This window comes from Mesorhizobium sp. LSHC420B00 (assembly GCF_000503055.1).
Lineage (GTDB): Bacteria > Pseudomonadota > Alphaproteobacteria > Rhizobiales > Rhizobiaceae > Mesorhizobium.
On record NZ_AYVY01000026.1, the window covers coordinates 1 to 57,671 of the forward strand.

At 59.1% G+C, this 57,671-nt stretch carries 49 protein-coding genes and 7 pseudogenes (1 of these 56 running past the window's edge); 33 read left to right on the forward strand and 23 right to left on the reverse strand.

The window, feature by feature from the left end:
• The 5 genes from X760_RS66375 to X760_RS66395 form a co-directional block, all read left to right on the forward strand.
• The coding region (locus tag X760_RS66375) for a peroxidase-related enzyme (protein WP_023721558.1) at window positions 1-424 on the forward strand (424 nt) is incomplete at its 5' end.
• A 55-nt stretch (window positions 425-479) separates the two neighbouring features.
• Complete coding sequence (locus tag X760_RS66380) at window positions 480-1,220, forward strand: amino acid ABC transporter ATP-binding protein (RefSeq protein ID WP_023721559.1); 741 nt, start codon at window positions 480-482, stop codon at window positions 1,218-1,220.
• A 139-nt stretch (window positions 1,221-1,359) separates the two neighbouring features.
• Complete coding sequence (locus X760_RS66385) at window positions 1,360-2,187, forward strand: transporter substrate-binding domain-containing protein (RefSeq protein ID WP_023721560.1); 828 nt, start codon at window positions 1,360-1,362, stop codon at window positions 2,185-2,187.
• A gap of 131 nt (window positions 2,188-2,318) precedes the next feature.
• Window positions 2,319-3,035 (forward strand): amino acid ABC transporter permease, encoded by a 717-nt coding sequence (locus tag X760_RS66390; RefSeq protein WP_031194726.1) that lies wholly within the window; start codon window positions 2,319-2,321, stop codon window positions 3,033-3,035.
• A gap of 18 nt (window positions 3,036-3,053) precedes the next feature.
• Complete coding sequence (locus X760_RS66395) at window positions 3,054-3,734, forward strand: ABC transporter permease subunit (RefSeq protein ID WP_023721562.1); 681 nt, start codon at window positions 3,054-3,056, stop codon at window positions 3,732-3,734.
• Window positions 3,735-4,004: 270 nt separating this feature from the next.
• Here X760_RS66395 and X760_RS66400 read toward each other — a convergent pair whose 3' ends face one another.
• Window positions 4,005-4,487 (reverse strand): Lrp/AsnC family transcriptional regulator, encoded by a 483-nt coding sequence (locus tag X760_RS66400; protein ID WP_023721564.1) that lies wholly within the window; start codon window positions 4,485-4,487, stop codon window positions 4,005-4,007.
• A 94-nt stretch (window positions 4,488-4,581) separates the two neighbouring features.
• Between X760_RS66400 and X760_RS66405 the strand changes: the two genes are divergently transcribed.
• Both X760_RS66405 and X760_RS66410 read left to right on the forward strand, forming a co-directional pair.
• The gene (locus tag X760_RS66405) at window positions 4,582-6,087 is read left to right on the forward strand and encodes an aminotransferase class V-fold PLP-dependent enzyme (protein ID WP_023721565.1); all 1,506 of its coding nucleotides are present in this window, start codon (window positions 4,582-4,584) and stop codon (window positions 6,085-6,087) included.
• Window positions 6,074-6,930, forward strand: a pseudogene (locus X760_RS66410) (MBL fold metallo-hydrolase); the annotation flags it as partial. The gene X760_RS66405 and the pseudogene X760_RS66410, both read left to right, overlap by 14 nt.
• A 690-nt stretch (window positions 6,931-7,620) precedes the next feature.
• Here the strand turns inward: X760_RS66410 and X760_RS66415 are convergent.
• Window positions 7,621-7,875, reverse strand: a pseudogene (locus tag X760_RS66415) (IS5/IS1182 family transposase); the annotation flags it as partial.
• A 727-nt stretch (window positions 7,876-8,602) separates the two neighbouring features.
• Here X760_RS66415 and X760_RS66420 point away from each other — a divergent pair.
• Window positions 8,603-8,868, forward strand: a pseudogene (locus X760_RS66420) (amino acid ABC transporter permease); the annotation flags it as partial.
• 378 nt (window positions 8,869-9,246) lie between these two features.
• Here X760_RS66420 and X760_RS66425 read toward each other — a convergent pair.
• Window positions 9,247-10,122, reverse strand: coding sequence for a LysR family transcriptional regulator (locus X760_RS66425; RefSeq protein WP_031194727.1), 876 nt, complete (start codon window positions 10,120-10,122; stop codon window positions 9,247-9,249).
• Window positions 10,123-10,257: 135 nt separating this feature from the next.
• Here X760_RS66425 and X760_RS66430 point away from each other — a divergent pair, with 135 nt between their 5' ends.
• The 12 genes and pseudogenes from X760_RS66430 to X760_RS66480 all read left to right on the forward strand — a co-directional run bounded on the left by X760_RS66430 (window position 10,258) and on the right by X760_RS66480 (window position 20,263).
• On the forward strand, window positions 10,258-10,659 hold the full coding sequence (locus tag X760_RS66430; RefSeq protein WP_023721570.1) for a DoxX family protein: 402 nt from the start codon (window positions 10,258-10,260) through the stop codon (window positions 10,657-10,659).
• A 154-nt stretch (window positions 10,660-10,813) separates the two neighbouring features.
• A pseudogene (locus X760_RS78200) lies at window positions 10,814-11,364 on the forward strand (isochorismatase family protein).
• A 196-nt stretch (window positions 11,365-11,560) separates the two neighbouring features.
• Window positions 11,561-12,282, forward strand: a pseudogene (locus X760_RS78205) (acetoacetate decarboxylase family protein).
• A gap of 183 nt (window positions 12,283-12,465) precedes the next feature.
• Window positions 12,466-12,999, forward strand: coding sequence for a cupin domain-containing protein (locus X760_RS0139230; RefSeq protein WP_084642941.1), 534 nt, complete (start codon window positions 12,466-12,468; stop codon window positions 12,997-12,999).
• 358 nt (window positions 13,000-13,357) lie between these two features.
• Window positions 13,358-13,960: an FMN-dependent NADH-azoreductase gene (locus tag X760_RS66445; RefSeq protein WP_023721575.1), complete on the forward strand. Its 603-nt coding sequence runs from the start codon at window positions 13,358-13,360 to the stop codon at window positions 13,958-13,960.
• A 25-nt stretch (window positions 13,961-13,985) separates the two neighbouring features.
• Window positions 13,986-14,912 carry a pirin family protein gene (locus tag X760_RS66450; RefSeq protein WP_023721576.1) on the forward strand — a complete coding sequence of 309 codons (927 nt, stop codon included), beginning with the start codon at window positions 13,986-13,988 and terminating at the stop codon, window positions 14,910-14,912.
• A gap of 22 nt (window positions 14,913-14,934) precedes the next feature.
• The gene (locus X760_RS66455) at window positions 14,935-16,017 is read left to right on the forward strand and encodes an LLM class flavin-dependent oxidoreductase (RefSeq protein ID WP_023721577.1); all 1,083 of its coding nucleotides are present in this window, start codon (window positions 14,935-14,937) and stop codon (window positions 16,015-16,017) included.
• Window positions 16,001-16,870 (forward strand): SDR family NAD(P)-dependent oxidoreductase, encoded by an 870-nt coding sequence (locus X760_RS66460; RefSeq protein WP_031194731.1) that lies wholly within the window; start codon window positions 16,001-16,003, stop codon window positions 16,868-16,870. Before X760_RS66455 ends, X760_RS66460 begins: the two co-directional genes overlap by 17 nt.
• A 42-nt stretch (window positions 16,871-16,912) precedes the next feature.
• Window positions 16,913-17,371 (forward strand): nuclear transport factor 2 family protein, encoded by a 459-nt coding sequence (locus X760_RS66465; protein ID WP_023721579.1) that lies wholly within the window; start codon window positions 16,913-16,915, stop codon window positions 17,369-17,371.
• Window positions 17,372-17,436: 65 nt separating this feature from the next.
• Window positions 17,437-18,030, forward strand: a complete 594-nt coding sequence (locus tag X760_RS66470; protein ID WP_023721580.1) for an NADPH-dependent F420 reductase — start codon at window positions 17,437-17,439, stop codon at window positions 18,028-18,030.
• A 48-nt stretch (window positions 18,031-18,078) separates the two neighbouring features.
• A complete protein-coding gene (locus X760_RS66475) occupies window positions 18,079-18,483 on the forward strand; it encodes an ester cyclase (protein WP_023721581.1) in 405 nt (134 codons plus the stop codon).
• A gap of 754 nt (window positions 18,484-19,237) precedes the next feature.
• A complete protein-coding gene (locus X760_RS66480) occupies window positions 19,238-20,263 on the forward strand; it encodes an ROK family protein (protein ID WP_198030540.1) in 1,026 nt (341 codons plus the stop codon).
• Window positions 20,264-20,287: 24 nt separating this feature from the next.
• Here the strand turns inward: X760_RS66480 and X760_RS66485 are convergent, their stop codons facing one another.
• Window positions 20,288-21,526: an ROK family transcriptional regulator gene (locus tag X760_RS66485; protein WP_156948198.1), complete on the reverse strand. Its 1,239-nt coding sequence runs from the start codon at window positions 21,524-21,526 to the stop codon at window positions 20,288-20,290.
• On the opposite strand from X760_RS66485, the pseudogene X760_RS66490 reads away from it, so the two are divergent.
• A pseudogene (locus X760_RS66490) lies at window positions 21,423-22,335 on the forward strand (aminotransferase class III-fold pyridoxal phosphate-dependent enzyme); the annotation flags it as partial. The gene X760_RS66485 and the pseudogene X760_RS66490 sit on opposite strands and share 104 nt — an antisense overlap.
• Here X760_RS66490 and X760_RS76620 read toward each other — a convergent pair.
• From X760_RS76620 to X760_RS0139255, 6 genes are all read right to left on the reverse strand, one after another.
• Window positions 22,238-22,987: a hypothetical protein gene (locus X760_RS76620; protein ID WP_198030542.1), complete on the reverse strand. Its 750-nt coding sequence runs from the start codon at window positions 22,985-22,987 to the stop codon at window positions 22,238-22,240. The pseudogene X760_RS66490 and the gene X760_RS76620 overlap by 98 nt on opposite strands.
• Window positions 22,988-23,297: 310 nt before the next feature.
• The gene (locus X760_RS77355) at window positions 23,298-23,822 is read right to left on the reverse strand and encodes a hypothetical protein (protein ID WP_023721587.1); all 525 of its coding nucleotides are present in this window, start codon (window positions 23,820-23,822) and stop codon (window positions 23,298-23,300) included.
• A gap of 202 nt (window positions 23,823-24,024) precedes the next feature.
• On the reverse strand, window positions 24,025-24,426 hold the full coding sequence (speD, locus tag X760_RS75265) for an adenosylmethionine decarboxylase (RefSeq protein ID WP_084642945.1): 402 nt from the start codon (window positions 24,424-24,426) through the stop codon (window positions 24,025-24,027).
• 88 nt (window positions 24,427-24,514) lie between these two features.
• Window positions 24,515-26,122 carry a methyltransferase domain-containing protein gene (locus X760_RS66510; RefSeq protein WP_023721589.1) on the reverse strand — a complete coding sequence of 536 codons (1,608 nt, stop codon included), beginning with the start codon at window positions 26,120-26,122 and terminating at the stop codon, window positions 24,515-24,517.
• Window positions 26,123-26,132: 10 nt separating this feature from the next.
• Window positions 26,133-27,257, reverse strand: a complete 1,125-nt coding sequence (locus tag X760_RS0139250; RefSeq protein WP_051409739.1) for an NAD(P)-dependent oxidoreductase — start codon at window positions 27,255-27,257, stop codon at window positions 26,133-26,135.
• Window positions 27,258-27,616: 359 nt separating this feature from the next.
• Window positions 27,617-27,880 (reverse strand): hypothetical protein, encoded by a 264-nt coding sequence (locus X760_RS0139255; RefSeq protein WP_031194737.1) that lies wholly within the window; start codon window positions 27,878-27,880, stop codon window positions 27,617-27,619.
• 342 nt (window positions 27,881-28,222) lie between these two features.
• Here X760_RS0139255 and metH point away from each other — a divergent pair, with 342 nt between their 5' ends.
• A complete protein-coding gene (metH, locus tag X760_RS66515) occupies window positions 28,223-32,032 on the forward strand; it encodes a methionine synthase (protein WP_031194739.1) in 3,810 nt (1,269 codons plus the stop codon).
• A 313-nt stretch (window positions 32,033-32,345) separates the two neighbouring features.
• Here the strand turns inward: metH and purU are convergent, their stop codons facing one another.
• The 6 genes from purU to X760_RS66545 all read right to left on the reverse strand — a co-directional run bounded on the left by purU (window position 32,346) and on the right by X760_RS66545 (window position 36,841).
• Entirely contained in the window at window positions 32,346-33,230 is an 885-nt protein-coding gene (gene purU, locus X760_RS66520) for a formyltetrahydrofolate deformylase (protein WP_031194740.1), read from the reverse strand.
• 10 nt (window positions 33,231-33,240) lie between these two features.
• Window positions 33,241-34,128, reverse strand: a complete 888-nt coding sequence (folD, locus tag X760_RS66525; protein ID WP_023721594.1) for a bifunctional methylenetetrahydrofolate dehydrogenase/methenyltetrahydrofolate cyclohydrolase FolD — start codon at window positions 34,126-34,128, stop codon at window positions 33,241-33,243.
• 165 nt (window positions 34,129-34,293) lie between these two features.
• Complete coding sequence (locus X760_RS66530) at window positions 34,294-35,049, reverse strand: 3-methyl-2-oxobutanoate hydroxymethyltransferase (protein WP_245278697.1); 756 nt, start codon at window positions 35,047-35,049, stop codon at window positions 34,294-34,296.
• A gap of 111 nt (window positions 35,050-35,160) precedes the next feature.
• Window positions 35,161-35,466: an antibiotic biosynthesis monooxygenase gene (locus X760_RS66535; RefSeq protein WP_023721596.1), complete on the reverse strand. Its 306-nt coding sequence runs from the start codon at window positions 35,464-35,466 to the stop codon at window positions 35,161-35,163.
• 12 nt (window positions 35,467-35,478) lie between these two features.
• Window positions 35,479-35,793 carry a MocE family 2Fe-2S type ferredoxin gene (locus X760_RS66540; protein WP_036245547.1) on the reverse strand — a complete coding sequence of 105 codons (315 nt, stop codon included), beginning with the start codon at window positions 35,791-35,793 and terminating at the stop codon, window positions 35,479-35,481.
• Window positions 35,794-35,830: 37 nt separating this feature from the next.
• Window positions 35,831-36,841: a sterol desaturase family protein gene (locus tag X760_RS66545; RefSeq protein ID WP_023721598.1), complete on the reverse strand. Its 1,011-nt coding sequence runs from the start codon at window positions 36,839-36,841 to the stop codon at window positions 35,831-35,833.
• Between the two features lie 339 nt (window positions 36,842-37,180).
• Here X760_RS66545 and X760_RS66550 point away from each other — a divergent pair, with 339 nt between their 5' ends.
• A complete protein-coding gene (locus X760_RS66550; protein ID WP_023721600.1) occupies window positions 37,181-38,419 on the forward strand; it encodes an ROK family transcriptional regulator in 1,239 nt (412 codons plus the stop codon).
• Between the two features lie 13 nt (window positions 38,420-38,432).
• Window positions 38,433-39,614, forward strand: a complete 1,182-nt coding sequence (locus X760_RS66555) for an FAD-dependent oxidoreductase (protein WP_023721601.1) — start codon at window positions 38,433-38,435, stop codon at window positions 39,612-39,614.
• 109 nt (window positions 39,615-39,723) lie between these two features.
• Here the strand turns inward: X760_RS66555 and X760_RS66560 are convergent, their stop codons facing one another.
• The 6 genes from X760_RS66560 to X760_RS66585 form a co-directional block, all read right to left on the reverse strand.
• Entirely contained in the window at window positions 39,724-40,707 is a 984-nt protein-coding gene (locus tag X760_RS66560; RefSeq protein ID WP_023721602.1) for a Gfo/Idh/MocA family oxidoreductase, read from the reverse strand.
• A gap of 70 nt (window positions 40,708-40,777) precedes the next feature.
• The gene (locus tag X760_RS66565; RefSeq protein ID WP_031194744.1) at window positions 40,778-41,842 is read right to left on the reverse strand and encodes an ABC transporter ATP-binding protein; all 1,065 of its coding nucleotides are present in this window, start codon (window positions 41,840-41,842) and stop codon (window positions 40,778-40,780) included.
• 2 nt (window positions 41,843-41,844) lie between these two features.
• Window positions 41,845-42,177, reverse strand: coding sequence for a hypothetical protein (locus X760_RS66570; protein ID WP_031194746.1), 333 nt, complete (start codon window positions 42,175-42,177; stop codon window positions 41,845-41,847).
• Between the two features lies 1 nt (window position 42,178).
• On the reverse strand, window positions 42,179-43,012 hold the full coding sequence (locus tag X760_RS66575) for a carbohydrate ABC transporter permease (RefSeq protein WP_023721605.1): 834 nt from the start codon (window positions 43,010-43,012) through the stop codon (window positions 42,179-42,181).
• Window positions 43,009-43,896 carry a sugar ABC transporter permease gene (locus X760_RS66580; RefSeq protein WP_031194747.1) on the reverse strand — a complete coding sequence of 296 codons (888 nt, stop codon included), beginning with the start codon at window positions 43,894-43,896 and terminating at the stop codon, window positions 43,009-43,011. Before X760_RS66580 ends, X760_RS66575 begins: the two co-directional genes overlap by 4 nt.
• A gap of 66 nt (window positions 43,897-43,962) precedes the next feature.
• Entirely contained in the window at window positions 43,963-45,192 is a 1,230-nt protein-coding gene (locus tag X760_RS66585) for a sugar ABC transporter substrate-binding protein (RefSeq protein WP_023721607.1), read from the reverse strand.
• On the opposite strand from X760_RS66585, the gene X760_RS77670 reads away from it, so the two are divergent.
• From X760_RS77670 to X760_RS66625, 9 genes and pseudogenes are all read left to right on the forward strand, one after another.
• The gene (locus tag X760_RS77670) at window positions 45,176-45,331 is read left to right on the forward strand and encodes a hypothetical protein (RefSeq protein ID WP_210164501.1); all 156 of its coding nucleotides are present in this window, start codon (window positions 45,176-45,178) and stop codon (window positions 45,329-45,331) included. The two genes, X760_RS66585 and X760_RS77670, sit on opposite strands and share 17 nt — an antisense overlap.
• A gap of 263 nt (window positions 45,332-45,594) precedes the next feature.
• On the forward strand, window positions 45,595-46,641 hold the full coding sequence (locus X760_RS66590) for a LacI family DNA-binding transcriptional regulator (protein WP_023721608.1): 1,047 nt from the start codon (window positions 45,595-45,597) through the stop codon (window positions 46,639-46,641).
• 153 nt (window positions 46,642-46,794) lie between these two features.
• A complete protein-coding gene (locus X760_RS66595; protein WP_023721609.1) occupies window positions 46,795-48,408 on the forward strand; it encodes an acyl CoA:acetate/3-ketoacid CoA transferase in 1,614 nt (537 codons plus the stop codon).
• Window positions 48,401-49,135 carry an enoyl-CoA hydratase/isomerase family protein gene (locus tag X760_RS66600; protein WP_023721610.1) on the forward strand — a complete coding sequence of 245 codons (735 nt, stop codon included), beginning with the start codon at window positions 48,401-48,403 and terminating at the stop codon, window positions 49,133-49,135. Before X760_RS66595 ends, X760_RS66600 begins: the two co-directional genes overlap by 8 nt.
• On the forward strand, window positions 49,129-50,688 hold the full coding sequence (locus tag X760_RS66605) for an aldehyde dehydrogenase family protein (protein WP_023721611.1): 1,560 nt from the start codon (window positions 49,129-49,131) through the stop codon (window positions 50,686-50,688). The genes X760_RS66600 and X760_RS66605 overlap by 7 nt, the downstream gene beginning before the upstream one ends.
• Window positions 50,685-51,383, forward strand: a complete 699-nt coding sequence (locus tag X760_RS66610; RefSeq protein ID WP_023721612.1) for an SDR family NAD(P)-dependent oxidoreductase — start codon at window positions 50,685-50,687, stop codon at window positions 51,381-51,383. Before X760_RS66605 ends, X760_RS66610 begins: the two co-directional genes overlap by 4 nt.
• Window positions 51,384-51,396: 13 nt before the next feature.
• Window positions 51,397-53,009, forward strand: a pseudogene (locus X760_RS66615) (GMC family oxidoreductase N-terminal domain-containing protein).
• 203 nt (window positions 53,010-53,212) lie between these two features.
• Window positions 53,213-55,294: an FAD-binding protein gene (locus tag X760_RS66620; protein ID WP_031194753.1), complete on the forward strand. Its 2,082-nt coding sequence runs from the start codon at window positions 53,213-53,215 to the stop codon at window positions 55,292-55,294.
• 152 nt (window positions 55,295-55,446) lie between these two features.
• Window positions 55,447-56,337 (forward strand): sugar kinase, encoded by an 891-nt coding sequence (locus tag X760_RS66625; protein ID WP_245278698.1) that lies wholly within the window; start codon window positions 55,447-55,449, stop codon window positions 56,335-56,337.
• Window positions 56,338-57,577: 1,240 nt separating this feature from the next.
• Here X760_RS66625 and X760_RS79185 read toward each other — a convergent pair.
• Window positions 57,578-57,671 carry the 3' portion of a site-specific integrase gene (locus X760_RS79185; protein WP_023721618.1) on the reverse strand. 101 nt of this gene lie beyond the right edge of the window, so 94 of the gene's 195 nt are visible here — the last part of the coding sequence; its start codon lies beyond the right edge, outside the window; the stop codon is at window positions 57,578-57,580.

Here is a 57,671-nt window from a genome sequence, read left to right on the forward strand (position 1 = left end):
CCTTGTGCATGATCCCGAGAGCTATCTTGCCCGCACCGTCTTGTTCAACGCGATCATGTATGTCGAAGGCGGGCTTGCCCGTCGCGACCGCGAACTTGGCGCATTGGGTGCCTCGATCGTCAATGGCTGCAAATTCTGCGCCGTTGTTCACGCCCGCCGCCATGCAGAGCTGACCAAGAGCGATGATGTGGTCACCGCGCTTTATCTCGACAAACCCGAGGCGCTCGGGCCGCGCGATGCGGCAATCTACAGCTTTGCCCGCCGTCTGTCGGCGGCGCCGTCGGAAGCAACGGTAGACGACATCGCCTCGCTGCGTGCCGTCGGCATGAATGATGCCGAGATCATCGACCTTGTCCACGCCATAGCGATCTTCGGCTGGGCAAACAGGCTGATGCACGTTCTCGGCCACGCGGAGAGCGGATGATGACGTCGCATACGGTCAAAGCAGTCCGTCCCCCACTCTGAAGGACCAACCAGAAATGCTTGAACTCAAAGATGTAAAGCTGTCTTACGGAAGCACGCAGGTCCTGAACGGCGTCAATCTCTCGGTAAAGCGGGGTGACGTGGTGTCGATCATCGGCCCCAGCGGCACCGGCAAGACCACGCTGCTGAAATGCATCAACTACCTGGCCAAGCCGTCGTCAGGAACCATCGCGTTCGACCAGATTCGGATGGACTACCAGCGCGCCGACAAGACCGCTGTCCAGGCGATCCGGCTTCGCACAGCGATGGTCTTTCAGCAGTTCAATGTGTTCAAGAACATGACCGTCCTCCAGAACGTGATGGATCCGCTGGTCGTCGTGCAGCGCAAGTCAACGGACGAGGCGCGTGAAATCGCGCTGCGAGAGCTTGACCGGGTCGGTCTCTCAGCGAAGCGGGACAGCTATCCGTCCCAGCTGTCGGGCGGCCAGCTCCAGCGCACCGGCATCGCGCGTGCGCTGGCGGTTCGTCCCGACGTGATGCTCTTCGATGAGCCTACGTCATCGCTGGATCCTGAACTCGTCGGTGAAGTTCTGAAGGTGATCAAGGATGTCACGTCGTCAGGGATCACTTCGCTGCTTGTGACCCACGAGATGCAATTCGCAAAGAACATCTCGAACCGGATCGTCTTCATGGATCGTGGCGTGGTTGCCGCCGATGGAAGTCCAGCTGAGATCTTCGATGCACCATCCAGCCCACGACTTGCTCAATTCCTGCAGTCAGAACTCGCTTTTCAATAGCTCAACAAGAAGGGAACCTAAGAAATGTCTGCAATCAAATCNGGCTGATATCTTCGACGCGCCTTCCAGCCCACGACTTGCTCAATTCCTGCAGTCAGAACTCGCTTTTCAATAGCTCAACAAGAAGGGAACCTAAGAAATGTCTGCAATCAAATCCAGTTTTTCGCGTCGTTATGCCCTGGCCGTCGCCGGCGGCATCGCAATTGCCCTTGCGACAGCAGGGGTCAGTTATGGTCAGACCGTTCGGACAATCAAGATCGCGACCTCTGCCGAATCCAAGCCATTGGCTTGGGGCGCGCTCGGCGTCGAGCCGCAAGGGTATGAACCCGATCTGCTGAGGGCGATCAACGCCAAGCTGCCGCAATACAAGTTCGAAATGGAAGGTGTCTCCGACATCGCGCAGGAAACCGGCTTGGCCACAGGCAAATACGACATCGCGGTCGGCGGTTACTACAAGTCACCCGAGCGCGCCAAGCAGTTCTTCATTCCTGAAAACCCCATGGGCGCCAGCCTAATGAAGATCTACAGCAAAAAGGGCAGCGGCATCAAGGAAATGAAAGATCTGGTCGGCAAGAGGATCGTTCCGACCACGGCTGGCGGCGGCACCTACAAGTTCATCATGAACTGGCAAAAAGAAAATCCGCAATACAAGCTTGACGTGACGGCGTCGAGCGCCGGAATCCCGTATCCGAACCGTTTGGATGAGGTTCAGAACGGCAAGTTCGACGCGCTGGTCCTGCCTTCAAATCTTGGTGAGCAGACCGTTATCGATGAAAAGAATCTCGACATCGTGGCGTCCGAACCAGTCTTCAGCAACAACACCTATATGCTTATTCACAGATCAGATGAAAACAAGGTTCTGGTCGATGACGTGAACAAAGTTCTCAAGGAGTTGAAAGACGACGGCACGATCGAAAAGCTATCGCAGAAGTGGTTTGGCGAAGGCATCGTCAAGTATATGAAATGATTTGATCTGAGTAGATATCGTCAGCAGCAAGGCTGAATTGCAAGAAGGAGTGTTTCAAAGTGGATGTTTCTGCTATGATTCCCGAGTTGCTCTCGGNAGCAAGGCTGAATTGCAAGAAGGAGTGTTTCAAAGTGGATGTTTCTGCTATGATTCCCGAGTTGCTCTCGGCATTGCCGCTGACGCTCGCTATCACGTTTACCGCCATGTTGGTCGGCTTTTGCTTGGCGCTCGTTGCAACAACATTGCGGATTCGCAGGATACCAGTGGTCAGCCACCTCACCGACCTCTACGTGTCCTATGCCCGCAGCGTTCCCGTCGTCCTCCAGTTGTTCGTCGCGTTCTACGGGCTCCCCCTATTGGTGGCGCTGTTCGGCTCCGCAGATTTCTTCTCGCCGACGATCGCTGCGATGGTCGGACTGAGCTTTTACCATGGCGGCTATCTGTCGGAAGTCCTGCGGCCCGCATACCTGGCCGTCGATCGCGGCCAGCATGATGCAGCCGACAGTCTCGGATATACCTTTCGCCAGAAGATCACCCGCATCGTCGGCCCGCAAGCGGTGCACTTCGCATTGCCCGGCTATGGAAACTCCATCATTTATCTTATCCACAACGTTGCGCTGGTCATGTACATCGGGGCGGCGGACGTGATGGCGACCGCGCATTTGATCATGGAGCGCGACTATAACCAGTACCAGTTCGAAACATACCTCGTCCTGGCGGTTATCTATGCGCTTATGTGCCTGATTGCCTGGTTCATCGTGCACTTGTTCGAGCTTCGCTCGCCGATGCAGGCGCCTGAGGCCACGACAACAGCTCAGATCAAGAACGCGGCCATCGCCAGCGTCTGACCTAAAGGGTATTAAACCATGTTCGATACCGAAATTTTGCTCCAGGACACCCAGGAAATTCTGGGCGCCGTACCTGTAACGCTTGGAATGGCGCTGACGATTTTCGTCTTGTCGACGCTAGTCGGCAGCATTTTTGCACTCGTCGAATATAGACGAGTCCCGGTGCTGCGAGAGCTCATCATGGCTTACAAGATCGTCTTCAAGGGCGTTCCGATGGTCATCGTGATTTTCCTCGCCTATTTCGGTCTGCCCCCGGCGTTCCAGTTCCTGCTCTCGTTGCTCGGGGTCAACTTCAACGCCCATGAAACACCCAACTCGGTTATCCTTATTATTGCGGTGACAGGCTGTATCGCTGCGTTCCAATCCGAGATTATCAAGGGAGCCTTGAACGCCTTCGACACCGGTCAGTCAGACGCCGCCCATTCGCTTGGCTATACGAACGGCCAATTGTTCCGACGGATTCTGTTTCCCCAGGTGGCTCTCACGGCAATTCCCGACCTGACAACCTCGATGATGGTCATCATGAAGGCGCTTTCTCTCGGATTCGCCATCGAGGTTGTCGATATCTTCGCCCAGTCCCAGCTGACCGCCGCGCTGAACTACTACTACCTCGAAGCCTTCGTGATTGCCGTCGTGATCTACATGGTGATTGCCTATATCGTCACCCAGATTGCCGACAGGCTGGNGAAGCCTTCGTGATTGCCGTCGTGATCTACATGGTGATTGCCTATATCGTCACCCAGATTGCCGACAGGCTGGAGCAAGCCCTTAGGGTACGGACCTGAGCGAAGCGTCGTCGGAACCCGCGCATCAAGGCGGAGGAACTCAAGGCTCTGTTGAGAGCCTGCAAACAGCCGACGTGCGGGGCCAGCTCGCAGCCAGATCTGTGGGCTTGTAATAGAGACCTTGGCGGGGCCTGCGGCCGAAGGCTTGCTCGACGGCCAGCGGCGCGTCCAATTGCGCGCCGGATTATCGCAGATTGGTCAGATCCACTGGACGATTGTTGATGATCGCTTCCATGGAGAAGAAGCCTGTCACCGTAGCCAGGTCGAAGTTCGTGATCAGTTTCTGGTAGAACGCATCGTAGCCGGACATGCCTTGTGTCACGACCTTGATCAGATAGTCCCAGTCCCCTCCGATCCGATAGAAATCGATCACCTCCGGCAACCGTTCAACATGGGCACGGAACGCCTCACTCCACTCCTTGGAATGGTGGCGAGTGCGGACCATTACGAAAACCGTCAGGTCGAGTCCCAGCGCTCGCAGATCGATATTGCTGTGCGACCCCCGGATAAGACCTAGCGACTGCAGGCGCTGGATCCGCCGCCAGCACGCGTTCTGAGACAGGCCGACCCTCTCCGCCAAATCTCGCTGCGAAAGGCTTGCATCGATCTGCATGGCCGTCAAAATCTTCATATCAAATGCATCGATTTTCGCCCGATCTTCGATCATCTGACACGCTCTTTGCAAGAAATTGCAGAAAATAGGTGAATTTTTTCGACCGTGGAGCAGGCTACAATCCGAGTCAATATCCGAGCCGGGGAGAATGACCGTGCAAGCAGCTCGCCCGACGACAGGGCAGACCGAGACCCCTCTGTCAAAGTTCCGCCAGCGGCTAAAGAAAAAGGCTGACGTGACCGCCGACCTCCGGGATGGGCTTGTGGGATCGACGGCGAAAATCGTGGGTCCATACGGGCAAAAGGACCTGGTGTACGCCGACTATGTCGCGTCAGGCCGCGCACTCCGTCAGATCGAGCGCTTTGTGCTTGAGGAGGTCCTGCCGTACTACGCCAACAGCCACACGGAAGCCTCGTATTGCGGAGGCTTCATGACCCGCATGCGTCGGGAAGCGCGCGCCCTGGTCGGTCAATTCTGCGGGGCCACCGAACGGCATGCTGTGATCTTCACCGGCTCCGGCGCTACGTCGGGGATCAACCGCCTCGTCAAGCTATTCGGCGTCGCCGAAGCCGTGGCAGCGGGCAAGCGCGCTCGGATCATTATCGGTCCCTATGAGCATCACTCCAACATTCTGCCCTGGCGCGAGAGCGGAGCAGAAATCGTGGAAATCGCCGAGGATCCGTCTGGCGGGCCGGACCTGTCTCAGCTCAAGGACGCGGTTGGCGAGGGGTCGTCAGATCTGACGATATGCTCGATGTCCGCGGCCTCGAACGTCACGGGCATCACCAGCGATGTTGCGGCCATCACCGTGATCGTGAAGGCCGCCGGCGCAAAGATGATCTGGGACTATGCGGGCGCAGGTCCTTACCTGCCGATTTCCATGTCGCCCGCCCCTGATGCCCAGATCGACGCGATAGTTGTTTCGCCTCACAAGTTCCTCGGGGGTCCCGGCGCCTCCGGCATTTTGATCGTTCGACGCGACGGACCTTCGACGAAAACGCCGTCGTGGCCAGGTGGCGGGACGGTGAAGTTTGTCTCCCCGAAGACACACGATTACAGCGACAGCCTGGAATCCCGCGAGGAAGCCGGCACGCCGAACGTGATCGGCGACATACGAGCCGCGCTGGCCTTCATCGTCAAAGATGCGATCGGACTCGACGCGATGACAGCGCGCAATCGCGAGCTGGCGCGTCGTGCATTTCGCGCATGGAAACCCCTGCCGCGGCTGGAGCTCCTCGGTCTATCGGATCCTGAGCGGCTTCCGATCTTTTCTTTCCGGGTCAAAAACGGAAAGGACGGCTACGTCCACCAGCAGTTGATCACGCGCATGCTAAGCGACCGGTTCGGGATCCAGGCGCGCGGTGGCTGCGCCTGCGCCGGCCCGTATGTTCACAGACTGCTGTCGATCGACGACGAACAGTCCGAGGAAATCAGGCAAGCCATTCTCTCCGGCGACGAAATGAAAAAGCCGGGATTCACCCGGTTGAATTTCAGCGTTCTGCTGCCGGACGAGAAGGTGCAGTTCATACTCGATGCCGTGGCGCAGATTGCGTCCGACGCAACGGACTTCGAGCGTGACTACGACCTCGACCCTGGCCGGGCGATCTTTTTCCCGCGAGCCGCAGTCGAGGGCATCGCCCATGCAGCAGCCTGAAGTCGTCGGCTTCTACGATGCACGGACGGGCAGCATCCAATATGTCGTTGCATGCCCGAGTTCGCGAAGATGCGCCATCGTCGACCCAGTGCTCGATTTCGACGAAAAGTCTGGCTCGACGGCAACGACAAATGCGACACGATCCTCGACTACATCAACAGCCACAATTTGAAGCTCGAGTGGATCCTGGACACCCATCCGCATGCCGATCACTTTTCGGCCGCGGGTTATCTCAAGGCAAAAACCGGCGTGCCGACAGCGATCGGCGGGCGCGTGAAGCAAGTGCAGCGGATCTGGCAACGGATCTATAACTTCTCGGATCTCCCGTGTGACGGCTCACAATGGGATCGGCTGTTTTGCGACGGCGAGACCTTCAACATCGGCGAGCTGGAAGCGCGCGTCACGCACTCGCCAGGACACACCTTGGCGTCGATAAGCTATGTCATCGGCGATGCAGCGTTCATTCACGACACACTTTTCATGCCCGATAGCGGCTCCGCCCGTGCAGATTTTCCAGGCGGCAGCGCAGCTGATCTGTGGCAGTCCATCCAGGACATTTTGAGCTTACCCGGCGAGACCCGTCTCTTTACCGGTCACGACTACAGGCCGGGAGGGCGCCAGGCTCTGTGGGAGAGTTCGGTGGCGGAGCAGAAAGAGAAAAACCAGCACGTCGCCGGTCAATCTCGGAGTGCGTTCATCAGGCTTCGAGAGGCGCGAGACAGGGCATTGCCGATGCCAAGGCTCATGTTGCATGCCCTCCAGGTCAATATTCGCGGAGGAGAGCTGCCTCAGGTCGAGGAAAATGGCCTGCGTTATCTGAAAATCCCGCTCAACGCGCTGCCGCATCGCCGGATTAGCGACGAATTGGATGGCTCTCTCCAGCAGTTCCTGCGCGCGATCGCTTCAGGATCACTGATCGGATGTACGCTCGGTCCGATTGGCTGAGGCGAGTCGATCCTCGCCACGCCCTATTGATGTACGTCCTCGGGATCAGCAATCCTCGGAAGTGATCGCGGTAAGCAATTGCAGTGGCGCGTCTGCAACACTATTATCGATCGGAGGGGATATCTCGGATGTGGGATAGGATCATAAAGCTTCGGATATCGAGCCACACCTGGGAGGTAATTCTTTTGGGGACGAAAAGCTTGAGGCGAAGCTCAAGTAGCCGATGTATGTACTGGTGATTTGGCGCGATTCCAGTCGACTAGAGCAATTTGATAGGTGCTCCAGACAGGCCGGAACTACCGAAGGCTGATCGCGGCTTTCATGTTCCTCGCGCGCAACTAAATAGCCGGATTTGGCGCTCCTAACTCGTTCCCATGGCCGGCACAGTTGACTGCGGGCGACCCGGGCAGCGATCATAGCGATCGCCCACCAAAATCACCGCTTGTTCTCCCTTAGCGCTCTTGGTGTTTCAACGCGATGCCCTCAAACATAGATGCGACCGGTCTTGCCGCATTAAGGCGCGGACGTCTAAGTTACACGACGCGAATGCCAGTCCTATCCTTTCCACATCGTCGAGCGGAGAAGAGCCACCTCAAAGCCCTTGGCCGCGCCGGAGCGCTTGATAATTTCGATGGTCCATGTGCCGAGATTGGCCAGAGCCTGCGACAGTTTTTCTCCGGCATAGGCGCCGTCGGCGAACAGATGGCGTAACCAGGGATAAAGCCGTCGAATGGAGGCGCTGACGCCGACTGCCCCATCCCTGTCCTGGATGTTAGCCGTGTGCACCGTCAGCCCGACCAAGTGTCCCTCGGTGTCGGTAATGATGTGGCGCTTGCGGCCTTTGAATCAGAGCGATGGCCCCGCCGAAGAGCGCTGGCAAGAATGACACCTGGATCAGGTCCACAATCGGGATCAGGACGACGCCGACTGCCAGCCAGACCAAGAGGTAGGGAAACATGAACAGCAAACTTGCGTGCTACCGCGGAGGCCCAATGGTCTGCTGCCAAACATGGGCCAACGGCGCCGCCAGCAGCGGGGCCATCATCCCCATCAGCATAGCGCACCACGATAACGCGACCAGCGTCAGGTCACCCCTGCAACCGCCGCTTCAGCCCTAGCCGTAAGCGCCTGCGCGAATGTTCCCCTTAAACAAAGATCAGGTGTTGTGGGAACCATCTTTGACCAGACCATAAAAGCCCAGCCCAGCAGCGTGACGGACAGCAAGGGCCGTGGCAGTCGACGAAGCAAAATCCAAATGGCACTAACGACCCGCATGTTATCGTCCTGACAGTAAATTCGTCGCTAGAAACAGAAGCTTTTTGGCACTGGGAATATCAGTTCATCGATGGCACTCACGGAGTTGCCGTGATCGGCAAACAAGGCCCGCGCGTTTCCTCGAATGGAAGGCATAAACCCCATCCGAGAATTGCCGGCGTTACAGAGAAATTTAGATGATCAACTATACTTAAAGTTAAGCTAGCTACAATAGAAATTTGAGCGGCCAGTATCCGGCACCTCCATTTCTCACTAGGAGGTTCCACCAATTGGAGCCGCATCTGCCATCGTCGGCCAAATGTTCCGACGGATTCTGTTTCCTCAGGTGGCTCTCACGCAATTCCCGACCTGACAACCTCGATGATGGTCATCATGAAGGCGCTTTCACTCGGATTTGCCATCGAGGTCGTCGATATATTCGCCCAGTCCCAGCTGACCGCCGCGCTGAACTTCTACTACCTCGAAGCCTTCGTAATTGCCGTCGTGATCTATATGGTTATTGCCTATATCGTCACACAGATTGCCGATCGGCTGGAGCAAGCCCTTAGGGTACGGACCTGAGCGAAGCGTCGTCAGGACCCGCGCAGCAAGGGCGCGGTGGCGGCGTCTTCCTCGCCTCCGATGCCTGAAGGTTTTATCAACGGCCGTACGCTCTACGTCTACGTCTACGGCGGCATCACCGCATCGCCGTGACATTGGACTCGCATGAGCGATGCGAAATGTAGCGTTTGGCCCCTATGTCGCCCGATTCCTGACAGCTCTTGCCATCCAAGAACTTTAGATGAAGCGGAAGATCGGCAACTGCTTTTCGTCCTGAACACTCTGGAGACGCCTGTTGCAGTGCCGGCGATACTGTCGGGAGCTGACTTGTAATCGGCGCGCCGGTGGAGGCCGCGATCAATCTCGATGCTCACGGGTGCGCCTTGGTTCGCCTTTACCCTATCCCGGCGCCGAGCCGAAATGTTGGATCATCAGTTCGGTGAGCACCCGGATTTTCCGCGCCGGGTGCTGTCCCGGCGGTCGGACGACATATATGCCGGCCTCAGGAAACCGATAGCGTGTCATCACCGGGACCAAGGCGCCGGAAGCCAAATGGTCCTCGGTCAGGAAATCCGGCAGCGCGGCGATCCCTAGGCCCGCCACTGCCGCGGCGACGAGCGCGACGCCGTTGTCCGCCTTGAACCGTCCCTGCGGGTGAGCGGTAACAGTCTTGTCTGCGTCGATAAGTTGCCAAGCTTCCGTACCCTGCAACACGGCTTGGTGCATCGGAAGGTCGTCAAGCGTCTCTGGAGCTCCATGCTCCTTGATGTAATCCGGACTCGCGACGAGCCTTCCATAGATCGGCCCTATGCGACGCGCGATCAGGTCGGAGTCGGGAAGGTAGCCGACACGTATGGCGCAGTCGAAACCCTCTCCGACAAGATCGACGAAGCGATCACTGTAAGACGCATGCACGCTCAGCAGCGGGTGGCGCTTCGCAAGTTCTGCAAACACCGGCGCCAGATGTGTTGTTCCGAAGGAGAGCGGCGCTGCGATCCGCAGGCGCCCGCGCAGCTCGCCAGCGGGCAGGATGGTCTCCCGCGCGACATCTATTTCGGCGCAGACCCGGGCCGCGTGGTCGCGGAACGTGACGCCGGCTTCGGTCAGCGCGGCGCCCCGGGTGGTCCGTGCGAGAAGCTGCACACCAAGTTCCGCTTCCAGCCGGAACAGTCGCCGGCTGACGATGGATTTGGAGACCCCGAGCCGGCGGGCGGCCGGCGAGACGCCGCCAGCATCGGCCACTTCGACAAATGTTTGCAGGTCCTCAAGGTCCAACATGAGCGTTCCACTTTTCGCGACACAGCTTGCCTTGATGTAACACTACCACATCGCCTTCGGGAACGATGTGTGTGGATTGGTGGAGGCCGATGGGCCTCTGACCACCCTTTTCAGACAGCGCAGGTATCACGAATGCAAAATCAAACCACGACACTTGCGGCTGCCGGCCGTGTGCTGATCGCCGTTCTGTTTCTTCTGAGCGGCCTCGGCAAGATCGCGGCCCCCGCGATGACACAAGGCTATATCGCCTCGGCGGGTCTTCCGGCACCGCTTCTCGGCTACCTGATCGCGATCATCGTCGAGGTCGGAGGCGGGGTGTTGCTCGTGATTGGATATCAGACACGGATCATCGCCCTGGTCCTGGCGGGCTTTAGCGTGGCGGCCGCGTTGGCGTTTCACCATGATCTCGCGGACCAGAACCAACTGATCCATTTCCTCAAGAACATCGCTATTGCCGGTGGTCTGCTTCAGGTCGCTGCCTTCGGCGCGGGCTCGTTAAGCCTGGATGCCCGCCGGACCCAGCCCGTGCATTGAAGCAAACCAGCCGATGATTTGGGACGACCGGGCATCAGCAAACCCGGTCGCGTGTCCTACTCACGCCCAGACAAAGGAAATCGTTATGAGTGAAGCCCACGGTGTCTGGACTGCGGAACAGGTCGCGCTCATCCTGATCGACTATCAGAAAGAGATGTTCGAGAAGGTGAAGTCCGAGACGACACCGGACGAGATCGATCTGAACGTCCGGTTTCTGATCAGGGCCTCCAAAGCTTTCAATATCCCTGTGGTGCTGAGCACGGTCGGCGTTGAGATGGGCGTGAACGGTCCGACCCGAGCTTCGATCAGGGACGAACTGTCCGACGTCGAAGTCATCGACCGAAGCTCGATGGATGCCTGGGAAGATGCCGCATTCCGGGCCGCTGTCGAAAAGACGGGCAGAAGAGGCTGATCTTCGGCGCGCTCTACACCGAGATCTGTCTGGCATTCCCGGTCATCGACGCAATGGACGATGGCTACGAAGCCATGTTCGTCGTCGACGCGGTTGGCGGCATGTCACAGCTCGCCCACCGCACCGCGATCGAACGCCTGACGGCAGCCGGTGCGGTCCCGAATACGTCTCTCGCGCTAGTCACCGAGCTGTTCCGCGATTGGAAGTCGGCGCTCGCCGACCCGGCCCGGGACGTCATCAAGTGGTACATGCCCGAGGCTCAGAAGCTCGCAAGGCCGCAGCGTTTTCCCTGACGAGATGCGCCATGACTGGCTGCTGATGGCGAGTTGCGGGCGCCACCGAGTGATCTCCTCGCAGGCAGCCTCGGCTCTCTGAATGACGCCCCCGGGGCTCGCTTCTCGATGCAGGCTCGACCTGGGGATCGGAAACTTGGCGGAAGGAGCCACGTGACAATGCGTGGCAAACTGACTCGGGATCCTGGCACAAACGATGCCAGTACATGCAGACCCTCTGAGTTTCACAAACGCGTCGTTCAGGGGCGTGAACCAGGTGACGTTCAGCTATCGGACGAATGCGGAGGCGGCGGCGGCGTTGCTGCCTCCCGACCTGGAAATCGAACAAGACACCAAAGTGTCGGTGATGTTCCTGTCCTACGGGTTCAGCAGCGTCGGTCCGTTCCGGGAATACATCCACATCATCCACGCGCGTTTCCGCGGCGAAAATGTCGGATTTGTCCGCACATCTTCATTTCCAACGAACGAGGAATGCTCGCCGGGCGGGAGAGAGAGGGGTATCCGAAGCTGCTGGGCGAGATCGATTTCGACATGAACCAGTCCAATGTGTACGGGCTGGTCACGGCCCGGTTGTCGCGACCGGCCGACGTTGTGCTGGCGCAAGGGATTTTCCGCCCCAGCCAATTGGTCGGCGAAATCAGTGCGGACAATCCGCAGGTCGTCAAGGCGTTCGGATTGCGGGTCATCGGCTCGGCGGTTCCCGGCGGTCCCCTGGCCGTGTGCGAATTCGTGCGGTCGGCACTGGAGTTTTACGCTGGGGAAATCTGGTCCGGGGACGGCTCGCTGATGTTTACCGGAGCTTCGGCGTTCTCTGCGGTGCATCAACTGCCGATCGCCGGAGCCGTAGAGGCTACCGCGTTTTACAATTCCGCGTTCCGGCTGCGCCGGCCCATCGAAACATATCCGTTCGACGCGTGATGCAGCGCCGAAGGCGAGGACCTGTTAAGCTCGCCCCGTCGACACCCGTTTGTAGGTCTTCAAGGTCCAACATTAGCGTTCCGCGTTTCGCGACACAGCTTGGCCAACAGCAGGGCTACCGCATCGCACGGTCGGAGCGATACCATCAACATTAAGCGCCTCGCTTCCACCGGAGGAGCAGCAATGACGGAGACGAGAAGCGACGTCCTTGCGCTTAGCGCGCGTGGAGCATTGAGCGCCGCTCTGCCGTTTGATGCGGCATTCGGTCAAACTCAAGAGCTGCCAAATCAGAGAACAAATGTGGGGAGCAATCCGATGCCTGGTAGATTCGTTATCGCGAATGAAGCCCAGCTCAAGGTCGATGACTTTGGATCGTCCCGGCGGCTCAGCGATCCGCCCAGTACGGGCGCCAAGCAACTCACGGTGATCGAGGTCAATTTCGATCCGGGCAAAGGACACAGTTTCCACAAGCATCCCGACCAAGAAGAGGTGGTGCTTGTCCTTGCCGGGCAGGTCGAGCAGTGGATCGATCGTGAGAAGCGCATCCTCGGTCCCGGCGATTCCGCCTTCATCCCGGCAGATGTCGTGCACGCCTCGTTCAATACCGGCGACCAGCCCGCGAAGATCGCCGCAATCCTCGGACCCTCCGTCAGACCGACAGGGTACGAGGTGGTCGATGTCTCCAGCGATGCACCGTGGAATACGCTGCGGAAGTAAAAAGCCGCGGACGAAACGACGGATCATGCGATCCGGTTCTGGCCTTCTTGGCTTCAGTGCAGTCGATGCCGTTGGGAGACATACGAGGCGCCGCACGCGGGTGATCATGGCCGTGGGCGGGAAGCGGAAAGCGAGCGGTGACCGCGCTCGATATACCGAAGCAACAGGCAGGCGAGGCTATACGGGCATAGTCATGCAGCCTTCGGCACGCCGCTGCGGTGAATACGCAGCCGCCTCGATCTAGGTTTACGTCCGACGCAGCCGTTCCAGTTTTCGCGACACAGCTTGGCGCTGTGCGAGGCTACCGTCGCGCGCCTTTGAACAGCATCTTGGATCGGTCAGTACCAAGGAGAGTGTTATGGCAAGTATTCTGGTCCTCAACAGCAGTGTTCTTGGCGACGGGTCCGTTTCCAAAATTCTGGTCGAGGAAGCTGTTCACCGCTTGCTGGAGGCCAGCCCCGGCGCAACCGTTATTCGTCGCGACCTTGGTACCGTGCCGGTTCCGCATCTTACCACCGCCGATGTGGCGGGTGTCCGCGGCGAGCCCGCGACCGACACGGAACTCGCCGCCCGAGCTCTTTCGGACGAACTGATTGCCGAACTCCGCTCCGCGGACGCCGTCGTGATTGGCGCGCCGATGTACAATTTCAGCATCCCGACCGGCCTGCGCGCCTGGTTCGATTACGTTCTGCGTGCTGGCGAGACGTTCAGCTATTCGGAGGCGGGTCCGCAGGGGCTGCTGACCGGCAAGCGCGTCTTCGTCATCGAGTCTCGGGGCGGTCTTTACTCTGAAGGTCCCGCTCAGGCGATGGATTTCCAGGAACCCTATCTGCGGACCCTTCTGGGCTTCATCGGGCTGACCGATGTCACTTTCATCCACGCCGAGAAGATCGGCTTCGGGCCTGAAGCGCGCGAGGCTGCGCTCTCGGGTGCAATGCAGGCGCTCGCTAAAGCCGCCTGACCCACGCCACGCACAGGAGGCGGCAATGACCATTTCGAGTGCGACGGTCGACCTAGCGGTGGAAGAGGTTCTGCTTCCACCTGTTCGGGATCTTGGTGATGGCTTCAAGGTTCGTCGCGCGCTGCCGTCTGCGCAGCGCCGGACGGTCGGTCCCTTCATCTTCCTCGACCATTTCGGACCGATCGTGTTCCGCGCCGGGGCCGGCCCGGAGATCCGGCCGCATCCGCATATCGGCCTTTCGACGCTGAGCTATCTACTCGAGGGCGAGATGGTTCATCGCGACAGCGCCGGCAATGTCGAGACAATCCGGCCCGGCGACGTGAACTGGATGACGGCGGGCAGGGGCATCGTCCATTCGGAGCGTTCGCCTGCGAAATTCCAGACGCAGGGCGGGGCGATGTTCGGCCAGCAGATCTGGGTCGCCCTGCCCAAGGCCCTGGAAGAGATGGAGCCGGGTTTCTCCCATCATGCCGAAGACTTCTTGCCTGCGCTCGAAGCGGACGGAGTCTCGCTCACCATCGTTGCGGGCGAAGCTTTCGGAGAACGCTCGCCGGTGCCGGTTTATTCGGACCTGATGTATGTCGATGTCGTGCTCAAGCCCGGCGCGCGCCTGCAGGTCCCAGCCCAGCATATCGAGCGCGCGATGTTTGTCGTCTCGGGCGAGATTGAAGTCGCGGGCCAGACGGGCAGCTTCGGCGAAGCGCAGTTCGTGGTCTTCAAGCCCGGCGCCGAGATCGTGCTGCAAGCGCGCAGCGGCGCCCATCTGATGATGGTGGGCGGAGAACCCTTTCCCGAGCCGCGCCACATCTACTGGAACTTCGTCTCGAGCTCCAAGCACCGGATCGAACAGGCGAAGGACGACTGGCGGCAGGGGCGCTTTCCCGAGATCGCTGGCGAGACCGAGTTCATCCCGCTGCCTCCTGACCCATTGCGCATTGCGCCCCGCGGCTGACAACACATTGCAAGGAGGTGTTATGGAAATCGGTGTCGACAGTTTCGCGGCAATCCTCCCTGATCCGGCGACGGGCAAACTGCCTTCGGCAACCGACCGCATGGCCGATCTCCTCGAGGAGGTCGAGGTTGCCGACGACGTCGGCCTCGACGTGTTCGGCATCGGCGAGCACCACCGTGCCGAATTCCTCGATTCCGCACCCGCGATCATTCTGGCGGCCGCGGCTGCCCGCACCAAGAGTATCCGCCTCACGAGCGCCGTCACGGTCCTGAGCGCCGCCGATCCTGTGCGGGTGTTTCAGGAGTTTGCAACCCTCGACCTGATCGCGAAGGGGCGTGCCGAGATCGTCGTTGGCCGCGGTTCCTTCGGTGAGGCCTATCCATTGTTCGGCTTTCGGATGGAGGACTATGACGATCTTTTTGCGGAGAAACTCGAGCTCTTCCTCAAGCTTCGCGAGAAGACCCACCTCGCGTGGGAGGGACGCTTCCGCCCGGCACTCACCGGGCAAGGCGTTTTCCTCCGGCCGCATCAGCAGCGCCTGCCGGTGTGGCTCGGCGTCGGAGGTACGCCGCAATCCTTCGCACGCGCCGGAACGCTCGGCCTCCCACTGATGGTCGCGATCATCGGCGGCAGCTTTGAGCGCTTCCGCCCGCTCGTCGATCTCTACCGCGAGAGCGGACTGCGCGCCGGGCACGCGCTTGAGCAACTCACAGTCGGTGCCCATGCGATGGGCTTCGTCGGAGAGACCATCGCAAAAGCCAAGGATGCCTTCTTCCCCGGCTGGGCGCATCTGACAACGACGATTGGCCGCGAACGCGGTTGGTTTGCACCGTCGCGCCAGCAGTTCGAGGCGATGTGCGGCCCGGAGGGCGCCTTTCTGATCGGTGATCCGGACACTGTCGCCAGCAAGATGCTCGATGCCGACAGCGCACTCGGCGGCGTATCGAGGATCACCTTCCAAATGAGCACGGCATCCCTCGAAACCGCTGCGATGAAGCGCTCGATCGAGCTGCTCGGAACCGAAGTAGCGCCGATCGTCCGCGCGGCGCGGTCAAAGCACGGGGCACCGACTGAAAAGGAGACCTCAAATGCCGAACTCTTCTGAACACTTGAGACGCTCCGCCGCAGTCACCGGCGCTGGCGGTGGCCTTGGCCGCGACATCGCGCTCGGACTGGCGGCCAAGGGCTATACTGTTTTCGGCACGGCCATGTCCGCCGCAGAGGTCCAGGATCTGAAGGACGCCTCCGGTGGACGCGTCAGCCTGACCGTCTGCGACATGACCAAGGAACAGGCCGTGAAAGCCTGGGCTGACGACGTGTCCGACGCGCTCGGCGATGGCGCCCTCGATCTTCTGATCAACAACGCAGGGATCCTTACCCCCGGCCCGATCGAGATTTTGCCGCTCGACGCCATCCGGCGCGAATTCGACGTCAACGTGTTCGGCGCCCTCTCGGTCATGAATGCGTTCCTGCCCGCATTGAGGAAGGCGCGCGGTCGCATCGTCCAGGTGAGCACCTGGACCGCCAGCGTACCGCTCCCGTTCAATGGGCCATCAGGCGCATCGAAGGTCGCCCTGGAGGTATTTGCGGCCGTCTACCGTGCCGAGCTGAAGCGCTTCGGCATCGATGTCGTGGTGGCTGCGGCAGGCAATATGAAGACTGGGGGACCGGCGAAAACGGCTGCCGCTCTAAAGCGGGTCGCGGACGATATGACCTCTGAACAGCGCGAGTTATACGGTCAAACATTCGAAACCTTCGCGAACACGCTCAACGGCATGCAGAGCAGTGGGCTCGAGTCGGCTGCGGCCGCGAAGCGTATCGTCGAACTGGCCGAACAGGTACCTGCACCGAGCCGCGCGCCGGTGGGACAGGACGCCGACGAAATGCTCCGCGCAGCTCGCGAGAAGTCCGACGCTGAACTGGATGGGCTCCGGCTTCAAGTCGCCGGCCTGAGCTAGGGCCTTCCAGCAAATCCACACTTCATAAGAAGGAGATACCCCATGCTTGAGCTCGTAGACGGCAACGACAGCCGTGCCGTTCGCAATAAGGACAACATCCTTGGCTTCTATGATCTGGTGATCAACCAGAAGAAGGCGGAAGAATATGTGCCCAAGTTCATCGCGCCGGGTTACATCCAGCACAATCCCCTGATCGCAGATGGGCCAGTCGCCCTGGCGCAGTTTTTTGGCCAGATCAACAAGGAACGCGCTCTGGCGCGCGTCGTGGTCCACAAAATCATCGCCCTCGACGACTACGTCTGGGCCCATGTGAATTTTCTGAATCTTTTCAACGACGACCCGAATGACACCGGGATCGCCGGCGTCGACATCTACAAAATGGATGCCAACGGCAAAGCGATCGAGCATTGGGACACCTTGCAGGTGGTCGGCGATCCGCAGAACTCGGCCCCGTTGATCGCGCCAAACATTCCTCGCGCCAATGCAAATGGAATGTTCTGAAAGGGAAACGGTTACGCAAAGCCGCCTCCGACCGCGAAAGCTGACGAATCAGGAAGGGCGAAAAGATGAACTACGCCATCGTTGGATCGGGAGCGATCGGCACCGCGCTCGCTCGGCGTTTCGTTGCCAACGGAATCGACATCGCCATCGCCAACTCGAAGGGCCTAAAGAGCTTGGCTGGTTTGGTTAGTGAACTTGGGCCCATCGTAAAGCCTGTGACTGCCTCCGAAGCTCTCCGGGCCGACGTCGTCATTTTGGCTATCCCTTTCGACGCAGTACAGGATGCAGTGAAGGATGTTGAATGGGACAGCCGCATCGTGGTCGACGCCACGAACGCGATCGACTTCCCGGCGTTCTCGCCGCGCGACCTCAAGGGTCGTTTGTCGACGGAGATCGTTGCTGACGCCGTCCCGGGTGCGCGTGTGGTCAAGGCCTTCAACACGCTTCCGGCCGCAATCCTCGGGGCCGACCCGGCGGTGCTCGGCGGCCGTCGTGTGCTGTTCGTCTCGGGTGACGATCCATCGGCTCGGCTCGCTGTCGTGGACCTTGTCGAGCGCCTCGGCTTCGCCGCCGTCGATCTGGGCGGTATCGCTGAAGGCGGCCGTGCGCAGCAGTTCGGCGGTGGTGTTTCCGGCCAGGAATTCGTTCAACTCGGATGACCAGCACGCGCCACGATGGCAGCGAAAGGTTGAATTGGAGAAGGCGGTATGTCCTCAAACTTAGAAGGGAACAAAGCACTGGGGCGGCGATTCTTCGCCGCCATCGAAAGCGGGAATTTCAGCGTCTTCGACGAGATCGTTACGCAGGATTATGACGACCATCTGGCTGGGCAAGGTCGGGGGCGCGAGGCGCTCAAGCAGTACTTCGCGGGGCTTCACTCAGCGTTTGCTGATCTGAAGCTACCGATTTCGGCGATCGTCGCCGAAGGCGACCAGGTTGCTGTCCTGAATGCCGTCCGCGGGACGCACAAAGGCGATTTCGCCGGTGTCAAGGCCACTGGCAGAGAGATCAATACAATGGCGTTTCGGCTCTACCGAATTGAAAATGGGCATCTCGCCGAGCATTGGGAAGTTGCGGACTTCTCGACGCTTATGCAGCAACTTCAAGGATGATCGCGGATGTCAATGGTTCGCACGGGCGTACCTGCTAGCGAGACTGTTTGATATGATGGCCGAGGCGTTTCAGGCGGTGTTGGCAGTTCTCGTGTTGCTCGCGGTGCGGACGGCAAGCTACGAAGCGAACAGAGCGAGCCGCGATTGTCCTTCGAGCTTCGCCATCTTCGTTAACAGGTCGCGGCTGCCGAGTATTGGGACTTCCGCAAGGCGGCGTTGGCGTACATGGCTACAAGCATCGGATGGCGGCCTCATTCGCTTTCGCTGATTTGAACTTTGCAGATCTCGGCCATCGTGGCCGCAGACGACCAAGTGGCAGCCTTAAACGCCTTCTCCGGCAGGCACGGAGGCGATTTCGTTGGAATATGTCCACAAACAGAAGAATCGACGCGATGGCATCTCAGCTTTGCCGTATCCAGAATGGCCACCTTGCGGAGCATTGTGAAGTCGCGGACCTTGCCAGTTGTAGGGTGAAGCACGGTGAGGGCACTCCCTCCACATCATCGGTCAGGAGGCCTAAGCTTGGCTGGGAAATTTTTGAGACAAACGAATTGCGCAGAGGCGCCGGATGTGAGGCGAAATTTTGAATGAGAATGCGCTGAGATCGTTGCTGGGCAACGCAACGTCAGCTTTCGTCACCAGCCAAATCGTGAGGGCGCTATGTGAGCGCGGGCCACTGTCGGCCGCACAGGTTGCCCGGCTCACCGGACTTGCTCGCTCTACCGTGTCAACCGCGGTGGGGGAGCTGAAGCTCTTGGAAATTGTCATTGAGGGACCTGCGACCAATAGCACCCCTAGGGCAATCGGCCGACCGGCGACCCCGCTAACGCTCAATCCGCGTGCCGGCACGTGCGTGGGCGTTCACCTCAACCAGCAGGACATCCGCCTGGCGATCGCCGATGTCTCACATTCAGTAATTTTGGAGAAAAGTATCGAAGTTGAACCGGGCTATTCGCCCCAATGCGCGGCGGCCGTCGTGAGGGACATCGTGACCGTGGCTTACGGGGTTTGCGGGCTGGACATCTCGGCCCTGCTCGGCGTCGGCGTCTCGGTCTGCGGGCCGGTCAGCCCTGGGGGCATGGTGCAGCGCGCCAACGGCATGCCAACCTGGGCGGGAGTGAACATTTCGCAGATTTTCGGCGCCGTGTTGGAGAAGCCGGTCTTCGCGGACAACGAGAGCAACTGCTCGGCGCTGGCCGAAATAATGTGGGGTGCAGCCGCCGGTTATGAAGACTTCGTCCTGTTGAAACTCGATCTCGGTGTGGGCGGCGCGATCGTTCGCAACGGCAAAGTTATCACTGGGGTCGCCGGAGGGGGCGGCGAATTCGGTCACATGAGCATCGAGCCTAATGGCGGATTGTGCCGCTGCGGCAACCGTGGATGCCTCGAAGTTCAGATTGGCGTCGATCGCTCCCTGCAAGAGATGTCGAGGCTTTATGGGCGCATCATCACTATTTACGACGTGTCGGCGATGGCGTCCCAGGGTGATGTGGGCGCGCGTCGAATGATCGAGGACATGGCGGAACAGGCCGGCCGAGGGCTCGCCCTTATCGGCACGATCATCAATCCGCCGCTCGTCATCGTCAGCGGGCGTATGACGCGAGCAGGCGACATGCTGCTCAAGCCTCTCGTTGCGGTCTACGAAAAGCACACGCTGATGAAGGCACGCGATGTGCCTTCCCCGATGCGCACCCGCGTCATGATCGGAAAGCTGGCGGAGAATGATGCGGTGCTCGGTGCCGTCGGCTTGGCGCTTCGTGGGCTAGCTGCCTTACCTTGATCATGAGAGGGTCCTCAGGCTCGCTCATCTCGCGTTGGCTTTTCGTTCAAATCCGGCCGTGCTCTCAAGGTCGAAAAACTGCTGGATGGCCAGGGCTGCTGCCCCGCGTGACCACACATTGTTGTCCCAGTCGATTTCGACCGCTGGCGGTTTCTCAAACGAGGATTCTCTGACAGTGTTCACGAGGGGGTCGACGAGCGCAGGGCCGAAGCGGACCGCCTCGCCTCCAACGATGACAACTTCCGGATCGACCAGATCGATCATTGCGGTTACCCGACGCCCGATGTCACAACCGACTTCGCGCAGATACTCTAATGCGAGCCGGTCGCACTTCGCTGCGGCCTGCTGAAGGTCGACAGGGGTCTTGGGGGAGCGCTTGCGGATCTCCTGCCAAGCGCGGACTATCGCCGGTTCCGACAAGCGTCGATCCCAGCTCAGCCGCTCCTCGGTGGCGATCGAGCCGGCGTCTTCCTTGACCGGGAATCCGATCTCGCCAGCAGCGAAACGCGCACGGCGATGGATCTGACCGTTGAAGATAAACGCCGCCCCGACGCCGGTTCCAATGATCAGCACCAGCACTGAGTTGCGCCGACGCCCGTGGCCGAACAGCTGCTGAGCTATTGCGAATGCATTGACGTCGTTGTCGACCCAGACCGGCACACTGATGCGTGATGCAATAAGTGCCGCTATCGGCACGTCCCTCCAGTCGAAGCGCTGCGATACCAGGCAAATCCCTCTGTTCACGTCGATCAGCCCGGGCATCGCCATGCCAACACCGACAAGTTTCTGACGACCTTCGCGCCTATTCCGCAGGAGTGTGGAGACGCCCTTCTGGACCGCTGCAGCGACCGTGGCCGGCTCATGGTCAGCGAGCGGCAACTCGCAAGTGCCGATCGGTTGGGTGGAGAGGTCGGTGAGCGTACCCTCTAGCCGGTGCTGCGATAGCTTGAAGCCGATGGACCAATGCCTTGCGTAATTGATACTGAGCGGTATCGGGCGACGGCCGCCACTGCTTTGCGCGCTCTTGCCTTCAACAACGATGCCTTCCTCGATCAACTCGCCCGCAACGCCAGACACTGCGGCTGGGCTGAGGCCCGTCATCGCCGCTACTTCCATGCGGCTGAGCTCGCCCTCCCGCCGTAAACAATTGAGGATGAAGGCCTCGCTCAACGGCCGCCCGCGCGACAGGGATTGGATGGATGGCGCCGACGAGCTGGTGATCAAGCTGTCCTCGCCCGATCCTTTCCGCCGGCCGCAAGGCATGAGCCTTGCCGCCTTCACCGATTTCCTGGTCGAGCAGTTCCGCGACACGGTGGCCCGGGTCGGCGCCGACAGAATCGGCGCTTTCGTTGGTGAGCCCGTGCAGGCCTCGGGCGGTGTCATCGTGCCGCCCGACGGCTATCTCAAGCGCATCCGCGAGATCTGCCGCGACAACGACATCCTCTATGTCTCCGACGAGGTGGTGACGGGCTTCGGCCGGCTTGGCCATGTCTTCGCCTCGGGCGAGGTCTTCGGCATCGATCCCGATATGATCACTTTCGCCAAGGGCGTCACCTCGGGCTATTTTCCCGCTCGGCGGCGTCATCATCTCGGAACGGCTGCTGGAACAACTGCGCCGCTCGAACCATCCCGATGCGATGTTCGGTCATGGGCTGACCTACACCAGCCACCCCGTCGGCTGTGCGGTGGCGCTGAAAAACCTCGATTTGCTGGAAGAAAGCGTGCTTGCGCATACGCAGGCGGTCGCCCCCTATTTCCAGGCGCAGCTGAAGACGCTGGAAGAGTTGCCGCTGGTCGGCGAGGTGAGGGGCTTGGGACTGATGGGCTGTGTCGAATGCGTCGCCGACCGCGAAAGCAAGGACCCGCTGCAGCTCGACAAGGATGTCGGAAAACGTATCGATGCCCATTGCTATGAGCTCGGCCTCCTGGTGCGGCCGCTGATCAACATGTGCGTGATGTCGCCGCCACTGATCATCAGCCGAGAGCAGATCGACGACACGGTGGCGATCCTGCGCGAAGGCATTTCACGGACGATGGATGATCTACGCAAAGAGGGTGCTTGGCAGGGGTGAGGTGAGCTGTACAGGCGGCATCGAAGGCCGGCATGCCATAGCCCGGGCTTGCCCGCTCGATGACATCGAAACCGCCGAGACCCCAGGCATAGCCCAGCCAGCCCTGGTAGAGGGCACCTAGCTTGGTTCGGCGCGAAGAATCGTAGGTGAGCGCGATCGACGGCTCGATGCCATGGAAGTCCGAAAGGTCGATGCCAATGGCATAGCCCAGATTGCCGTTGCCAGAGTTCTTCGGCAGATCCACCTTCGGCGTGCCGATCGCCTCTGGATCGCCGCTTTCGGAGGTCGTCGTCGTCGCCAACGTCGTCGCGGCAGGCTCCTCGGGCGCGGCCTCGCTGTCGGTCGACTGATCTGTCGTTCCTACCTCGGCCGCCGCGTCGGGAGCCTCGGCCGCGGGCGCGGCATCTCCCGTGGCATTTGCCGCCGGCGTTGCACCAGCATCATCCGTACCGGAGGCTGTTCCCGAACTCAGCGCTGCCCCGCCATTACCAAAGCCGCCGTCCGATGGTGCGCCAACATCTGGCGAAGTCCCTTGCGCCTCCTGCGCAAAGGCCGCCATCCCTGCAGAGCTTCTAATATAAGAAACAAAAGATGTATCCGCGCCGAAGACGCCTGCGGCAAGCATTGCCGCACCAACAAGCAACTTGTTCATGATTCCCCCGAGCCCAAGTTGCTTATTTCTACTCAACATCCACCAAACGGGTACGACGCCAATTCGTCACAGAGGCAATATCCACAGGGAAATTTTCGAAAGGCACCAGTGGCACCCGTCAATCGTCTTCTGCTCAGCGAGTTAGGCAGCGTGAACAAAACTTTGCGATTGCCGCCTGCGAATCGCTGCGCTGCTCGGACTTCCCCTCCATCGTCGTATTTCAGGCGCGGCAGCAGCTGCCACCCTGCCGGCTAGAGCGCCGCTTACCGTGAAAGCCCCTGTTCGAGCTTTCCGAAGCGCACCAGATCGTTCAGCGCGGAACGGATTTGCGGCCAGGGGAATTCGGAGCATTCCTCCCAGCCTCGCCCTTACGCAATACAGCGTCGAGCTTGCCCGCCACACCAGCAAGAGTGGTGGCGGGGGGTCGTTGAGAACGCTTCCAGCAGATAGTCAGCCCGCTCACCTGTGGCGCCTTGTCACCACGGGCGAGACGGGCGCGCCGGTGCTCACGCGACACCGCAACGCTGGCGGGATGGATGGCATAGGCCTCGATGTCGCGCGCCCACAGCCAACGCGCCAGCCAAAAGCCGACGCCGGCCGCCTCACAGGTGACGGCGATGCGCTTGATCGTGTGCCCGGCTTCGTCGCGCCAGCGCTGCAGCAGCTTCAACAGTGATGGTGCGGCAGCATCGATCTTCTTGAGGGGCTGGCGCTTGAGACCCGGTACGAGCGCGGCGACGAGCCACTTCGCCTTGCTCATTTCGATGACGGCGATGACCGTGTTATCCTGTTCAAGAGCGGTAAGGGACCGGCTCGCGTCAAAAGACTGCGACATGGGGTGCCTCCTTCTGATGGTGGATCCAACAGCGCCTAAGGTGCCCCACTCTCGCCGCTCGCCCCATAGCGTCTACTCCCCACTTTTACGGTGATCGAGCAGCTCTGATCTTTCTTCGCCTTGGCGGCCGCCGGGATGCAGTGCCCGAAATCACGGGCGCCTGACGCACGAGATCGACGACGCGCGATTGATGAATCGAAAATTAGCGCTCAAGCCCCTTGAGCCAACGTTCGGAGTCGATCCGATCCGGTTGAGAGTATTGGTCGGCATTGTCGGCTCTGCCGCGGGCAAGCAAATACTCGACGACACGGATCGGCTTGAACTCTTCCTTCAGAACGGCAATAGCCTCTTTGGGGCGGGCCCGGCCACACATAACCACATCTAATGCCGCATAGCTGTGCTCTGGCCAAGTATGGATACTGATGTGAGATTCCGCCAATAACAGTACGCCTGAGACACCCTCGGGTGAAAACCGATGGAAGTTTGAAAAAAGTATAGTGGCTCCAGCGGACTGTGCGCTTTTCGTAATGGCTGTTTCGATAAAAGCGGGATTGCCAAACCTGTGCCGCCGAACAGATCGACAATATAATGGGCGCCAGCGCAGATCACGCCGTTAACTGAAACAAAGCTACCTGCACCGCCTTCGCGATTGTGCGACATGCTAAAAGCTCCAAAATATCGAAGGAGATCGCTCAGCTATTTTTCTGGCCGACCCAAACGAAAATGGCGTCGTAAAGTGGGTCCCGCTGTATCTCGATACGACGGCATTCCAGCGGGGTGAGCCCCGCATTCTTCATCGCGCTGGCTATCAGTTCGATGCTCAAATACGAATTGTCGTGCCCATCCTTCTGCGCAAATGACTGCCGCCTTGCCCAATCCGCTCCGATAGTTCGGCCCGTGGGTGCAAGGTGATCAGCGATGTGCTGGAAGCAATCGTCGTACGCGTCAGCTGTCCCCGAAATCGCTAGATTACCGAAGGCAGTGATCAAGTCGTATCGGTGGCTGTCCATCCAACTTGGCCACCGCTTCAGGCAGTCGAAAATCAAGAACTCGGCAAAGCGCTCGCGAAGCTGGTTGACCGAGTGATTGGATATTTTGAAATGATCGGCTACCCAACCGTAACACTCAGGAAGCGGTTGATTGCTCCGTACGAAGTTCGCTAGCACGCTAAGGGCTTCAGGCGCGATGTCGCAGCAAGAGAGGCGATTGACTCCCTTGGTTGGGAGATACCAGAACAGCGTCGAAGTGCCAGATCCCAGATCGAGAGCATTTCCCATAACGCCCCATTCCGCCATCGCCTTCAAAATATCCTCGGCCCCTTGGCCCTTGATGAAGGGGCCGGAGAAATACTCCGTCAGATAGGTCTCAAAATAAGCTCGGACGGACGGACGCATTGGAACCAACTGCAGGTCTTTCGTTCGAAAGGCATCACGGTCGTTCTGGAACCCTCGGCCGAGTTCCCACATAACCCCGGACGGGGGGAGCTGATCGTCCCGAATGTCGGTAGTTGCGCTGAGAAGAAAAATCATTCGGGCGTCGTTCGGCTGGTACCAGTTGCGTCCGTAGTCGCCGAACACCTTTTCAACCTTCAATCCAGCATCGACGCAGAGCGCCGTGAACTCGTCGACGCAGTAAGGCCTAAGTCGAATGGTCGTCTCGGTCTCGTCGATGGCCGTCTCAGTGTCACGAATGTGTCTGAACGACACGTCGACTGTGCCGTCACAATTGTGTTGCTGCATACGATGACGAGACAACGTGAGCCTGGCGGCTAGCGGGCGCGTCCACTCAAAGCGCCAACTGCCATCAGGGGCAGTAGGATCGAAATAGTCTGGCTGGAGGTAGGCCTGTTCTGGCCTGACCTTTGCGAAAGACGATAGGTCGATCATCAATGTCCCATCGTCCGAGAGGTGCCGTCGCAGCGCTTTGAGCGACTGCCGCGCCTGGGACAAGTCTACCAACAGCTGAAATGCCTCTCGGGGCACGAGGATAAGGTCGAACCGCTCTTCGAGGTCCAACGTCCGGAGATCCCGAACGAGTGCTGACACATTGTTGAAGCCGAGTTTTTCAGCCTTTTCTGTCAGCCGTTCGACCATAGCCGGTTCGTTGTCGACAGCGACTATCGAACATCCGCTTCGAGCCAAATTAAGCGCGTTACGCCCGACCCCACACGGAATCTCAAGGACCGAGCGCGTAGAACCACCAACAAGACTGGCGAGAAAAGCATGGTCTACAGTGTCCGTATATTCGACATCGTAGTACGCGGCCCGTTCTTTATATGATATCTTATGCCGCATCGCCATGGCCGCCCCCTCACGCGGATTTCTTGGCCAATGCCTCGATCAAGGCAAAGTCGCTAATCACGTGCGGATGGATGATCTCACCTTTTTCAACAAATTTGCCCTTTTGGGAAACCGAGTCCTGGAAATCCTTAAGGAAAATCGATTTGCCGAGACTAATAAGATAACGCGTATGGTTTGTGGTTGCCCCGATCGACGCCGTCTGATGCACGTGAGCTGGCATTACGGGATCCTTGTAGTGCCAAACGCCATGCACCTTATATGGTGCCGCGCCCATCCAGGTGAATGTATGGGCCGTCGGGATGTATCCTGCTCCATAGCCGCAAGTGACGTCGATGATCATCGAGCCTTCCTTCATCTTCTTGACGAGTTCGTCTGTGAGCATCGCTGGTGTATCGTAGGTCGAAATCAAAGTCGCTCCGATCACCAGGTCGGCGTCGGGTATCTCTCGCTCCAGGGCTTCTTGCGAGACAATCAGGCATTTGACGTTCGAGGGAACGGTCGCCTCAAATCGGCGGAGGCTTTCCTCGCGGTAGCCAAAGACAACAACTTCGTTTCCGAGACCTGCGGCTGTTCGAGCAGCTGCTGCGCCGACATTTCCATGCCCGATGACGACGACTTTCGGCGGCTTCATCCCCGGTAGGGAAGCCAGCATTATGCCGAGCCCTCCCTGCGTCGATAGCAGGTGATGGGCCCCAAAGAGCACAGCCAATTTCCCGCTGATCTCGCTATCGGGCGTCATGAGCGGAAACGAACCATCTGCGGCCTGAAAGTACTCATAGCTATAGGCTGTCACCCCATGCTCGCGCAGGTGGTGCGTTAGCTCGTAGTTTTCGCCTGGGTAAAAGTATGCGCCAATATGCAGCGGGCGGCACAGGTACCGCCGTTCGGCGACGCTCGGAAACTTATATTTCAAGAGGAATGGAGAAACTGTCCAAGCCTCGTCTGTTGAAACGATTTCGCCCCCTGCCGCCTTGTAGTCCCCATCAAACGCTCCCGAGGCGGCTCCGGCATCATGCTCAACGTAAACCTTAAAACCGGCCTCGACAAACTGTCGAACACCTTGCGGAAGCATGATAACCCGCTTCTCGTTGTCGCGGGTTTCTTTCAGGATAGAGACCGAGGGTTTATCCGTCATATTGGTACTCTTCATTTCGAGATTTTGTAGAAGTCGCGCTAGGCCCCTGACCTGCGTCCTGGTTAGATTCGAGCTGTTTCGTCGCGTTTTAGGAATAGCGTCAGCCGCACCAGCAGACTGAGAATTCCCACCTAACGCTGCGAAAGCGTTAGCGGACGATGCAGGGCTTTCATTCGGCAGGAGCCTGCAGCAGCGCTTCGTCTGATCTTCTCAACCTTCCGCATTCTCTTCCTCCCGAGCCCGCTCATAACGCTCAGCATTTCCTGACCGATCTCCGTCGCCTCGACGCTTGCGGTATGGGAAGCTCTGACCCGAGCTCTCGCCTGATATTCCCGCCCGCGGTCCCTTCACGTCCAACCTCAGACGGCGAGACAATGCCGACTATTGTGTTTCGCCCGATCGTCAATGAATTGCTTCAACTCGGCTCGCCACATAATCAGTCCCCGTGGCTCGGCATGGTACGCCTGCAGATCTTCAGCCATCTTCAGTTGCTCCGAGCAATTCAGGCGAATTGCCATCGTCATCTCCCTTGGTTTGCGGGCAATTGCCGTCACGATGGCTTCCCAAAGTTGATGTGCAAGTGACGTGCCATCCTGATGATGTAGCTCCGCGCTGATACTCAAGTTGGGCCGGCCGCCTTCTCCCCGCGCGCGTCTTCTTTTGTTGCTTTGAGGGCTTCGCACGAAATGCAAAACGTTCGACTATAATGCGTCCGTTCGATAGTGGACAGTTTGGGCCAAAGGCCACAATATTGTTTGCATCGGTCGAGACACATGGGAGCGGCGCCGGCTTGAGCGCTGCCGCCCAAGCCGCTTCGAGAGCATGCCGCTCATCCATCTCATCTGCTTTTGGACCGATTTTGACACAAAACTTTCTCTCCGGTGCGCACACCCAGGCTGGAGCGCGTATGTTGACATAAAGATGTCTTTATGTGAATGGACACTACTGTCGTCTTGAGGATGAAAATGTCGCAGAATTCTGCATCGCTGGACGCATTGTTCGGCTCCGTCGCGGCAAAGCCCGACGAGTCGGAAGTGCTTGCGGCGCTGACGGCAGCGGCGCGTGAGCGCATCCTCATCCTCGACGGCGCCATGGGCACGCAGATCCAGGGGCTGGGTTTCGATGAAGATCATTTCCGTGGTGAGGCCTTCGCCGGCTGCGCCTGCCATCAGCAAGGCAACAACGATCTTCTGATCCTGACGCAGCCGAAGGCAATCGAGGAGATCCACTATCAATACGCCATCGCAGGCGCGGATATCCTCGAAACCAACACCTTCTCCTCGACGTCGATCACCCAGGCCGATTACGGCATGGAGGATGCCGTCTATGCGCTGAATCGCGATGGCGCGCGGCTGGTGCGGCGCGCCGCTGTTCGTGCCGAGCAGCAGGATGGCAAGCGCCGTTTCGTCGCCGGCGCGCTGGGGCCGACCAACCGCACCGCCTCGATGTCGCCCGACGTCAACAATCCCGGCTATCGCGCCGTGACCTTCGACGAATTGCGCCTCGCCTATGGCGAGCAGCTGCGCGGCCTGATCGATGGCGGCGTCGACATCATCCTGATCGAGACGATCTTCGACACGCTGAACGCCAAGGCGGCAATCTTCGCAGCAGAAGAGGTCTTCAATGAGAAGGGCGTGCGCCTGCCGGTGATGATTTCCGGCACCATCACCGATCTGTCCGGCCGCACGCTGTCCGGCCAGACGCCGACCGCCTTCTGGCATTCGGTGCGCCATGCCAGCCCCTTCACCATCGGCCTCAACTGCGCGCTCGGCGCCAATGCCATGCGCGAGCATCTGGCCGAGATATCAGGCGTCGCCAACACTTTTGTCTGCGCCTATCCAAATGCCGGCCTGCCCAATGAATTCGGCCGTTATGACGAGAGCCCGGAATTCATGGCCGCGCAGATCGAGGATTTCGCCCGCGAGGGGCTGGTCAATATCGTTGGCGGCTGCTGCGGTTCGACGCCTGAGCACATCCGCGCCATCGCAGAGGCGGTGCGGAAATATCCGCCGCGCACCATTCCCGACATCGTGCGCAAGATGCGCCTGTCCGGGTTGGAACCGTTCACGCTGACGGATGAGATTCCCTTCGTCAATGTCGGCGAGCGCACCAATGTCACCGGCTCAGCCAAGTTCCGCAAGCTGATCACGGCGGGCGACTATGTCGCCGCGCTCGACGTGGCGCGCGACCAAGTCGCCAATGGCGCGCAGATCATCGACATCAACATGGACGAGGGACTGATCGATTCGAAGAGGGCGATGGTGGAGTACCTCAACCTGATCGCCGCCGAGCCGGACATCGCCCGTGTTCCTGTCATGGTCGACAGTTCCAAATGGGAGATCATCGAAGCCGGCCTGAAATGCGTGCAGGGCAAGCCGCTGGTCAACTCCATCTCTATGAAGGAAGGCGAGGCGGCATTCCTGCATCATGCCAGACTCGTGCGCGCCTATGGCGCGGCGGTGGTCGTCATGGCCTTCGACGAGGACGGCCAGGCCGACACCAAAGCGCGCAAGGTCGAAATCTGCACCCGCGCCTACAAGCTTTTGACCGAACAGGCCGGCTTCCCGCCCGAGGATATCGTCTTCGACCCCAATGTCTTCGCCATTGCCACCGGCATCGAGGAGCACGACAATTACGGCATCGACTTCATCGAGGCGACGGGAGAGATCACCGGGACGCTGCCGCATGTCCATATCTCAGGCGGCGTGTCGAACCTGTCCTTCTCGTTCAGGGGCAACGAGCCGGTGCGCGAGGCCATGCATGCGGTGTTGCTTTACCATGCTATCCAGGCGGGCATGGACATGGGCATCGTCAACGCCGGACAGCTTGCCGTCTACGAATCCATCGATCCCGACCTGCGCGAAGCCTGCGAGGATGTCGTCAACAACCGTCAACCGAAAGGCGGCGGCACCGCCACCGAACGCATGCTGGAGATCGCCGAACGCTTCAAGGGCACGGCGGGCCAGGAAGCCAAGGAGCGCGACCTCGCCTGGCGCGAATTGCCAGTTGCGCAGCGGATCAGCCATGCGCTGGTCAACGGCATCACCGAATTCATCGANGCCGACACCGAGGAAGCGCGGCTGGCCGCCGAGCGCCCGCTGCATGTCATCGAAGGCCCGCTGATGGCCGGCATGAACGTCGTCGGCGACTTGTTCGGCGCCGGCAAGATGTTCCTACCGCAAGTGGTGAAATCGGCGCGGGTGATGAAACAGGCGGTGGCCGGCTTGCTGCCGCATATGGAGGCCGAGAAGCTGGCCAATACCGCCAATGGCATCGACAATGGCGAACGCCAGACGGCGGGCAAGATCCTGATGGCGACGGTGAAGGGCGATGTCCACGACATCGGCAAGAACATCGTCGGCGTCGTGCTGGCCTGCAACAATTACGAGATCATCGATCTCGGCGTCATGGTGCCGGCGGCAAAAATCCTGCAGACGGCGCGAGAGCAAAATGTCGACATCATCGGCCTGTCCGGCCTGATCACGCCCTCGCTCGACGAGATGGCGCACATGGCCGCCGAGATGGAGCGCGAAGGCTTTGACATTCCGCTTTTGATCGGCGGCGCGACGACCAGCCGCGTGCACACGGCGGTCAAGATCCACCCGCGCTATGCGAAAGGCCAGACCGTCTACGTCACCGACGCCAGCCGGGCGGTCGGCGTGGTGTCGTCCTTGCTGTCGAATGACAGCAAGGCGAAGTATGTCGACACGTTGCGCGCCGAATACAAGAAAGTCGCCGACGCGCATGCCCGGTCCGAAGCCGACAAGCAGCGGCTGCCGCTGGCCAAGGCGAGGGCCAATGCGCATCGGATCGATTGGTCTGAATATGAGCCGCCGAAGCCGTCCTTCACAGGTGTGAAGGTCTTCGAGAACTGGGATCTCACGGAACTCGCGCGCTACATCGACTGGACGCCGTTCTTCCAGACCTGGGAGCTGAAAGGGCGCTATCCCAAGATCCTCGAAGACGAAGCGCAAGGACCCGCCGCGCGCCAGCTGTTCGAGGATGCGCAGGCGATGCTGAAGCAGATCATCGCCGAAAAATGGTTTGCGCCACGCGGCGTCATCGGCTTCTGGCCGGCCAATGCCACCGGCGACGATATCAGGCTGTTCACGGATGAGGGGCGATCGCAGGAGCTGGCGACCTTCTTCACGCTGCGCCAACAACTGACCAAGCGCGACGGCAAGGCCAATGTCGCATTGTCGGATTTCGTCGCGCCGGTGGACAGCGGCAAGCCCGACTACATCGGCGGCTTCATCGTCACGGCCGGCATCGAGGAGGTGGCGATCGCCGAACGATTTGAGAGGGCCAATGACGACTATTCGTCGATCATGGTCAAGGCGCTGGCCGACCGCGTCGCTGAGGCCTTCGCCGAGCGCATGCACGAGAAGGTGCGCAAGGAGTTCTGGGGCTATGCGGTCGACGAAAAGCTGGCGCCGGACGAGCTGATCGGCGAGCCCTATCGCGGCATCCGCCCGGCGCCCGGTTATCCCGCCCAGCCCGACCACACCGAGAAGGCCACACTGTTCCGGCTGCTCGACAGCGAGCGCAATGCCGGGGTGAGCCTGACCGAAAGCTATGCGATGTGGCCCGGCTCGTCTGTGTCGGGGATCTATCTGTCGCATACCGAAAGCTATTATTTCGGCGTCGCCAAGGTCGAACGCGACCAGGTTGAGGACTATGCACGCCGCAAGGACATGCCGCTCGCGGAAGTGGAGCGCTGGCTCGGACCCATTCTCAACTATGTGCCAGCGCACTATGCCGAGGCTGCGGAGTAGTGGCGGCAAGCTCTGCCGTCTTACGCTCCGAGCCGCAACTGCCGTTTCTGTATCATGGAAATGAGGTCCCGGATAAACGCTCAGGTCATAGGAATGTCAGCTGAGGCACAATTTCCATTCACGCGTTTCCGGCCGCCTCAGCGATGGCCATATCCCTCGCGCGCAGGAAGACGCTCTCCATCCGCCAGTGCTCGTTGGTGTAGCGGGGGTCGTGTGCCCATTCGTCCCAGCCATGATTGCGGCGGAATTCGCCGAGCAGGCCGGAAGCTGCAAATGACCTTTCCGAAAAGTTTGCGACAGAACCTTTCTATCGCTACCCCATTCGTTCTGAGGCGAACGAACCGGGTGATGGTGGAAATACAACCGTCTTGTTCCCGTTTAGGAAAACTCGGCCATGGATGTGGGCGTGTATCGCCCGTGCCAAGGCCTGTGCTTCAACGTCACGACCCAAGCTGACGTAATCCTCATTGGACTGCGCATGTGTCACCCGAATGATGTCTTGCTCAATGATCGGCCCCTCATCTAGATCGGCAGTGACGTAATGAGAGGTCGCGCCGATCAATTTCACTCCGCGTTCATACGCTTGCTTGTAGGGATTGGCGCCCTTGAACGAAGGAAGAAACGAATGGTGGATGTTGATAATGCGGCCGGACATCTTCCGACATATTTCATCCGAGAGAACCTGCATGTAGCGAGCTAGAACGATCAGCTCGGCCTTGGTCTCGGTCACTACAAGCATCTGCTGGGCTTCCGCTTCGGCTTTATTTTCCTTCGTTACCATGATGCAGTGAAACGGAATGTCGTGATTCACCACGACCTTTTGATATTCCATGTGATTGGAGATCACCGCCACGATATCGATCGGGAGAGCGCCAATGCGCCAACGGTAGAGGAGATCGTTGAGGCAGTGGCCGAAGCGAGAGACCATGACGATAACTCTTCGCTTCACGGCCTCGTCAAAGAATTCTGAATCCATCGCGAAGCGCGATGCGATTGGATCGAAGCCGACGCGGAGCTCGTCCAGGTTTCGCCCACCTTCAGACCGGAAGCTCACTCTCATAAAGAAGTTGCCAGTATCAACATCGTCAAACTGCGCACTGTCCGTGATGTTGCAAGTTTGATCAGCGAGAAAGCTGGAGATCGCAGCCACTATGCCCCTGGTGGAACGACATTTCACGCGAAGTGCAAATTTCGACATTGTTCGTTCCTCAGTTGTTTCGCGCCGCCAAGGTGTGACGGAATGCGGAAAGGGTATTCGCGAGCAAACACGCGATTGTCATCGGACCCACGCCGCCTGGGACAGGTGTAATCGCTTGAACGTGAGCAGCCTCTGCAAATGCGACATCGCCAACAAGGCGCGGCTTTCCGCCTTGGGTCACCCGATTGATACCTATGTCGACGACAACCGCGCCTGGCTTGATCCAATCACCTCGGATCATTTCTGCGCGTCCGACCGCGGCGACTAGAATGTCGGCCATCCTGCAGAGAGCCGGAAGTTCGCGGGTCCGCGAATGAGCGACTGTTACAGTGCAATTCTCAGCCAGCAACAGTTGGGCCATTGGTTTGCCGACGATATTGCTTCGTCCAACTATGATCGCGTGGAGACCAGCTAAATCGCCGAGACGATGCTTCAGGAGCAATAGGCAGCCGCGAGGAGTGCACGGAACGAACCCTTCTTGGCCGGTCGCCAGCCTGCCGGCATTCTGGACATGAAACCCGTCGACGTCTTTGGTCGGATCAATCGCGTTGAGAACCATGTTCGGATCAATCTGAGACGGCAATGGTAGCTGTACCAAAATGCCATGCACAGAAGGGTCCTGATTCAATTCATTAACGATTGACAACAGGTCGTCCTGATTGGTGTCGGCTGGAAGTTTGTGTTCAAAGGACGCCATACCCACCGCAAGCGTCTGACGGTGTTTGTATGCGACATAGACAGCACTCGCTGGGTCTTCTCCCACTAAGATCACTGCCAAGCCCGGCACTTTTCCGGTTGCCGATCTCAGCGCAGCTACATCGGCGGCAATCTGCGTGGTAAGGGTGTTTGCGACTGCTTTTCCGTCGATGAGCTTGCTGGGTTGAATGCCAACGGTCATGATTTTGCCTTTCGGTCTCGCGGGCGTCGAAGAATGCTGGACGCCGTGCCGGTACGACCAGCGCGGCTGCGATGGAAATCCCTGCGGACCGAGGGACAATTAGTCTATCTCAACTGAGAATAGATCGAAAAAGTGGATACTGATATTGAGACGGAGCAAGTCTCACTATCGAGATCCCAAGTGACTAAGAAAGGTTTCAAATTCAGCCTCCGGGATCGCCGCAGTGTGTTCGGGTCCGGGATAGGCACCGGAATAGATGTCAGCCCGGAATTCCCGGAATGCGGCGACGCGTTCACTATTCAGTCGGTCGAACTCGGCCTTGAAGTTGCGATACGCCTTGGCGTGGCGCGGAAGGCGGTTCCGGCCGTAGCCGAGCACGTCCTCTGCGAACAGGTACTGGACATCGCCACCTGAGCCCGAACCGAGGCTGAAGTAGATCATCGATGTGTTTTTGGCGAAGAACTCGGCTATCCGGCCGGGAACGACCTCAAGCTCAACAGCGAAACAACCGATTTCCTCGAGCCGTTTTAGTCGCTTCCACATCGTCAGCGCCTCTGATGCGGTCTTTCCGACAGCGCGCCAGCCGGTCCAGGTAACGTAAGATGGAATAAGGCCCACATGAGCGACAATCGGAATGTGATTTTCGCACATTGTCCTCTGGATATCGAAAGAAGCGGCACAATAGAAACAATCGCCCCCAATCGCTGTGTAGCGGTAAGCCGCCTCCAGGAATTGCTCGGCGCTGACCAGCAGCTTTCCGTCCACGGTTCCTTTCGTTGGCGGCGTCAGGCCGATCTGCACGAAGCACGCCCCCGCCGCCTCACGCATTTCGGGGGTGAAGTCCTTTGCCTCGATTGACAGGAGATCGATCCCCGCAGCGGCGGCGGCGGCGGCTTCCTCCGTGCTGGTGACATAGAGCATCGAAAGCTTTTCGCCCCGTCGCTTCTTCGCGCGTATGTCTTCGACGTGAGGTCTGTTGTGGTACATGATCGTGGGTCTCCGCGAAATGCGACTCCCTTTAATGAGTCTCGCTTACTCAACGGGTATCAGGAAGGTCAGGACTGAACCGGCACCCTGAACGAGGGTCCCAAGCTTGGCGTTCAATCGAGCGTTCTCGGGTGCGGAAAGGTGCGTCTCGAAGGCCGCCTGGTCCGCGTAGACCTCGTAGACGACAAACTTGTCTGGTCGACCGTCGACTTGGCGGCAGGCAAACGCTCGGTTCCCAGGTTCTTGCCGAACAATGCGCCCGTAGTCGCATAGCAAGCCGCGGACCTTTTCAACCGTCTCCGGAAGAGCCGTGACTTCCGCGATTACGGCTTTCGCGTTGATGTCGGTCAACGGATAGTCTCCTCAGACATCGATTATCACGCGGCCGCCTTCGACCTTAACGGCGTAGGTGCGCAGGTTATCGCAGGCGGGAGGCGTCTCGACCTCGCCGGTTGTGAAGTCGAAGACCGAGGCATGCTTGGGGCATTCCACCGTATTCTCCATCACCAACCCGTCGGCGAGGTGGATATTCTCGTGGGTACAAAGCCCGTCCGTGCAGTAATACTGGTCCTGATGATTCCGGAAGATTGCGAACGTCTTACCTGCATGGTCGAACCGTAGGCCGCCTTCCTCTTCCAGGTCGTCGGCTCCACAAACGTCAATCCAAGGCATCGTCACTCTCGCTAGATTTTGAGGCAACAGGGTTCGAGCGGGTTCAGGCCGATTTGTCCTTGAGGCGCTCTTTCTTGGCGCGGAAACGCGCCTTCATCCGTTCGTCAGATTCCTTCGACCCGTCGTGATAGGTGCCGAACATCCGGTCCACGGGGACGAGCCCCTCGCCTCCGTAATTCACCTCGAAATACTTATGGTGGAGGTAGTGCATATAGGCGTGGGTATCGAACCCCTGCTCATCGCTGGTCTCAACCGTGTCGAAACCGATGTGCCCAGGCACGGCGCCGAAACCCGCGAAGTGTAGCTGGTAGAGTGCAATGACGGGGTTTGAGGGGATAACGAAGTGCCAGAAAACCACCCCGAAATAGAGCAAGTGCTCAATGGGATGCATCGATAGCGATGACCACGGGCTGGGATTTATGGAGTTGTGGTGCACCGAATGGACGTATTTGTAGAGCACTGGGACGTGGATCAGCCGGTGGATGCAATAGAAGTGGAAGTCGTGAATTATTGGCACCACGACAGCCACGACCCCGAGCCACACAGGGTGCTCGGCGAAGTTGAGCCAGGGTATGTATCCATTCGCGGAACTCCACAGCATCAAGACCTGCAGGCACGTCCATATCGGTACACCGATCAGCAGCGACCGCAGCATATTGTCGAGGGTCTGCTTATTGAACCAAAATACATTTGATTGCTGATCCGCCGGGAACTTGTGGTTGTACTTAAATCGGTTCCCCTGCCGACGGCGAACGTAAAGCGGCAACTCCCAGCTTTGGTACCAGAGAAAGGCCAGGATGAGGTTCACCGCCAGCATTTTCAGCGACCAACCCCATGCAAAGTTCTGCAGGACTGCGGCGTCAGGGACAACCAGCTGCCAGTAGGCGAGTGCCGAGACCATGAACAGCAGGTTGTACGGAAAGAAGTAAGATGGAAGCCACTTCAGAAGCTTCTTTGGATTGGGAGGGAAGAGCCATATTGGCGCCGGCTCCAACAGCTCGTTGGGAGCCCAATCGCCGCGCTTGCTGCGCGTTCCAAACTTAAGATCGTCCATCGGATGCTCCTTTCGATCTCGCCCCGAAAGGCCCGATCGGCCTACAACATGCCAATATTCCAACAAATGGTCAATAACTAAATCCGGTTGATTTACAAAAAAAATCATGCCAGATTTCGGCCGTCGATCCTACGGCAAGCTGACGGGTGGAAGACGAAGCACTACGACCGCATTCACGCGCTCAAAGGGAGCCTCAATTGGGATATCAGACGCGGCGGGCACTGGCGCGATGGCATCGCGGGCGTTCTGGACGTCAAGACCGGCCAGCAGTAACGAGAAGGGCGCCATGATAACCGGCGTTTCCGATCTTAACGCCCCTGAAAACGCGAGCTGTATCTAATGTCAGTCGACAGCACCTTCAACGCATTCGTAGGCAACGCGACGCACCGTGGCGGCAACCAGATAGGTGTCAAACACTACAATGAGCGCTTAATCCTTAGTCTGATCCAGGAGGCTGGCGCGCTTTCCAAGGCCGAGATCGCGCGCATTACACATTTGTCCTCGCAAACGGTCACGATTATCGTAAATCGCCTCCTCAAGGAAGGATACCTGCGGAAGAAGGACGTAATCCGCGGCCGGATTGGTCAGCCTTCTACTCCGATCGAGATTGCACCGGATGGAGCGATTTCGATCGGGGTCAAGATTGGCCGCCGCTCCTTGGATCTGCTGGCTCTATCGTTCGACCGCCGGGTGATTGCTAAGAAAAGCTTTGCCTACGATGCCCTCGACGCGGACGTCGTCTCGGGCCTGATGGGAACAGCGTTCGACAGCCTGAAGGATGATTTGAGCCGCGTCCAGAAATCCAGACTCGTGGGCGTAGGTATTGCTGCTCCAACGGCGATCGAGTCTGGCATAGCCGTCATCGGTGATCCTGGCGGTGCATCCCCACGCTGGCGGGAGGCCGACATGGTCGCCAGGGTCGAAGAAACCTCCGGCTTGAGCGCCGTGGTGCTCAATGACGCTGACGCTGCTTGCTTGGCTGAGATTGATTTCCGGAGAGAGAACCGGAATCGGTCAATCGTATACTTTTACATCAGCACCTTGATTGGCGGCAGTGTTGTTTTGGAGGGCAATCTAATTACCGGCCACACCGGCAACGCGGGCGCGGTGGGTGCAATCCCTCTTAAACTTGGATCGCACAATAGGAGTCCAGCGCCCGCGCGGTTGAGTCAAGCCGCCTCCCTCAATCGGTTGGAGGTCCTTGCGGCGCAGCACAAATTGCCAATGAAGACGTTCCGTGAAGATGGTGGATCCGTCGCCAAGCTTGATGAACCGGCACTTGCCTGTTTCGATGAGTGGTGCGATCTGGCGGCGGATGCACTTGCTTTTGCGGCCATCTCTGGCACGAGCTTCATCGAAGCCGATAGTGTCGTTGTTGACGGCGTCCTCTTGCGACCTCTCCTCGATCGTCTCATCGTGAGCGTCCGGGAACGAGTGGCAGGCTACGATCTGGAGGGCATCATCATTCCTGAGTTCCGTGTGGGCTCGATCGGGTTTAACGCCCGCGCGATTGGCGCTGCTCTGGTTCCATTGAACGAACAGTTTGCGCCAGACAACAAAGTCGTTCTCAAGAGCTGAAGTGAAGGACCGCATGGCAGAGATAGCTATTGTCGGCGCCGGAGAATGCGGTGTCCGCGCCGCATTCACGTTGCGGGAACTTGGTTTTCAAGGGTCGGTAACGTTGCTGACTGCAGAGAAAGCTCTGCCATATGAACGACCGCCGTTATCCAAGACGATGCTAGCCAATCCCAAGGCCATTCGTGCCGAAGATGCCTATCCCGGAGCAGGGATCGAACTCCGACGTGGTGCGCTGGTCGAGTCTCTGGTGCCTGAGAGGCGGGAGATTCACCTCGCCGATGGCACGCTCTTGACGTATGATCAGTTGCTCCTTGCGACGGGAGCCCGTGCCAGATTGTTTCCTGGCCTTGAAGGCTGTCTCACACTACGAACCGATGTGCAGGCGCGGCGCATTATGCTGGAGTTCAGCAGCAATGCGCGCATCGGGGTCATTGGTGGCGGATTCATTGGCCTTGAACTCGCCGCGACTGCGCGGCAGGCAGGTGCCGAGGTTACGGTGATCGAGACCGCACCGCGCATTCTCGGACGCGCCGTGCCCGGGGCGATCGCCCAAATCGTTCACGCGCGGCACGAAACCGCAGGGGTCAAGATTCTGACTGGTACTGTCGTCACCGAGGCTGGAACGAACCGCATTGTGCTGGCCAACGGGATTGAACTGGAGTTCGACGCCGTTATCGCTGGCGTCGGGGCGATCCCTAATACCGAGCTCGCCGAAAAGGCCGGTCTGTTCGTGGATAACGGGATTGTTGTCGACAGCGCATTCCGAACCTCCGAACCCAATATCTTCGCCGCAGGCGACTGCTGCAATTTCGAGTGGCGAGGAGCCCGTATGCGACTTGAAAGCTGGAAGGCCGCACAGGACCAGGGTGACCATGCCGCAGCAGCCATGCTCGGTGCCAGTGGAGAGTACCAGAAAGTCCCGTGGTTTTGGTCGGATCAGTTCGATCTGACTCTGCAGGTCGCAGGGCAGTTCGATCTAACCCGGGATATACATCACCGCGCAGCCTCCGGTGGGGTCCGCATCGTCTTTCAGTGCGATCAAGATGCCCGGGTCTCAGCGGCCGCCGCAATAGGACAGGGGAACACGGTCGCGAGGGACATGAGTGTTCTCGAGAAGCTCATCGAGCGCGGAACTGTGGTTGCGGCCAGTTCGCTGATAGACCCTGACTTTAGGATCAAGGGCTTGCTCAAGTAATCAAGTAATAAAGCCGCCGGAGGTCTACCAGCCCAAGCCAAGGTGCGGTCCGCGGCCGTCGTCGCGGCATCCGCTCCAGCACTTCTCGACCGAAATCAACTAAAATGCTCTATTCGTTCGGATAGCGCAGTCCGATTTGCGCCCTGATCGTATCAAGTGATTGCATTATCGACACGGTCTCGTTAGCAGGCATGATCTCACCGGACAATTTTCCAGCCGTCACAAGCCTCTCCATTTCGGCAGCTTCATATTGCATGCCACGTCCTGCTACCGACGACGAATACTCTTCTATCACCCTGTCATTCTTGTCGATGTGGCGAAATGAAGTTGGCGAATACCAGGTAGATGCAATCTCAACTCTCCCCTCGGTGCCGAGGATCGATGCAACATTGGGTCCGGTGTTGTCGAGACTGGAGATGGTGGTAGACAAAGCCCCGCCGGCGTGTTGGAAGATAGTTGCTACCTCAGCGTCCACTCCTGTCTCCTTAATCCGAGCCATCGAAACGATGTGTTCAGGCTCTCCGAGCACGTCAAAGGCGAACGAAATGGGGTAAATGGCGAGATCAAGCAGGGCGCCTCCGCCGAGTTCCAGAGCGTTGAGCCGATGATTGGGATCGCCAGGAAGGTCACGAGTATGATCGGCGATCACCGAATAGATCTTTCCAAGCACTCCTGATGCGATGATCTCCCGGATGCGCACCATATGAGGAAGGAAGCGCGTCCACATCGCCTCCATCACGACCAGGTTTTTCGCAGAGGCGAAATCAACGACATTGCGCGCTTCCCGTGCATTGATCGTGAATGGCTTTTCGATAAGCACGTGCTTGCCGGCGGTCAGCGCCTTAAGCGCGTTGTCGGCGTGCATCGGATGGGGTGTAGCCACATAGATAATATCGACCTCCGGGTCCGACAAAAGGTCCTTGTAGCTGGCGTGCGCGTTGGGAATACTGAAACGATTGGCGAACTTGTCGGCTCCTGCCTGTGTTCGAGAGCCGACAGCCGAGACACGATGACCGGCAAGCTGCAAATCCTGGACAAAGAGATCAGCAATCCAGCCGGTCGCTAGAATCCCCCAACGCAATTCGGCGTTCATTATCTTACCTCAAGGCTCGACTGTGAATTCAACTTTGTAGGTGTCACGCTGCATGAGATATTGACTAGCCTCACCTACTTGCGTCGAACGCGACCCGCGTGCCGCTGGTCGTGTCGAAGAAATGCAGATGTTTCGGATCGAAGCGGATGCCGACGTTTTCTCCCATGTGCACCTTGGTATTTTTGTCGGTCTTCACGGCGACCAAGTTTTTGCCGACCTTTACGGTAACCAGCGTGCTGTCGCCCAATAGTTCGGTGGTATAAACCTCGCCGGCCATATTACCCGCGTCTGTTTCGCTGAGCCGCATATCTTCGGGTCGCTGGCCGACGGTGATCGCGCCGTTCACGCCGGCCGGAGCCGCAAGCGTCAACTCGGAGTCCTGCACCCGTCCGTCGGCAATTGCTATCGGAAGCAGGTTCATGGGTGGATTGCCGAGGAAGCCGGCAACAAAGACGTTTGCCGGCGTGTTGTAGATGTCGAGGGGTGTGCCGACCTGCTGTAGTTTGCCGTTCGCCATCACGGCGACACGGTCAGCCAGCGTCATCGCTTCGACCTGGTCGTGCGTCACATAGATCGTAGTGGTACCGAGGTCGCGCTGCAGGTGCTTCAATTCCGCGCGCATATAGACGCGCAGCTTGGCGTCGAGATTGGACAGAGGTTCGTCCATCAAAAACAGTTTGGGCGTGCGTACGATGGCACGACCGAGCGCCACGCGCTGTCTTTGCCCGCCGGACAGTTGACCGGGTTTGCGCTCTAGAAGCCCGCCGAGTTCGACGCGCTCGGCGGCGGCGCGTACCTGGCGCTCGCGTTCCTCACGGTTCACACCTGCGACTTTGAGCGGATAACCAATATTGTCCGCCACGGTCATATGCGGATAGAGGCCATAGTTCTGGAACACCATGGCGAGGTCGCGTTTACCCGGGGGCAAATCGTTGACCACACGATCGTCTATGCGAATCTCGCCAGCGCTCGGGTCGTCGAGCCCGGCGATCATGCGCATTGTGGTGGACTTGCCACAGCCAGAGGGCCCGAGCAACACGATGAACTCGCCATCGGCCATGGCGAGCGAGATCTTTTCCACGGCGACAAAGGAGCCCCAAAATTTAGATACGGATGACAACGTTACGGAGGCCAAGATCATATCCCTTCGTGGACGATGCTACGGACAGCAGTCATAGCTGTGGAGTATTTGTCACGATAAATCGTTGACGGCGATGGTCGGTTTTGGGAACGCCTCCGACGGTCGTTCAGCCCGCATCGAGCAAACTGAAACTCCATGAACTCCCGCTCAGGTCGGCCCATGTAGCCGGCGATGTCGGTGCCAAGTGCTAAGGCGCCAACGTCAGTACCGGTGAGAATATGCACATGCACGTCTGGATCAGAGGGCACTACGTTCAGCTTCTCCAGCCAGTCCCACGTCAGCAACGCGATGCTGGGCTCAGGAATATCCAAGAGCATGATATCCGACACGTCAGCCCTTCACCGCGCCGGCCGTCAGGCCTGCTACGAACTGTCGTTGCAGAAAGAAGAAGACAGCGACCACGGGCATTGAGATCATCACGGATGAGGCCATGAGCTCTCCGTAGCGGATGCCGTACTGGCCGATAAAGTCATTCACTCCAACTGGCAGCGTGCGCATCTCCTTGGTCGAGGTAAAGGAGAGCGCAAAGAGGAACTCCTGCCAGGTGACGATAAGCACAAAGACTGCAGTGGCGACTATCCCCGGCCGGCAAAGCGGCACGATTATCTCGAAAAACGTTCTGAACGGCCCGGCCCCATCGATCGCCGCCGCTTCTTCGAGTGTCAGCGGCAAATTGGCCATGAAGCCACGCAGCATCCAGATCGCCACCGGCAAGGTTACGGTGACGTAGGCGAGGATCAACGACGTATATGTGTTGAGTAGGTTGGCCCCCTTCATCATCTTGTAGATCGGGATGATGATGGCGCTGGCCGGGAACATCTGCGTGACGATCACCAGCGTCATGGCGATGATAAGTAGGCGGACGTGGGTGCGCGTAAATGCATAGGCGGCCAGCAGGGCTAACGAAACGGTGATGATGACGGTGGACAGTGAAACGATGACCGAATTCATAAAATAGGTTCGGAACTCCGGCCGGAATGCAGTGATGTAGTTGTCGAAGGTCGGGTTCTCCGGCCACAGCCTGGCGGGAATGGAAAAAGGCTCGGCCGCCGGCTTCAACGACACTGAAACCATCCAAAAGAAGGGCACCAGGATTATCAGCGCCAATACGACGTTGAGGGCCAGCAGTGCGGCTTGGCGGCTCCTGTGGGAACGGGTGTTCATGACGCCTTCCCCCTATGCCGGCCGCGCGACAAAACGCCGAAATAGACCATTATCAGCAGCGCCAGGACCAAGATTGAAAAAACGCCATATACAGCGGCTTCGCCAAAGCGAAATTGTCCGAAACCGAGTTCGTAGATCTGGGTTGGGAAGATGGCTGTGGCATTCTGTGGGCCACCGTTTGTCATCACCCAGATTATGTCGAAGTAATTGAAAGTGAGGATAGTGGTAAGGAGGAGATTGATGGCGATCACGTCTTTGATTCCGGGGAGCACAACGTCAAACAGGCGCCTAGTCGCTCCCGCTCCGTCTATCTTGGCGGCCTCGACCTGCTCTTGGTCGACCGTCTGCAGGGCCGCTAAGTAGACGATCGCCGAGAAGGGGAACCCTTTCCATACGGCCGCCATAATGATCGAGCCCATGGCTGTCGACGTTTCCGCCAGCCAAGCGGTACCGTGGTCGATCAGTCCCAGGCTAATAAGTAACGAGTTCACCAAACCGAGTTGCGGGTCATACATGAATCGCCAAAGGATGGCGGCCACTACGCCGGGGAGGACCCAAGGCAAAAGCACCAACGACCGCATAAGTCCCTGGCCAGGCATCTGCTGATTGAGCAGCAGTGCGACCAGCAAGCCGAACACATTCTGCAGTGCTACCACAAAGACAGTCCAAATGAGGGAGTTCCACACTACTTGGCCGAAGATCGGATCGGCCAAGATCTTGTAATACGCTGCAAGCCCCTGGAACTTCGGCACCGGGTTGATGAACGAGGTCGAATAAAGGCTTTCAATTATGGTGCCGATCATCGGGTAATACATAAGTGCGCCGACCAGCAGCAGCGCCGGAGCTACGAAAATCCAGGCCATCCAGCGTTCACGATGGGACATTGTGTCATTTCCCGATAGAGAGGGCCGGGCTCGGGGCAAAGCCCGAGCCCGGCTTAGTCCTGGTGACTAGTTAAGGGCGTCGATAGCAGTGCAGGCCTTGCCGGCTGCCTTCTGCGGATCCATTCCGGAAAATACATCCTGCGCTAGAGTCACCTCGATGTCGGCGACTTCGAGATAGCGAGGTGACAACGGCCGGGGTGAGGCATTCTCGAGATGAGGGATGATGAGATCCGCACCTTTGCGGTTTGCCGCCAAAAAGCTTTTTGCGGCCTTCATGTTTGCCGGGACAAGTTCGACAACATCGCCGTTCACGTCTTCGCGGGTTAGGAACTGGATGAGTTTCCAAGCGGCTTCCTTGTGCTGGGAAGCTTCAAAGATGGCAAGGTTCCACCCACCATACGTGCCAATCGCCGTCTTACCTTCGGGCGCATTCCCTACAACGAAATCCCAGTCAAGTTTGGACTTCTGCAGAGTCGGCTGCTCCAGCGCGGGCCAGAACTCCGTTGCAAGAGATCCGTTTAGAAAAAGTTCGCGCATCGTTGCGGAACTGGCGTTCATGATGCCCTGCGGCGCATATGGCACCAGTGACTGCAGGTAACTCAATGCCCCGACCGCTTCAGGGCTGGTGAGCGCGCATTTGCCCTTCTCATCCAAGACTTTACCGCCATTGGAGAAGATGAAAGTATCGAGAACGACGACCGTGTCTTCCCCCTTGTGGCCGAACAAGCCAATGCCGTAGCGGCCCTTGGACTTGTCCGTAAGCTTCGGCGCCGCTGCCTTCAATCCCTCGAAGGTCTTTAGCGAGGCAGGATCAACGCCAGCCTCTTTGAGGAGTGCCGTGTTGTAGTAAGTGAAGGACCAAACGTCCACGTTGATGGGGATTCCCCAGAGCTTGCCGTCAGAAACGTTCGAGTCCCAGGCTCCTTTGAAGAAAGTGTCGCCCGTAAGACCGGAAGTCTTGACTTGGTCGTCGAGAGCCGTAATTGCGCCGGCTTGAGCAAAGGCGCCCATCCAGATTTGATCCAGGGTGGCTACATCAGGCGCATTACCGCCCTGTACCGCCGTCAACAAGCGCTGTTGGTACTCCGAATATGGTATTGTGGTAAGCTCTACTTTGATTTCGGGGTTTTCCTTCTCGAAGCGCTTCAAGGCGTTCTGCTGATTCTGATTGAAATCGGATTCGGCCCGCTGGTTGTCCCAGAATTTTAGCACGACCTGCTCCGCGTTGGCCGAACCCGCGGCGAACATCGCTGTGGCCGCTGCGAGGACGGCCGACTTCATGACGTTGCGTATCATCCATTCACTCCCTGTTCAGTTTGTTTGGCTTGATATCCTCGCCGCCGGCCGTGCCGGCTTCGAATGGACCACCTCCTCCACCGACTACGATCAAGCGATGGATCGACACCGCTCCGGTGTTTGTGGACGCCGCGCGTGACCGGCGTGATCGCACGGATTAACTCAATAAATTGGAACGTTCTAAATTGCAACAACTATTTTCCCTCACCCATCGGGCCCAGATCTGCACCGCTTCAAGCTAGGTCTACCCAAAGGACTGCAAATATGGGGCTTTATGGCACACCATCGGGGCGCAATGACAAAAGCGGCGGGTGACAGGCGCTCCCATTACATAAAATTCCGCTTGACAAGCTAGGAACGTTCCAATTGTTTGAAGCCTAATTTGAGAAGACCGAGGTTGCGATGTCAAAGGCGAGACTGACTGTCATCGACATCGCCAAAGCCGCAGGCGTTTCCAAGTCCACGGTTTCGTTGGTCTTGCAGGGCTCGCCTCTGGTGAAGGAAGCGACGCGTTCCAAGGTCAACGCGACAATGCGCGAGTTGGGGTATGTCTACAACCGGGGTGCCGCAAACCTTCGACAGGCGAGCGCCAGATCGGGCATCATCGGTGTCGTGGTGAACGATCTTACAAACAGCTTCTTTGCAGAGTTGGCCGTAGGGGTCGACACGGTCGTCCAGTCGGCGGGCTTCGTCCAGTTCCTCTCAAATACGAGTGAAAATACCGACCGGCAGCGAGAGGTGGTTGCCTCGATGCGTGAGCATGGAATTTCGGGGCTTATCGTTTCGCCGGCCCGCGCCACCGATGCAGCAGACTTCAAGCCGCTCGTGGCGTCAGGAATCCCGGTGGTTGTGGTAGTCCGCAGCCTGCCCGGCGCGAGAATGTCGTCGATTGTGTCTGATAACGTTGGCGGCGTGGCGATGGCGGTCAAGCATTTGGTGTCGCTAGGGCATAGCCGGATCGCTTTTTTGGGAGGCTTTCCAGATACGGCTGTGTTTGCCGAGCGACGGTCTGGTTACCGCAAAGCGATGGACGAAAGTGGTCTTAAGTTCGATGAGGAGTTAGTTGTTCCGTCCATTCCCTCGAGAGCAGGTGGCGTGGAAGCCATCGGACGTGCGATGACCATCAGCGATCGACCGACCGGGGCCGTCTGCTTCAATGACGCGGTGGCGTTTGGCGTGTGTGATGGATTGCGCGCTCGGCGCATGGAACCGGGGCGGGACTTCGCGGTGGTAGGTTTCGACGACGTTATCGAGGCGAAAACGGCGGTTCCGGCCCTGACGACGATCTCGGTCGATCCGCAAGCTATGGGCAGGCGCGCCGCACACCTCCTTCTGAAGCAGATCAATGCGGGAAAAGCAGATGCGGAGAACATCATTGCGGCGGTCAGGCTGGTCGTCCGCCAGAGTTGTGGAACTGGCCAGAGCAAACCAGAGGGGAAGTTAGGATGACGGTTCGATGGGCATTGATCGGTGCGAGCATGATCGCGCGCGAATGGGTCACTGGTATGCGGGGAAGCCGAGGCAGGTCGTATCAGTCGTCAGTTCCAGTGTTGGGCGCGCCAAGACATATGCGCGTCGAACCAGGACTTTGAGCATCCCGCAATGAGCAAGCACATCACCCCCGCCCAAGCCGCCGCCCTCATTCCGGATGGCGCTGTCGTGTCGGTCTCGTCCTCGAGCGGGCTCGGTTGCCCGGACCTGATGCTGAAGGCGATCGGCGAACGCTTCGAGGCCGCCGGGCATCCGCGCGACCTGACCACGCTCCACCCGATTGCCGCGGGCGACATGAGCGGCATCAACGGCGTCGATTACATAGCCCAAAAAGGCCTCTTGAAGACCATCATCGGCGGCTCCTACCCTTCAGGTCCTTCCACCGCCGAGCCGCCCCTCATTTGGCAAATGATCGCAAGCAACGACGTGGCGGCGTACAACATCCCTTCCGGAGTGCTCTTCGACATGCACCGCGAAGCGGCCGCGAAGCGCCCGGGCGTTATCACCAAGATCGGGCTCGACACCTTCGCCGACCCGAACCGCCAGGGCTGCGCGATGAATGCGGCCGCGGAAGCCCGGCCCGTGGTGAGCAAAATCCAATTCTACGGTGAGGAGTACCTCTACTTCGAGGCGATCGCGCCGCAGGTAGCGATCATCCGTGCCACGACGGCGGACGAGCGCGGCAATTTGACCTACGAACACGAAGGCGCCTATCTCGGCGGCCTCGACCAAGCGCTCGCGGCCCACAACAATGGCGGCATCGTCATCGCCCAGGTGAAGCGCATCACCAAGGACGGATCGATGAGGCCGCATGACGTGCGAGTGCCCGGAATTCTCGTCGACTACGTCGTCGTCGATCCCGACCAGAAACAGACAACGCAGACGCTCTACGACCCTGCAATCTCGGGTGAGATTTTTCGGCCGCTCGAAAGTTTTCGCGTGCCGGAGTTCAACATCCAGAAGATAATCGCGCGGCGCGTCGCGCAGGAACTCGAGGCGGGCAGCGCCGTCAATCTCGGCTTCGGGATTTCGGCCAATGTCCCACGCATTCTCCTGGAGGAAGGGCTGCACGGCGCGGTCACTTGGGTCATCGAACAGGGGGCGGTCGGGGGCGTGCCGCTGCTTGACTTCGCCTTTGGCTGCGCCGCGAATGCCGACGCCTTCATGCCCTCGCCCTACCAGTTTACATATTTCCAAGGGGCAGGTTTCGACGCCTCGCTGCTGTCATTCCTAGAGATAGGCCGCGACGGCTCCGTCAACGTGTCAAAGCTCTCGTTCCGCCCTCATATCACGGCGGGCGCCGGCGGCTTCGTCGACATTACGGCAAGGGCGAGGAAGATCGTCTTCTCCGGCATGTTCAATGCCGGCGCCAAGCTCGCTGTCGAGGACGGCAAGGTCGTTGTAGAGAAGGAGGGCAAGCTTAGGAAGCTCGTCAAAGAGGTCGAGCACGTCACCTTTTCGGGCAGGCGAGCCATCGAACAGCGCCAGGATATCACCTATGTCACCGAGCGCGGCGTGATGAGACTGACGCCGGACGGCGTCGTGCTGACTGAAATTGCGCCGGGCATCGATCTCAACACCGGCATTCTTGAACAGTCGGAGTTCCCGCTGATCGTGTCCGACACCCTAAAAGTCATGGACGGCGCGCTCTTCGTCGACAGGCCGATCGGCCTGTCGCTTGCCGTGAAGCCGGCCCGTAGCTTGGCGGGGGCATGTAATGGCTGACGCGCACATGAGGCTTGCCGCCGAAGGCGCGGTCGCATCCGTCACGATCGCTCGACCCGAGAAGCTCAACGCCGTCGATATTGACATGCTGAAGGCATTGGCCGCCATCTGCGACGAGGTCGAGGCGATGATCGATGTCCGCGCGGTGGTGCTTACCGGCGAAGGCAGAGCCTTCAGCGCCGGTGGCGACATCAAAGCTTGGGGCGCCATGCAGGCGAACGAGTTCGGCCATGCCTGGGTCCGCTTCGGCCATCGCGTCTTCGAGCGTCTGGCGACCCTGCGCATGCCGGTGATCGCCGCACTCAACGGCCACGCGCTCGGCGGCGGCCTGGAACTCGCGGCCGCAGCCGACTTCCGCATCGCGGAACAAAATATCCGCATCGGCCTGCCGGAGACCGGGCTCGGCATGATACCGGGAGTTCGCCGCATGGTCCTGGGAGGTGAGACGTTCTCCGCCGAGGAAGCCCTCAAGTACGGACTGGTCGACGCCGTCGTGGACAGCGGCGCTGCCGTCATCGAGGCGAAGGCCTACGCGGCGCGGGTCGCGACGCGGGGACCGGCGGCCGTCGAGATATCGAAGCTAATGATCGCCGTCGCGAATGGCGAGGACAATGGTTCGGCGGTCGAAGCGCTCGGCTCGATTCTGGCCGCCAAGACTGGGGATCTCAAGGAAGGCGTCGCCGCCTTCTCGCAGAAGCGCGCGGCGGTCTTCAAGGGAGAATGGTGATGACGTTAGAGATCAGGCCAACAGCGCTTGCCGACGCGCCCGTGCGCGGCTTCGAGATGCTGATCGACGGCAGATGGACGGCCGGCGCAGAAGGCCGGACGATCGACCGGAACGCGCCGAGCCACGGCATCGTCGTGAGCCGCTACCAGGCGGCGACAAGGATGGATGCCGAGCGCGCCATCGCCTCGGCGCGAAAGGCATTCGACCACGGCCGGTGGCCGCACACGACGGCGTCGCAGCGCTCGCGGGTTCTGCTGAAGGCCGCCGATCTCATCGAGGCCCGCGCCGAAGACCTCGCCTATCTCGACTGCATCGAGGGCGGCAAGCCAATAACTCAGGTGCGCGGCGAGATCGCCGGCGCTGTCGACATCTGGCGCTATGCCGCTGCGCTTGCCCGCGACCTGCACGGCGAGAGCTACAATTCGCTTGGGCAGAACACACTAGGCGTCGTTCTGCGCGAGGGGATCGGCGTCGTGTCCATCATAACGCCGTGGAACTTTCCATTCCTGATCCTAAGCCAGAAACTGCCCTTTGCGCTGGCCGCCGGCTGTACATGCGTCGTTAAGCCCTCAGAGCTGACATCGGGTTCGACGCTCGTTCTCGGCGAGATCCTTGAGGAAGCGGGCGTTCCGGACAGCGTCGTGAACATCGTCACCGGCACGGGTCCCGAAGTCGGCGCGATCATGACGTCCCATCCTGCGGTCGACATGGTTTCGTTCACCGGCTCGACCGGCGTCGGAAAGCTCACCATGACGAATGCAGCGCAGACCCTCAAAAAGGTGTCATTGGAACTCGGCGGCAAGAATCCGCAGATCGTATTCCCGGATGCGGACCTCGACTCCTTCATCGACGCCGCCGTCTTCGGCGCTTATTTCAATGCGGGCGAATGCTGCAACGCCGGCTCGCGGCTAATCCTCCATAAGAGCATCGCGTCGGATGTGGTCAAGCGTGTTGCAGAGCTTGCGAAATACGTGAAGGTTGGCGATCCGCTGGACCCAGCGACGCAGGTCGGCGCGATCATTACGCCTCAGCATTTGGAGAAGATCGCGGGCTACGTCGCCAGTGCAAAGAATAGCGGCGCGAAGGTTGTTCACGGGGGCGATCAACTCGATCTCGGGATGGGGCATTTTATGTCGCCAACAATCCTCGAGGCGGTCATGCCGGATATGGAAATCGCACGTGAGGAGGTCTTCGGCCCCGTACTTTCAGTTCTCACCTTTGAAACGGCGGCGGAAGCCGTCGAGATCGCCAATTCCATCGATTACGGCCTTTCCGCCAGTGTGTGGAGCCGCGATTTCGATACGTGCCTGACATTCGGGCGCAGCTTGCGGGTAGGAACGGTGTGGATGAACACCTTCATGGATGGCGCCTCCGAGCTCCCGTTCGGTGGCTACAAGCAATCCGGGCTCGGTCGCGAACTCGGACGCCGCGCGGTCGAGGACTACACCGAAACAAAAACACTCAACATGCACATCGGAGGCCGCACCAATTGGTGGATGCCGCGACAGGAAAATTGGCCTGGCCAACGCACCGACCGGGACCTCGCCGAATGAAGACGACCACACGGCCCGTCGCCGTCGTCACTGGCAGCCACGGCATCGATCTCGGAATTGCGACCGCCTTTGCAAAAGCGGGATACAATGTGGCGATCACTGGGGTCGCGAGTCCCGACAACGGGCAGGATGCTGTCGCAAAACTAGAATCCTATGGCGTGGCAGCCGCCTATCTGCAGTCCGATATCGCTGATGTTTCCCGACATGAAGAAACGGTAACGGGCGTCCTTTCGCGATTTGGTCGTGTCGATTGCCTTGTTAGCAATGCCTCCATGGCAGTCGTACCAGGTGACTTCCTCGACCTGGTGCCGGCGGACTTCGATAAGACGATCGCGATGGACCTAAGGGGAACGGTGTTCTTTACGCTTGCTGTGGTCAAGGCAATGCTCGTGAGGAGCGCGGCGGATGTACCCAGGTCCATCATCAACATCACGTCGGTCTCACCCGAGGTAAGTTCGCCCGAACGCGCGGACTATTGCATCAGCAAGGCCGAGCTGGCGGCATTCTACCAGGGGGTGGCATTTCATATCATGGATACGGGAGTATCAGTATTTGAGGTGCGGCCCGGCATCGAGCGGGGGGAAGAAGCAGCAGACCTCGGCAAAATCTGCACGGCACTCGCTTCCGGCGATTTGGGTTTTGCGACGGGAACGATCATCGAAGCCGACGGGGGCTCTTCAATTCCACGCCTCTGAAGGGAGCAACAGAATGGGCTTCGACTACATCATCACCGGAGCCGGGCCTGCCGGCTGCGTGCTCGCGAACCGGCTTTCTGAAGATCCGGCCGTGCGCGTGTTGTTGCTGGAGGCTGGCGGCCGAGATTGGAACCCGCTGTTCCACATGCCGGCGGGCTTCGCCAAGATGACCAAGGGCGTGGCGAGTTGGGGCTGGGAAACCGTGCCGCAGAAGCACATGAAAGGCCAAGTGCTGCGCTATACGCAGGCGAAGGTGATCGGCGGAGGTTCTTCAATCAATGCACAGCTCTATACGCGCGGCAATGCAGCCGACTACGATCTCTGGGCTACAGACGACGGCTGCGAAGGCTGGAGCTATCGGGAAATCCTGCCCTATTTTAAGCGCGCTGAGGACAACCAGCGTTTTGCCGACGACTACCATTCCTATGGTGGGCCGCTCGGCGTCTCCATGCCAGTCTCGAATCTCCCGATCTGCGACGCGTATATCCGCGCCGGCCAGGAACTCGGCATTCCCTACAACCACGACTTCAACGGTCGCCAGCAGGCCGGCGTCGGCTTCTACCAGCTTACGCAACGCAATCGCCGTCGCTCCTCCGTCTCAATGGCCTATCTGTCGCCGATCAAGGGTCGGAGAAACCTTTCGATCCGCACCGGCGCTCGCGTCGCCCGCATCGTGCTGGAAGGCACCCGCGCCGTGGGCGTGGAGGTCGTGACTGCGAAGGGCATCGAAGCGATCCGGGCGGAACGCGAAGTACTCGTCTCCTCCGGCGCCATAGGGTCGCCTAAGTTACTCCTGCAGTCGGGCATCGGCCCGATCGATCATCTTAAATCTGTCGGAGTTCAGGTGAAACACGACCTACCGGGGGTTGGCTCGAACATGCAGGACCATCTCGACCTGTTCGTCATTTGCGAATGCACCGGCGACCACACCTATGACAACTACGCCAAGCTGCACTGGACGGCGNCTCCTCGCTCTTCGAGACGGGCGGTTTTTGGTATGCGGACCCCGAGGCCCGCTCGCCCGACGTCCAGTTCCACCTCGGCCTCGGCTCCGGGATCGAGGCGGGAGTCGAGCGGCTGAAGAGCGCCGGTGTGACGCTGAACTCCGCCTATCTGCACCCGCGCTCTCGCGGCACGGTTAGACTTTCTTCCGCCGATCCTTCGGCGGCCCCGCTGATCGACCCCAACTATTGGGAAGACCCGCACGACCGGAAAATGTCGATTGAGGGCCTGAAGATCGCCCGGGAGATCATGCAGCAGGCCGCCCTGGAACCTTTCGTGATGGCCGAGCGCCTGCCTGGACCAAAGGCCGTGACGGACGAAGACTTGTTCATTTACGGGTGCGCCAATGCCAAGACCGATCACCACCCGGTCGGCACGTGCAAGATGGGTTTCGATTCCATGGCCGTCGTCGGGCTCGATCTCAAGGTCCATGGGCTGGAGGGATTACGCGTTTGCGACTCCTCAGTCATGCCGCGGGTGCCGTCCTGCAACACCAATGCTCCGACGATCATGGTGGGCGAGAAGGGATCCGACATAATACGCAATCGTGCCCCGCTTCCGCCGGCTCTTTTCGAGCATGAACGCAACGACGCGCGCCCCCGCGCACGCACCAACATTCAATAGGTGCACTCATGATCCGCCGCCACGAAGTGAGCAGGGAAATGGGGCGAATGTTACGATTTCCGGCTGTTCTCGTCGGCCAAGATATCCCGCGCATGCACGCACTGATCGGCCAAATTCGTGCTGACACATCCGGTTGGCATTTCATGGTGATGAATCACTGGCAAAAATGCGCTCCCTGATGACACAAGGATCTTAGCAGTCTTATGACGATTGACGTCCCGCAGCACATTCTCGACGCCATGACCGATGTCGATATGCCGCGACTACGGTCGGAGACGGCTCCGTCCGGTACAATGGTCCACGGCGACCTTCAAGTCCCGGTCTATCGATGCGGTTGTGTAGTGGTCGGTTCCGGTGCGGCGGGGCTGCGTGCGGCGGTGGAATTAAGGCGGCGTGGGAAAGAGGTGGTTATCGTCAGTCAAAGCGCTTGGGGTGGAACGTCGGCCTGCTCCGGCTCTGACAAGCAGACGCTGCATACGGCCAACAGTGCGGATCAGGGAGATAACTACAAGGCGATGGCGCGAGCAATACGCGCCGGCGGCGCGATGGATGAGGATATTGCCTATGTGGAGGCCGTGGGCTCGTCTCGCATGATGGCCTCGCTACAGTTTCTTGGCCTTCCACTGCCTCAGGACGCGCTGGGCGGCACTCTCAGATACAAGACCGACCACGACGAGGTGGGTCGTGCCACCAGTTGCGGTCCACGCACGTCACGTCTGATGGTCAAGGTGCTTGCCGAAGAGGCGATCCGTCTTGATGTTCCGTTCTATAACCACACTACGGCTGCCAAAATCCTCACCTGCGGGGAGGGGACGGATCGGCACGTCGCCGGCATTCTTACGATGCGCCCCAACGACCGAACAACAACAAACCCCTTCGGCCTTGCCCTGTTCGAGTGCTCGGTCCTTGTGCTTGCCGCGGGCGGTCCCGGCGAACTTTATCGTGATAGTGTCTATCCCAACGGCTGCTTCGGGTCGCTCGGCCTTGCGCTCGAAGCTGGTATCGAATTGGTCAACCTTACGGAGAGCCAGTTCGGTATAGGCACGCGCCGGGAGGGTTTTCCCTGGAATCTGTCCGGCACCTATGTCCAGGCGATTCCGCATGTCTATTCGATTGACGCGGAGGGCAATGAGCACCACTTCCTTGCCCAGTATTATCGCAGCACACAGGAGATGGCCTCCAACCTGTTCCGCAAGGGATATCAATGGCCTTTTCATGCCACGCGGATGCTCGATTTCAGCTCGAGTCTCATAGATGTTGCGATCTATCGCGAGTCCGCAGCGGGGCGGCGCGTGTTCATGGACTTCAACCGGAATCCGCTGCCCATGCCCGGCGATCTGCCGTTCTCCCTCGAACGGTTGGACGACGACGTGAGTTCCTATCTCGGCAATGCCGGCGCGGGTCAACATTTGCCAATCGAGCGGTTGAAGCACATGAACCCGCTCGCGATCGAACTCTATCGTCGCTACAAGATAGACATAACCAAGGAACCGTTGGAGTTCGCCGTCAACAACCAGCACATGAACGGCGGCATCATGGTGGACGTTTGGGGGCGCAGTAGCCTTGCCGGCTGCTATGCGATCGGAGAGGCCGCTGGTACGCACGGCGTGACGCGGCCCGGCGGAGCCGCGCTTAATGCCGGGCAGGTCTTTGGCACCCGAGCGGCCGAGCACATTGCAGCCAGCGGCAAAGCAAAAGTAGCGCCGAAGGTCGACATTGCCCGAGCTGCGCAAGCGGGCATCGCGGCGCTCTTCACGATCATGCGCCCCGACAGCTCGCTGACGATCAAGTCGGCGCGTTCCACGATCCAGGCGCGGATGAGCGATGCGGCCGGTATGATCTGCGACGGCGAGCGGGTAAGCCAGGCCCTCGCAGAAGCTCGAAGACTCAATGTAAGCATTCGCGCAAATGGCATTAGGTACAAACGACCTGCTGAGGCGGTGCGGTCAATACAATGGCGGCAAATGGCGCTAGCTTCCGAAGCGGTGCTTACCGCTTTGGACCATTACATTGGCCAAGGCGGAGGGAGCCGCGGTTCCCGCGCAATATGCGATCGAGAAGGTGAATCGCTTCCGCTCGCGAGGACAGGCCCGCTGGAAGACTATCGCTTCCGGAGGGAGCGCGACGCCCAGCGGAGTGAACAGATCATTGTCCGATTGGACGGCGTCGAAATGGTGGTTTCAACACGTCCAATCCGTTCGTTCGACGAGAGTGCTGGGTCGTTCTTCGAACGCGATTGGCCAGATTGGCTGACCGGCCGGATCTTTGATCGCGGTTCTGACTAAGAAGATACCTAGTCGCGGTGCGCGTGATGTCGTCAACATCCGCATGGAATATCTGGAACTGAGGGAACCTGAGGCCTAAACGCCAGCCGAAGGGCGACCGGAGACGGACAATGAGGTGTGGTATGGGTGGTGGAGAGGCTGACATCGTTTGCATGGGTGAACCCCTGTTCGAGTTCGCGTGGCGGCGGGACGGAACGATCAAGCCGGGCATTGGCGGCGATGTGTCGAATTGCGCGGTCGCCGCAGCCAGATCCGGCGCGAAAGCAGGGATGATAACCCGCCTTGGGGAGGACAGCCTGGGCGAGCGTATCCGGTCGCTGTATCACGACGAAGGCATCGCAACGACGCATGTCATCCGTGATGCTGCCGCGCCAACCGGTATCTATTTCATAGAGTATGGTCCTGATGGTCATAGCTTTTCCTACCGGCGCGCCGGCTCGGCTGCCTGCCGCCTGGCAAGCAGTGATCTCGCACCAGGCATGTTCGCGGGAGTGTCATTTCTTCATCTTAGCGGGATATCACAGGCTATTTCCGAGTCTTGCCGGGACGCTTCGTTTACAGCGATGGAGATGGCCAGATCGGCAGGTGCCAAGGTTTCCTTTGATACCAATCTGCGGCGCAGTCTATGGACGCCGGCAGCGGCGTGGGAAACCTTGTCAGCTTCATTGCCACAAATAGACTTTCTCTTTCCGAGCATGGAGGACGCACAAGCCCTGCTCGGGCTATCGGATCCGGATGCCATTTGCGACGAATTCCTTCGACACGGCGTCAAAACGGTCCTTTTGACCCTAGGCGAAGAAGGCGCAATTGTAGCTGGTGGCGATATGAGAATTCGGATACCCGCTTACTCAGCGCAACTTGTGGATGCGACGGCTGCTGGTGACACTTTTGATGGTGCCTTTCTGGCTGAATTTTTGCGCTGCGGCGATCCAGAGGCGGCCACCCGGTTCGCTTGTGCTGCGGCGTCCCTCGCAGTTGAGAAGACCGGCGCGGTCGATTCCATCCCTTATCTGAGAGAAATCCGCACACGTATGGCTGCGTAGTCCTGTCGAGCTTGCACCACACCAGCATTGGAAAACAACGCTCGTATATGCCCACCGTCGCGACGCGACGGCCACCAGTGCGTCGCCGGCGAGACGGGATCCAGATACCGGCCGATGCCGTTGCGGCCTTCATCAGTCTCCTTCGTCTTCAGGTGACGAAGAAAGCTCAGAATGGCTTGAAGCCGTGAGCCCGTCGAAATTCGCCAGCTTTTCAACGATCGCCATAGGAGTTTCCGCTTCGGCCTGGTCTTCACCGCAAAGATGCAGCACGACGGGGTATAGGATCTCCACCGGTGAAATATTCAGCACCTCGCAAAAGTGGAGCAGTCGGCCGACGGTCAGCCGTGAAACCGCGTTTTCGTAACGATTATAAACCTAGTCGCTGAGCCCAAGCATGGGTGCTAGCTTTGAACGCGGGATTTTCCGTCGGTCGCGAGCGTTGCGAAGGCTGGTGCTGATCTTTTTTTCGATTTCGGCGCTTAACTCCAGTTCGCCGAAGCTGGTTTTCCGATAGACCGGCTTGTCAATTTATGGATCGTCGATCTGCTGTAAACCGAGGTGAGAAATCCATTCTTCGAAAGGTCCTGCCATTGCTCCTGCCAAAGTGACGTTGATCTTCTGTGTTCGTTCCAATCAATGTAACCGAATTGGTTGACTGGACGCCACCTTGGAATCTAGTGGGCCTGCCAGAATATGGGCGCGTCGCTTCGCGAAACCGCTCTATGCCTTCGGCACGGAGCCAACGCGGCCAGAACGCCGTCATCAATACACCAGATTGGGATATCGCCCGTTTACAGCACGGCCCGCAATCAGCATAGTGCGCCAGCTCGGGTAATACGAGTTGGTGATGGTAAGTCGCTAGCTCTTCTTGCCATTCACCGCGGGAGCCGTCCTGGCGCTAGCCGGTGACGACGGCTGCTTTCTATTCAAAGAGTGACGGCCGCGATCGCGGCCGACTTTGTCTGCCTCAGAGAGGGAAAGAGGGCCCTGCCTTCTCTCCCTCGCAAGCAAAAAAGGTCTCCCAGTCCTTCCTCCGCTACGCCTTCGGCTGCGCTACGTGCAGGATCGACGCGGATCCCATTACGCGGATCATGCTTTGCCTCGGGCGGGCGAACCCCCTCAGTTTGTCCCTCGCGCCGACCACGGGGCGTCTTTGGATCGGGCGCCGCGATGAGGGTGTCCACTTCGGCCTTGGTGAGGTGGTACGTCACCTCAATGTGCGTCCGTTTAATGCGAATCGTCAGCACGCGTTGGGCAACGCCGAAGAACGCCGGGTCGGCGGCAAGCGACGTCGGAAGAAAGATCGGATCGCGGCCAAGCGGGCGTTGCGCGTG

Excerpts from the sequence above, each read along its gene's own strand:
- X760_RS66380 (WP_023721559.1), top strand. The coding sequence starts at position 480 with ATGCTTGAACTCAAAGATGTAAAGCTGTCTTACGGAAGCACGCAGGTC.
- X760_RS66385 (WP_023721560.1), top strand. The coding sequence starts at position 1,360 with ATGTCTGCAATCAAATCCAGTTTTTCGCGTCGTTATGCCCTGGCCGTC.
- X760_RS66400 (WP_023721564.1), bottom strand. The coding sequence starts at position 4,487 with ATGATCGAAGATCGGGCGAAAATCGATGCATTTGATATGAAGATTTTG.
- X760_RS66405 (WP_023721565.1), top strand. The coding sequence starts at position 4,582 with ATGACCGTGCAAGCAGCTCGCCCGACGACAGGGCAGACCGAGACCCCT.
- X760_RS66430 (WP_023721570.1), top strand. The coding sequence starts at position 10,258 with ATGCAAAATCAAACCACGACACTTGCGGCTGCCGGCCGTGTGCTGATC.
- X760_RS0139230 (WP_084642941.1), top strand. The coding sequence starts at position 12,466 with ATGACGGAGACGAGAAGCGACGTCCTTGCGCTTAGCGCGCGTGGAGCA.
- X760_RS66445 (WP_023721575.1), top strand. The coding sequence starts at position 13,358 with ATGGCAAGTATTCTGGTCCTCAACAGCAGTGTTCTTGGCGACGGGTCC.
- X760_RS66450 (WP_023721576.1), top strand. The coding sequence starts at position 13,986 with ATGACCATTTCGAGTGCGACGGTCGACCTAGCGGTGGAAGAGGTTCTG.
- X760_RS66455 (WP_023721577.1), top strand. The coding sequence starts at position 14,935 with ATGGAAATCGGTGTCGACAGTTTCGCGGCAATCCTCCCTGATCCGGCG.
- X760_RS66460 (WP_031194731.1), top strand. The coding sequence starts at position 16,001 with ATGCCGAACTCTTCTGAACACTTGAGACGCTCCGCCGCAGTCACCGGC.
- X760_RS66465 (WP_023721579.1), top strand. The coding sequence starts at position 16,913 with ATGCTTGAGCTCGTAGACGGCAACGACAGCCGTGCCGTTCGCAATAAG.
- X760_RS66470 (WP_023721580.1), top strand. The coding sequence starts at position 17,437 with ATGAACTACGCCATCGTTGGATCGGGAGCGATCGGCACCGCGCTCGCT.
- X760_RS66475 (WP_023721581.1), top strand. The coding sequence starts at position 18,079 with ATGTCCTCAAACTTAGAAGGGAACAAAGCACTGGGGCGGCGATTCTTC.
- X760_RS66485 (WP_156948198.1), bottom strand. The coding sequence starts at position 21,526 with ATGCCTTGCGGCCGGCGGAAAGGATCGGGCGAGGACAGCTTGATCACC.
- X760_RS76620 (WP_198030542.1), bottom strand. The coding sequence starts at position 22,987 with ATGAACAAGTTGCTTGTTGGTGCGGCAATGCTTGCCGCAGGCGTCTTC.
- X760_RS77355 (WP_023721587.1), bottom strand. The coding sequence starts at position 23,822 with ATGTCGCAGTCTTTTGACGCGAGCCGGTCCCTTACCGCTCTTGAACAG.
- X760_RS66510 (WP_023721589.1), bottom strand. The coding sequence starts at position 26,122 with ATGGCGATGCGGCATAAGATATCATATAAAGAACGGGCCGCGTACTAC.
- X760_RS0139250 (WP_051409739.1), bottom strand. The coding sequence starts at position 27,257 with ATGACGGATAAACCCTCGGTCTCTATCCTGAAAGAAACCCGCGACAAC.
- purU (WP_031194740.1), bottom strand. The coding sequence starts at position 33,230 with ATGTCGAAATTTGCACTTCGCGTGAAATGTCGTTCCACCAGGGGCATA.
- folD (WP_023721594.1), bottom strand. The coding sequence starts at position 34,128 with ATGACCGTTGGCATTCAACCCAGCAAGCTCATCGACGGAAAAGCAGTC.
- X760_RS66530 (WP_245278697.1), bottom strand. The coding sequence starts at position 35,049 with ATGCTCTATGTCACCAGCACGGAGGAAGCCGCCGCCGCCGCCGCTGCG.
- X760_RS66545 (WP_023721598.1), bottom strand. The coding sequence starts at position 36,841 with ATGGACGATCTTAAGTTTGGAACGCGCAGCAAGCGCGGCGATTGGGCT.
- X760_RS66550 (WP_023721600.1), top strand. The coding sequence starts at position 37,181 with ATGTCAGTCGACAGCACCTTCAACGCATTCGTAGGCAACGCGACGCAC.
- X760_RS66555 (WP_023721601.1), top strand. The coding sequence starts at position 38,433 with ATGGCAGAGATAGCTATTGTCGGCGCCGGAGAATGCGGTGTCCGCGCC.
- X760_RS66560 (WP_023721602.1), bottom strand. The coding sequence starts at position 40,707 with ATGAACGCCGAATTGCGTTGGGGGATTCTAGCGACCGGCTGGATTGCT.
- X760_RS66575 (WP_023721605.1), bottom strand. The coding sequence starts at position 43,012 with ATGAACACCCGTTCCCACAGGAGCCGCCAAGCCGCACTGCTGGCCCTC.
- X760_RS66580 (WP_031194747.1), bottom strand. The coding sequence starts at position 43,896 with ATGTCCCATCGTGAACGCTGGATGGCCTGGATTTTCGTAGCTCCGGCG.
- X760_RS77670 (WP_210164501.1), top strand. The coding sequence starts at position 45,176 with ATGACGTTGCGTATCATCCATTCACTCCCTGTTCAGTTTGTTTGGCTT.
- X760_RS66585 (WP_023721607.1), bottom strand. The coding sequence starts at position 45,192 with ATGATACGCAACGTCATGAAGTCGGCCGTCCTCGCAGCGGCCACAGCG.
- X760_RS66590 (WP_023721608.1), top strand. The coding sequence starts at position 45,595 with ATGTCAAAGGCGAGACTGACTGTCATCGACATCGCCAAAGCCGCAGGC.
- X760_RS66595 (WP_023721609.1), top strand. The coding sequence starts at position 46,795 with ATGAGCAAGCACATCACCCCCGCCCAAGCCGCCGCCCTCATTCCGGAT.
- X760_RS66600 (WP_023721610.1), top strand. The coding sequence starts at position 48,401 with ATGGCTGACGCGCACATGAGGCTTGCCGCCGAAGGCGCGGTCGCATCC.
- X760_RS66605 (WP_023721611.1), top strand. The coding sequence starts at position 49,129 with ATGGTGATGACGTTAGAGATCAGGCCAACAGCGCTTGCCGACGCGCCC.
- X760_RS66610 (WP_023721612.1), top strand. The coding sequence starts at position 50,685 with ATGAAGACGACCACACGGCCCGTCGCCGTCGTCACTGGCAGCCACGGC.
- X760_RS66620 (WP_031194753.1), top strand. The coding sequence starts at position 53,213 with ATGACGATTGACGTCCCGCAGCACATTCTCGACGCCATGACCGATGTC.
- X760_RS66625 (WP_245278698.1), top strand. The coding sequence starts at position 55,447 with ATGGGTGAACCCCTGTTCGAGTTCGCGTGGCGGCGGGACGGAACGATC.